This is a genomic window from Pantoea nemavictus (genome assembly GCF_037479095.1).
Taxonomy (GTDB): domain Bacteria; phylum Pseudomonadota; class Gammaproteobacteria; order Enterobacterales; family Enterobacteriaceae; genus Pantoea; species Pantoea nemavictus.
The window spans coordinates 3,685,148-3,741,984 of the sequence record NZ_JBBGZW010000001.1; the positions used below are offsets into that span (position 1 = coordinate 3,685,148).

General features: G+C 54.8%; 58 protein-coding genes, 3 tRNA genes and 1 pseudogene (2 of these 62 running past the window's edge). 42 read left to right on the forward strand and 20 right to left on the reverse strand.

Features of this window, described 5'->3' with window-relative positions; all coding sequences use genetic code 11:
- On the reverse strand, nt 1-391 hold the beginning of the coding sequence (gene cycA / locus WH298_RS16895; protein WP_007887316.1) for a D-serine/D-alanine/glycine transporter. It extends 1,001 nt beyond the left edge of the window; the window shows 391 of its 1,392 coding nt (coding positions 1-391); its start codon is at nt 389-391; its stop codon lies off the left edge, out of view.
- A gap of 408 nt (nt 392-799) precedes the next feature.
- Between cycA and WH298_RS16900 the strand changes: the two genes are divergently transcribed.
- The gene (locus WH298_RS16900; protein ID WP_049851057.1) at nt 800-1,498 is read left to right on the forward strand and encodes an extensin-like domain-containing protein; all 699 of its coding nucleotides are present in this window, start codon (nt 800-802) and stop codon (nt 1,496-1,498) included.
- Here the strand turns inward: WH298_RS16900 and WH298_RS16905 are convergent, their stop codons facing one another.
- Nucleotides 1,499-2,173, reverse strand: a complete 675-nt coding sequence (locus tag WH298_RS16905; protein ID WP_180823389.1) for a DUF4396 domain-containing protein — start codon at nt 2,171-2,173, stop codon at nt 1,499-1,501.
- 567 nt (nt 2,174-2,740) lie between these two features.
- On the opposite strand from WH298_RS16905, the gene sdiA reads away from it, so the two are divergent.
- Together sdiA and WH298_RS16915 are read left to right on the forward strand one after the other, a co-directional pair.
- Entirely contained in the window at nt 2,741-3,463 is a 723-nt protein-coding gene (gene sdiA, locus WH298_RS16910) for an autoinducer binding domain-containing protein (protein ID WP_180823390.1), read from the forward strand.
- Between the two features lie 121 nt (nt 3,464-3,584).
- Nucleotides 3,585-4,196, forward strand: coding sequence for an acyl-homoserine-lactone synthase (locus WH298_RS16915; protein WP_007887305.1), 612 nt, complete (start codon nt 3,585-3,587; stop codon nt 4,194-4,196).
- Between the two features lie 32 nt (nt 4,197-4,228).
- Here WH298_RS16915 and WH298_RS16920 read toward each other — a convergent pair whose 3' ends face one another.
- Nucleotides 4,229-4,456, reverse strand: a complete 228-nt coding sequence (locus WH298_RS16920) for a DUF2594 family protein (RefSeq protein WP_007887303.1) — start codon at nt 4,454-4,456, stop codon at nt 4,229-4,231.
- Nucleotides 4,457-4,886: 430 nt separating this feature from the next.
- Between WH298_RS16920 and uvrY the strand changes: the two genes are divergently transcribed.
- The 6 genes from uvrY to WH298_RS16950 all read left to right on the forward strand — a co-directional run bounded on the left by uvrY (nt 4,887) and on the right by WH298_RS16950 (nt 8,547).
- Complete coding sequence (uvrY, locus tag WH298_RS16925; RefSeq protein ID WP_007887302.1) at nt 4,887-5,546, forward strand: UvrY/SirA/GacA family response regulator transcription factor; 660 nt, start codon at nt 4,887-4,889, stop codon at nt 5,544-5,546.
- On the forward strand, nt 5,539-7,371 hold the full coding sequence (gene uvrC, locus WH298_RS16930; protein WP_049851058.1) for an excinuclease ABC subunit UvrC: 1,833 nt from the start codon (nt 5,539-5,541) through the stop codon (nt 7,369-7,371). Before uvrY ends, uvrC begins: the two co-directional genes overlap by 8 nt.
- A 68-nt stretch (nt 7,372-7,439) precedes the next feature.
- Nucleotides 7,440-7,988 (forward strand): CDP-diacylglycerol--glycerol-3-phosphate 3-phosphatidyltransferase, encoded by a 549-nt coding sequence (gene pgsA / locus WH298_RS16935; RefSeq protein ID WP_007887300.1) that lies wholly within the window; start codon nt 7,440-7,442, stop codon nt 7,986-7,988.
- 270 nt (nt 7,989-8,258) lie between these two features.
- Nucleotides 8,259-8,334: transfer RNA gene (locus WH298_RS16940), tRNA-Gly, on the forward strand.
- A gap of 42 nt (nt 8,335-8,376) precedes the next feature.
- A tRNA-Cys gene (locus WH298_RS16945) sits at nt 8,377-8,450 on the forward strand.
- A gap of 11 nt (nt 8,451-8,461) precedes the next feature.
- Nucleotides 8,462-8,547 (forward strand) — tRNA-Leu (locus WH298_RS16950).
- Nucleotides 8,548-9,017: 470 nt separating this feature from the next.
- On the opposite strand, the gene WH298_RS16955 is transcribed toward WH298_RS16950, so the two are convergent.
- Both WH298_RS16955 and WH298_RS16960 read right to left on the reverse strand, forming a co-directional pair.
- Nucleotides 9,018-10,517 carry a SulP family inorganic anion transporter gene (locus tag WH298_RS16955; protein ID WP_180823391.1) on the reverse strand — a complete coding sequence of 500 codons (1,500 nt, stop codon included), beginning with the start codon at nt 10,515-10,517 and terminating at the stop codon, nt 9,018-9,020.
- A gap of 152 nt (nt 10,518-10,669) precedes the next feature.
- Nucleotides 10,670-10,927: a biofilm/acid-resistance regulator YmgB/AriR gene (locus WH298_RS16960; protein WP_007887295.1), complete on the reverse strand. Its 258-nt coding sequence runs from the start codon at nt 10,925-10,927 to the stop codon at nt 10,670-10,672.
- Between the two features lie 484 nt (nt 10,928-11,411).
- Between WH298_RS16960 and WH298_RS16965 the strand changes: the two genes are divergently transcribed.
- From WH298_RS16965 to WH298_RS17080, 24 genes are all read left to right on the forward strand, one after another.
- Nucleotides 11,412-11,843 carry a MarR family winged helix-turn-helix transcriptional regulator gene (locus tag WH298_RS16965; protein ID WP_007887294.1) on the forward strand — a complete coding sequence of 144 codons (432 nt, stop codon included), beginning with the start codon at nt 11,412-11,414 and terminating at the stop codon, nt 11,841-11,843.
- Nucleotides 11,844-11,845: 2 nt separating this feature from the next.
- Complete coding sequence (locus WH298_RS16970) at nt 11,846-13,516, forward strand: MFS transporter (protein WP_082204266.1); 1,671 nt, start codon at nt 11,846-11,848, stop codon at nt 13,514-13,516.
- Nucleotides 13,513-14,604: an HlyD family secretion protein gene (locus WH298_RS16975; RefSeq protein ID WP_007887292.1), complete on the forward strand. Its 1,092-nt coding sequence runs from the start codon at nt 13,513-13,515 to the stop codon at nt 14,602-14,604. The genes WH298_RS16970 and WH298_RS16975 overlap by 4 nt, the downstream gene beginning before the upstream one ends.
- Complete coding sequence (locus WH298_RS16980; protein ID WP_049851060.1) at nt 14,601-15,971, forward strand: efflux transporter outer membrane subunit; 1,371 nt, start codon at nt 14,601-14,603, stop codon at nt 15,969-15,971. Before WH298_RS16975 ends, WH298_RS16980 begins: the two co-directional genes overlap by 4 nt.
- Nucleotides 15,972-16,201: 230 nt before the next feature.
- On the forward strand, nt 16,202-16,594 hold the full coding sequence (locus tag WH298_RS16985) for a Slp family lipoprotein (RefSeq protein WP_007887290.1): 393 nt from the start codon (nt 16,202-16,204) through the stop codon (nt 16,592-16,594).
- Between the two features lie 190 nt (nt 16,595-16,784).
- The gene (locus WH298_RS16990; protein WP_180823392.1) at nt 16,785-17,516 is read left to right on the forward strand and encodes a beta-ketoacyl synthase chain length factor; all 732 of its coding nucleotides are present in this window, start codon (nt 16,785-16,787) and stop codon (nt 17,514-17,516) included.
- Nucleotides 17,506-18,303 carry a lysophospholipid acyltransferase family protein gene (locus WH298_RS16995; RefSeq protein ID WP_049851062.1) on the forward strand — a complete coding sequence of 266 codons (798 nt, stop codon included), beginning with the start codon at nt 17,506-17,508 and terminating at the stop codon, nt 18,301-18,303. Before WH298_RS16990 ends, WH298_RS16995 begins: the two co-directional genes overlap by 11 nt.
- Before the next feature lie 3 nt (nt 18,304-18,306).
- Nucleotides 18,307-18,564 carry a phosphopantetheine-binding protein gene (locus WH298_RS17000; protein ID WP_007887282.1) on the forward strand — a complete coding sequence of 86 codons (258 nt, stop codon included), beginning with the start codon at nt 18,307-18,309 and terminating at the stop codon, nt 18,562-18,564.
- An 11-nt stretch (nt 18,565-18,575) separates the two neighbouring features.
- Nucleotides 18,576-18,830, forward strand: a complete 255-nt coding sequence (locus WH298_RS17005) for an acyl carrier protein (protein ID WP_007887281.1) — start codon at nt 18,576-18,578, stop codon at nt 18,828-18,830.
- A gap of 8 nt (nt 18,831-18,838) precedes the next feature.
- Nucleotides 18,839-19,399, forward strand: a complete 561-nt coding sequence (locus tag WH298_RS17010) for a COG4648 family protein (protein WP_180823393.1) — start codon at nt 18,839-18,841, stop codon at nt 19,397-19,399.
- Nucleotides 19,396-20,724 carry an AMP-binding protein gene (locus tag WH298_RS17015; protein WP_180823394.1) on the forward strand — a complete coding sequence of 443 codons (1,329 nt, stop codon included), beginning with the start codon at nt 19,396-19,398 and terminating at the stop codon, nt 20,722-20,724. The genes WH298_RS17010 and WH298_RS17015 overlap by 4 nt, the downstream gene beginning before the upstream one ends.
- Nucleotides 20,711-21,058, forward strand: coding sequence for a 3-hydroxyacyl-ACP dehydratase FabZ family protein (locus tag WH298_RS17020; protein ID WP_180823395.1), 348 nt, complete (start codon nt 20,711-20,713; stop codon nt 21,056-21,058). The genes WH298_RS17015 and WH298_RS17020 overlap by 14 nt, the downstream gene beginning before the upstream one ends.
- A gap of 50 nt (nt 21,059-21,108) precedes the next feature.
- Nucleotides 21,109-22,746, forward strand: coding sequence for a glycosyltransferase family 2 protein (locus tag WH298_RS17025; RefSeq protein WP_238344487.1), 1,638 nt, complete (start codon nt 21,109-21,111; stop codon nt 22,744-22,746).
- Nucleotides 22,739-23,155: an acyl-CoA thioesterase gene (locus WH298_RS17030; protein WP_180823397.1), complete on the forward strand. Its 417-nt coding sequence runs from the start codon at nt 22,739-22,741 to the stop codon at nt 23,153-23,155. Before WH298_RS17025 ends, WH298_RS17030 begins: the two co-directional genes overlap by 8 nt.
- A 26-nt stretch (nt 23,156-23,181) precedes the next feature.
- Nucleotides 23,182-23,763, forward strand: coding sequence for an outer membrane lipoprotein carrier protein LolA (locus WH298_RS17035; protein ID WP_180823735.1), 582 nt, complete (start codon nt 23,182-23,184; stop codon nt 23,761-23,763).
- Nucleotides 23,729-26,050 (forward strand): MMPL family transporter, encoded by a 2,322-nt coding sequence (locus WH298_RS17040; RefSeq protein WP_180823398.1) that lies wholly within the window; start codon nt 23,729-23,731, stop codon nt 26,048-26,050. Before WH298_RS17035 ends, WH298_RS17040 begins: the two co-directional genes overlap by 35 nt.
- The gene (locus WH298_RS17045; RefSeq protein ID WP_180823399.1) at nt 26,047-26,622 is read left to right on the forward strand and encodes a DUF3261 domain-containing protein; all 576 of its coding nucleotides are present in this window, start codon (nt 26,047-26,049) and stop codon (nt 26,620-26,622) included. The genes WH298_RS17040 and WH298_RS17045 overlap by 4 nt, the downstream gene beginning before the upstream one ends.
- The gene (locus WH298_RS17050) at nt 26,619-27,776 is read left to right on the forward strand and encodes a beta-ketoacyl-[acyl-carrier-protein] synthase family protein (protein WP_180823400.1); all 1,158 of its coding nucleotides are present in this window, start codon (nt 26,619-26,621) and stop codon (nt 27,774-27,776) included. The genes WH298_RS17045 and WH298_RS17050 overlap by 4 nt, the downstream gene beginning before the upstream one ends.
- Entirely contained in the window at nt 27,769-28,257 is a 489-nt protein-coding gene (locus WH298_RS17055; protein ID WP_049851071.1) for a hotdog family protein, read from the forward strand. Before WH298_RS17050 ends, WH298_RS17055 begins: the two co-directional genes overlap by 8 nt.
- Entirely contained in the window at nt 28,254-28,985 is a 732-nt protein-coding gene (locus tag WH298_RS17060) for a 3-ketoacyl-ACP reductase FabG2 (protein WP_180823401.1), read from the forward strand. The genes WH298_RS17055 and WH298_RS17060 overlap by 4 nt, the downstream gene beginning before the upstream one ends.
- Nucleotides 28,982-30,217 (forward strand): beta-ketoacyl-ACP synthase, encoded by a 1,236-nt coding sequence (locus WH298_RS17065; protein ID WP_180823402.1) that lies wholly within the window; start codon nt 28,982-28,984, stop codon nt 30,215-30,217. Before WH298_RS17060 ends, WH298_RS17065 begins: the two co-directional genes overlap by 4 nt.
- A gap of 300 nt (nt 30,218-30,517) precedes the next feature.
- Nucleotides 30,518-32,719 (forward strand): TonB-dependent receptor, encoded by a 2,202-nt coding sequence (locus tag WH298_RS17070; RefSeq protein WP_180823403.1) that lies wholly within the window; start codon nt 30,518-30,520, stop codon nt 32,717-32,719.
- Between the two features lie 130 nt (nt 32,720-32,849).
- Nucleotides 32,850-32,993 carry a hypothetical protein gene (locus WH298_RS17075; RefSeq protein ID WP_007893692.1) on the forward strand — a complete coding sequence of 48 codons (144 nt, stop codon included), beginning with the start codon at nt 32,850-32,852 and terminating at the stop codon, nt 32,991-32,993.
- Between the two features lie 39 nt (nt 32,994-33,032).
- Nucleotides 33,033-33,206, forward strand: coding sequence for a hypothetical protein (locus WH298_RS17080; RefSeq protein WP_007893690.1), 174 nt, complete (start codon nt 33,033-33,035; stop codon nt 33,204-33,206).
- Here WH298_RS17080 and WH298_RS17085 read toward each other — a convergent pair.
- Nucleotides 33,203-34,351, reverse strand: a complete 1,149-nt coding sequence (locus WH298_RS17085) for a glycoside hydrolase family 1 protein (RefSeq protein WP_007893688.1) — start codon at nt 34,349-34,351, stop codon at nt 33,203-33,205. The genes WH298_RS17080 and WH298_RS17085 overlap by 4 nt on opposite strands.
- Before the next feature lie 153 nt (nt 34,352-34,504).
- Here WH298_RS17085 and WH298_RS17090 point away from each other — a divergent pair, with 153 nt between their 5' ends.
- Nucleotides 34,505-35,968: a phospholipase D-like domain-containing protein gene (locus WH298_RS17090; RefSeq protein ID WP_304623271.1), complete on the forward strand. Its 1,464-nt coding sequence runs from the start codon at nt 34,505-34,507 to the stop codon at nt 35,966-35,968.
- A gap of 30 nt (nt 35,969-35,998) precedes the next feature.
- Here the strand turns inward: WH298_RS17090 and mdoC are convergent, their stop codons facing one another.
- The gene (gene mdoC, locus WH298_RS17095; protein WP_049851075.1) at nt 35,999-37,123 is read right to left on the reverse strand and encodes a glucans biosynthesis protein MdoC; all 1,125 of its coding nucleotides are present in this window, start codon (nt 37,121-37,123) and stop codon (nt 35,999-36,001) included.
- A gap of 278 nt (nt 37,124-37,401) precedes the next feature.
- Here mdoC and WH298_RS17100 point away from each other — a divergent pair, with 278 nt between their 5' ends.
- The 3 genes from WH298_RS17100 (at nt 37,402) to WH298_RS17110 (ending at nt 41,862) form a co-directional block, all read left to right on the forward strand.
- Nucleotides 37,402-38,937 carry a glucan biosynthesis protein G gene (locus tag WH298_RS17100; RefSeq protein ID WP_180823737.1) on the forward strand — a complete coding sequence of 512 codons (1,536 nt, stop codon included), beginning with the start codon at nt 37,402-37,404 and terminating at the stop codon, nt 38,935-38,937.
- Complete coding sequence (mdoH, locus tag WH298_RS17105; RefSeq protein WP_180823404.1) at nt 38,930-41,479, forward strand: glucans biosynthesis glucosyltransferase MdoH; 2,550 nt, start codon at nt 38,930-38,932, stop codon at nt 41,477-41,479. The genes WH298_RS17100 and mdoH overlap by 8 nt, the downstream gene beginning before the upstream one ends.
- A gap of 143 nt (nt 41,480-41,622) precedes the next feature.
- Entirely contained in the window at nt 41,623-41,862 is a 240-nt protein-coding gene (locus WH298_RS17110; RefSeq protein ID WP_007893679.1) for a YceK/YidQ family lipoprotein, read from the forward strand.
- A 3-nt stretch (nt 41,863-41,865) separates the two neighbouring features.
- Here WH298_RS17110 and WH298_RS17115 read toward each other — a convergent pair.
- The 3 genes and pseudogenes from WH298_RS17115 to WH298_RS17125 all read right to left on the reverse strand — a co-directional run bounded on the left by WH298_RS17115 (nt 41,866) and on the right by WH298_RS17125 (nt 44,133).
- A pseudogene (locus tag WH298_RS17115) lies at nt 41,866-42,264 on the reverse strand (MysB family protein).
- Between the two features lie 119 nt (nt 42,265-42,383).
- The gene (locus WH298_RS17120; protein ID WP_007893676.1) at nt 42,384-42,650 is read right to left on the reverse strand and encodes a hypothetical protein; all 267 of its coding nucleotides are present in this window, start codon (nt 42,648-42,650) and stop codon (nt 42,384-42,386) included.
- Between the two features lie 559 nt (nt 42,651-43,209).
- A complete protein-coding gene (locus WH298_RS17125; RefSeq protein ID WP_049851077.1) occupies nt 43,210-44,133 on the reverse strand; it encodes a Kdo(2)-lipid IV(A) acyltransferase in 924 nt (307 codons plus the stop codon).
- A 267-nt stretch (nt 44,134-44,400) separates the two neighbouring features.
- Between WH298_RS17125 and trhO the strand changes: the two genes are divergently transcribed.
- Complete coding sequence (gene trhO, locus WH298_RS17130; protein WP_049851078.1) at nt 44,401-45,456, forward strand: oxygen-dependent tRNA uridine(34) hydroxylase TrhO; 1,056 nt, start codon at nt 44,401-44,403, stop codon at nt 45,454-45,456.
- Nucleotides 45,457-45,492: 36 nt separating this feature from the next.
- Here the strand turns inward: trhO and WH298_RS17135 are convergent, their stop codons facing one another.
- The 10 genes from WH298_RS17135 to mdtH all read right to left on the reverse strand — a co-directional run bounded on the left by WH298_RS17135 (nt 45,493) and on the right by mdtH (nt 53,216).
- A complete protein-coding gene (locus WH298_RS17135) occupies nt 45,493-46,068 on the reverse strand; it encodes a YceI family protein (RefSeq protein ID WP_007893670.1) in 576 nt (191 codons plus the stop codon).
- Between the two features lies 1 nt (nt 46,069).
- Nucleotides 46,070-46,642, reverse strand: coding sequence for a cytochrome b (locus tag WH298_RS17140; RefSeq protein WP_180823405.1), 573 nt, complete (start codon nt 46,640-46,642; stop codon nt 46,070-46,072).
- Between the two features lie 294 nt (nt 46,643-46,936).
- Entirely contained in the window at nt 46,937-48,052 is a 1,116-nt protein-coding gene (gene solA / locus WH298_RS17145) for an N-methyl-L-tryptophan oxidase (protein ID WP_180823406.1), read from the reverse strand.
- Between the two features lie 106 nt (nt 48,053-48,158).
- Complete coding sequence (gene bssS / locus WH298_RS17150) at nt 48,159-48,413, reverse strand: biofilm formation regulator BssS (protein ID WP_007893664.1); 255 nt, start codon at nt 48,411-48,413, stop codon at nt 48,159-48,161.
- 278 nt (nt 48,414-48,691) lie between these two features.
- Complete coding sequence (locus WH298_RS17155; protein ID WP_007893663.1) at nt 48,692-48,961, reverse strand: hypothetical protein; 270 nt, start codon at nt 48,959-48,961, stop codon at nt 48,692-48,694.
- 143 nt (nt 48,962-49,104) lie between these two features.
- Nucleotides 49,105-49,350 (reverse strand): DNA damage-inducible protein I, encoded by a 246-nt coding sequence (gene dinI / locus WH298_RS17160; protein WP_180823407.1) that lies wholly within the window; start codon nt 49,348-49,350, stop codon nt 49,105-49,107.
- Between the two features lie 68 nt (nt 49,351-49,418).
- On the reverse strand, nt 49,419-50,465 hold the full coding sequence (gene pyrC / locus WH298_RS17165) for a dihydroorotase (RefSeq protein WP_049851083.1): 1,047 nt from the start codon (nt 50,463-50,465) through the stop codon (nt 49,419-49,421).
- 135 nt (nt 50,466-50,600) lie between these two features.
- Nucleotides 50,601-51,164, reverse strand: coding sequence for a lipoprotein (locus tag WH298_RS17170; RefSeq protein WP_049851084.1), 564 nt, complete (start codon nt 51,162-51,164; stop codon nt 50,601-50,603).
- Between the two features lie 112 nt (nt 51,165-51,276).
- Nucleotides 51,277-51,924, reverse strand: coding sequence for a glutaredoxin 2 (gene grxB, locus WH298_RS17175; RefSeq protein WP_007885827.1), 648 nt, complete (start codon nt 51,922-51,924; stop codon nt 51,277-51,279).
- Between the two features lie 89 nt (nt 51,925-52,013).
- Nucleotides 52,014-53,216, reverse strand: a complete 1,203-nt coding sequence (gene mdtH / locus WH298_RS17180) for a multidrug efflux MFS transporter MdtH (RefSeq protein WP_180823408.1) — start codon at nt 53,214-53,216, stop codon at nt 52,014-52,016.
- Nucleotides 53,217-53,461: 245 nt separating this feature from the next.
- Here mdtH and rimJ point away from each other — a divergent pair, with 245 nt between their 5' ends.
- The 4 genes from rimJ to murJ all read left to right on the forward strand — a co-directional run.
- Nucleotides 53,462-54,055 (forward strand): ribosomal protein S5-alanine N-acetyltransferase, encoded by a 594-nt coding sequence (gene rimJ, locus WH298_RS17185; protein ID WP_007885825.1) that lies wholly within the window; start codon nt 53,462-53,464, stop codon nt 54,053-54,055.
- 14 nt (nt 54,056-54,069) lie between these two features.
- Entirely contained in the window at nt 54,070-54,711 is a 642-nt protein-coding gene (locus WH298_RS17190) for a DUF480 domain-containing protein (protein ID WP_007885824.1), read from the forward strand.
- 1 nt (nt 54,712) lies between these two features.
- Nucleotides 54,713-55,633, forward strand: coding sequence for a Gfo/Idh/MocA family protein (locus tag WH298_RS17195; protein ID WP_180823409.1), 921 nt, complete (start codon nt 54,713-54,715; stop codon nt 55,631-55,633).
- Between the two features lie 121 nt (nt 55,634-55,754).
- Nucleotides 55,755-56,837 carry the 5' portion of a murein biosynthesis integral membrane protein MurJ gene (murJ, locus tag WH298_RS17200; protein WP_180823410.1) on the forward strand. It continues 456 nt past the right edge of the window, so 1,083 of the gene's 1,539 nt are visible here — the first part of the coding sequence; its start codon is at nt 55,755-55,757; the stop codon falls past the right edge of the window.

The window sequence follows — 56,837 nt, forward strand, 5'->3', positions numbered from 1 at the left end:
CCGGGAACCACAGTTGGAAATAGGCGCTAATGGCAACCACGTCGGCAATACCGGTCACCACCCAACAGAACCAATAGGTCCAGCCGGTAAAATATCCCGCCCACGGGCCAAGTAGATCGGCAGCAAAATCGCTAAAGGATTTGTATTCGAGATTCGACAGCAGCAGCTCGCCCATGGCGCGCATCACGAAGAACAGCATAAAGCCAATGATCATATACACGAAGATGATCGATGGGCCGGCAAGGCTAATGGTTTTTCCCGAACCCATAAACAGTCCGGTGCCGATGGCGCCACCAATGGCAATGAGCTGGATGTGACGATTATGCAGATTACGCTGGAGTTTATCCGGCTGTTCGGCCTCGTTGAGCGCCTCTTTAGATTGATCAACCATAAATTTTTCTTTCCTGTCGGGGATGTTGTGTCAGCTCTAATGGCTGATTTGCCCGTCATACTTCAAGCCGCAGATGCGTTGGCTGCGCATGTTCACCCCAGTCACTTACTTAAGTAAGCTCCTGAGGATTTACATACTTGCCGCCTTCCTGCAGCTCGAATTATTTAGGGCATTGTTAGGTGCCCTTTATAGGGCAAGGGGCATAAGATAGTGGAAAGGCAGGCAGTTTCGATAATGGTTTTTCCCCCTTTGTGACCTTTTACGCGCTTTGCTCTGTCAGTAATTATTTACAGTGTTTAAAGCGCAGTCATTTTGCGTAAATCTTCAGCAATTAAGCCATTTACGTCACTCTCTCCGCGCGCGACCTCTACACTTGTTAGTTCATTTCATCAGGAAAAGTGAGGCATTGTGCGCGCTTTGTTAGCCGTCGCGTTGCTGGCCGTTTGCGGCTGGTTAAGCCTGCCGTGGTTGAAAACCCATCTGCCACCGCAGTGGAATCCGTTTACACCACTTAAAGTGACCGACCCGCCGGGTTGGATGACGCGTTATAAGCTGAAGAAGTTGAGTGGCGATCCTGCGGCCTGCATGGCGGTAATGCGTCAGGCAAGTGAACAGCGGCTGGTGCAGTTCCGTGCGTTGCCGCCGATGCAAGGCGGTTGCCCGCTAGAGCAGCCGCTGCGCATCAGTGGCTACGGCGACGTTACGCTCAGCAGCAGTTTTCTCGCCAGCTGTCCAATGGCAGTCACCAGCACCATGTTCGTGATCAATAGCGATAGCGCATTGCGCCAGGCGGGAATTAATAGCCCGCTTAAGCGGATTTCTCACGTTGGCAGTTATGCCTGCCGCAATATTTATCATCGTCAGGAAGGTCGCTTGAGCGAGCATGCAAGCGCCGATGCCTGGGATGTCACTGGGTTTCAACTCGCGAATGGGCGCTGGTTACAGGTGGGGAAGAACTGGCAGCAGCCGGAAGAGGCAGCGGCAGGACTGCATGCGCTGTGGCGTAATGGTTGCGCCACTTTTGGCAACGCGCTGGGGCCCGACTACAACGCGGCGCACGCCACTCATTTTCATCTTGGCATGCGCGGCTCGGGTTACTGTCGATAACTACACGGCGGGATTAAGTCCACGTTTTATCAGGAAATGATTAGCTGGCCACGAGAAAACAAAGCCAATCAATATTGCTAATTGCAGCATAAACCAGAATGCTGCCAGCAGCGGGTCAATCTGCTGGTTTAGCACAAATTTTAGGGCCAGCGCCATAAAGATAAAGATCCCTAATTGGTAAATGAGTAAGGGAAAAATTTCGGTTTTCAGCGCGAGTAATAATGCGCGGACGAATGAAAGTTTTTCACGTTGGCGAATAGCCAGAAATTGAAAGAGTAATCCGATAAACAATGAAACGATCACGCAAATAATTGCCTGCATCCATAGCGTCGGATTAATAGCAAATTGTTTTAGTAAGGTGATTATCGGGATTGTGATGATATCGCCGAATATACAGGCCGCAGCGGATAATGAAGTGGAAATAAATATGGTTTGCCAGCCGGGATTGCCCGCTATTTTTTGCGAAACCAGCAGCGCAAGTTTTTGCTGGCGCGAAGGTTTACGGCCCAGGTACCACCAGGCGATCCAGCCAATAAATGGCATATACAACCCGGTTACAGGCCAAATAATATTCATCACCCGCACAGGATGTGGATGGCGAAAAAGATCTTTTAAAATCATCAGGGCAGTGCAGCCACCCAAGACAAGGAAAGGTAATGCAAACTGGTTCAACATAGTCAGTTCCGCTAAAACGCCAACCTACGTGCGACAATGCGCCTGATGAGTGCTGCGCCACTGTCTCCCCTTGCAAACTCGCCGTGCATGATTCTGCTCTCACCGATTAAGCGTAGCCGGAAAAGAGCCTGAGAGAGATCATACCGCAGCGTATTACATTATCTTAACCGCATAAATAAGTGGGATTAAGATTAAGTCGAAACTAATTCACCCCCTATAATCCTTTCATGACAAAAGAATCTGCTCTGACCATGACTAATTTTAGTTAATGTCGATGCTAAAAATTTATCAATCTAATGATCATTTTCGATGAATAGGGTGATTGAAAGTGCTTCAGAAAAATCCTATTCTAATATGCTGAGGAATTAACGTTGTGAACCTGTTAAAAAAATAGCGCGAACTCACACTCTCCCATTAGGTTAACGCATTGACATTAAGAGAGTTATGCTTGCTGCTAGTAGATTTGCTCTCTTTTCAATCAATATTTTTTGTCTGACTAATTTATTTTTTTGCGTTAGCAACAATGAATTTCAGGATGTAAAAGCGTGAAACAGCGCTAAGGCAATAATGACGACCGATAATTATTTCGTCTGGCGAGGCGAAATGGAAAATGAATTTCTGGCGCTCAAAGAAGTGATGCAATTGAAATCGCTATTGCAAAAGCAGATTGAAGCGTTGGGTTTTGATTACTTCGCTTTTCTGGTTCAGCATCCGGTGCCTTTTACCCGGCCGCGGCTCTTTTTGTTTAGTAGTTATCCAGAAAGCTGGGTAAAACGCTACGAAAGTGAGAACTATTATGCAGTCGATCCGGTGCTATTACTTTGCCAGCGACCAGGCCGCGGCGTGGAGTGGACGCGCGATTTATTTACCGGTGCGGGTAATTTATGGGCGGAAGCCAACGCGGCAGGATTAATGAGTGGCTTTTCCTGCTCAGCAATGGCGCCAAATCGTACCATTGGTATATTATCTATTGCATCGAAGCTTCACAGTAAGACCCAACACTTACGCATCCAGCTAGAGGTGAAACTGCATCTTCTGGCGGAACTGAGTTTGCGCGTGCTGGAGCATCTGAACGATAGTTCTATGGTGGTTTTATCTAATGATTTTAGTCAGCGTGAGTTGGAAATTCTGAAATGGACGGCAGAAGGGAAAACCTCTGCGGAAATTTCACTTATTTTAGCCATATCTGAACATACGGTGAATTTTCACCAAAAGAATATGCAAAAGCGTTTTAATGTTTCCAATAAAACGCAGATTGCTTGTTACGCCGCAGCGGTTGGCCTGATATAGCGAAAAGGCAACTACTAATTTTAGTAGTTCCTTCTGCCGTGTCAGTTGTCTACCCTGCGCGCAACGTTGCCAGGCTGGCTCAAAGAAATCATTGCATACATGAGGATGTCAGAGGCGCATGATGAAAGTAATTCAAACACAGCTTAAGGATATGCCGTCCTCACTGTTGGCAGAACTGGGAACGTATCGTTACAGCGTATTTGCGCGTGGCGAAGGGTGGTCAATTCCACCACGATTGAGTACCCCGGGGCAGGAGTATGACCGATTTGATCGCTCGGATGTCACATGGCTGATTGCCTGGAATGCGCGACAGGGTATTTGCGGTTGCGCGCGTTTATTACCCTGGCATGAACCTGAAGTGCCTGAAGGCTTTGTTCTGCCTTTTGATCAGGAAAAGGTCTGGGAGATGTCGCGCTTTTCGGCGCGCCTCGAAGTCGATGCGGAGCTGCCGCTGAGTATTTTGTGGCACTCGGTGCAGTTAGCCGAATTGAACGGCATGGAGTATTTGATCAGCTCGGCCACGCCGATGCTGGAGAAGATGTTTGAGCAGCACCAGGTGGTGTACGAGCCGCTGTCGCCAGGTCTGATCCAATCTGAAGATAATCTGTTCGCCATTCGCATCCCGGTTAATCAGCCGGCACTGGCGGAGAAGTATCGTGGTACGCGCCGCTTTAGTCCGGAAGAGGTATTGCCGTCGCTGGGCGTATCGGTGAACTGGCAATCACACAGCTAACTACCCCGCGCATCGCGCGCGGGGCATAGCGCTTATTGACGGTAAGCGGTTTTGATCTGACGAATAGTATTGTTAAATACTTCCGCCTGCGGCTTATCGCCTAACGAAGCTTGCACATAACGCTCCATGTTGATGATCACCTTACCGGCATCGGCTTGACCCATCCCTTTCAGAATCAGCGTCACCATCATTTTCAGACAGGCTACTTCGTCTGCCAGCGCCTGCGTGTCTCGTGAAGTTGCAAAATCCTCATCACTCATCATTGACTCCTTGGTGGTGTTACTCAGTGTTGACACATTCTTCCTGTGCGTAAAAAAGAGAGTATATCATATGGTTGTCAGCCGAATTTTAATCAAGCCGAAGCGGTGAACGGAGATTGCTTTTTAATTGTTCATTGCGCTATTTATCTGCAAACAGAAAAGACGTTTACGCGTTATTTATGCGGCAAATCGGCTAAACGAATGAAAATGAGCTATAAATTATAACTTAATGATATTAGTCACAATTTCACATTTGGGTTTTCGCATGTTATTGCCATTTGTTAAAAAAACAGGATCAAAGCAATCTAATTGATTTGTATCATTTCATTTGAGATTTATCTGTGGCGATAGATGTTTTTTCCACCTGAAAACGGGTAAGATAACGGCTCTGTAATATATTTCCCTTTCTTAACCTGCGGAGTACGTCCCGTTGATCAGCCTGCTTCTTGTTGATGACCATGAACTGGTACGCGCCGGTATTCGCCGTATTCTGGAAGATATGAAAGGACTTGTGATTGCCGGTGAAGTGGCCTGCGGTGAAGACGCGGTAAAATGGTGCCGTAACCATCCCGTCGACGTGGTGCTGATGGATATGAACATGCCGGGTATCGGTGGTCTGGAAGCGACGCGTAAAATCGTCCGTTTTAATCCCGATATCCGCATCATCATGCTCACCATCCATACTGAAAATCCACTGCCTGCCAAAGTGATGCAGGCGGGAGCCGCCGGTTATCTCAGCAAAGGTGCCGCGCCGCAGGAGGTGGTAAGCGCCATCCGCTCGGTACACTCAGGTCAGCGCTACATTGCTTCGGATATCGCCCAGCAAATGGCGCTAAGCCAGATCGAGCCGCAAAAAGCCGAATCACCGTTCAGCTGTTTGTCGGAAAGGGAATTGCAGATTATGCTGATGATCACGCGCGGGCAGAAAGTGACGGAAATATCCGAACAACTTAGTCTCAGCCCGAAAACCGTTAACAGCTACCGTTATCGCATGTTCAGTAAGCTGAATATCAGTGGCGACGTAGAGTTAACGCATTTAGCCATTCGACATGGTCTATTCAATGCGGAGCCGTTAATCAGTAGTGAGTGACGTTTTCAATTCCAAAGCCTTTCTCAGCACCGTGACCAGTCAACCCGGCGTCTACCGCATGTACGATGCGACCGGCACGGTGATCTATGTTGGTAAAGCCAAAGACCTCAAAAAGCGCCTGACCAGCTACTTCCGTACGCAGGTGGGCAGTCGCAAAACTGAAGTGCTGGTAAGCAACATCCACAACATTGACGTCACTGTGACGCACACCGAAACAGAAGCGCTGCTGCTGGAGCATAACTACATCAAGCTCTACCAGCCGCGCTATAACGTGCTGCTGCGCGATGACAAATCGTATCCCTATATTTTTCTTAGCGGCGATAGTCACCCGCGTCTGGCGATGCATCGCGGGGCGAAGCATGCCAAAGGCGAGTACTTTGGGCCGTTCCCCAATGGCTACGCGGTGCGTGAAACGCTGGCGTTGCTGCAGAAGGTGTTTCCAATACGGCAGTGCGAGAATAGCGTTTACCGCAACCGTTCGCGTCCATGTTTGCAGTATCAGATTGGCCGCTGCCTTGGCCCTTGCGTCGCGGGTTTGGTGAGCGAAGAAGAGTATGCGCAGCAAACTGAATACGTGCGGCTGTTTCTCGCTGGCAAAGATGATCAGGTGATCAATCAGCTGGTTAACCGCATGGAAAATGCCAGTCAGGAACTGCGATTTGAAGAGGCGGGAATTTTACGCGATCAAATCCAGGCCGTGCGACGCGTCACCGAGCGACAGTTTGTCTCCAATCAGGGCGACGACCTCGATGTCATGGGTGTGGCGTTTGATGCCGGAATGGCCTGTTTGCACGTGCTGTTTATTCGTCAGGGCAAAGTGCTGGGGAGCCGAAGCTATTTCCCTAAAGTGCCAGCCGATACCGAACTGACCGAAGTGGTGCAAACTTTTGTTGGGCAATTTTATCTGCAGGGGAGTGAAGCGCGCACCTTGCCGGCGGAAATCTTGCTGGACTTTACTCTGCCAGAACGTGAGCTACTGGCCGAATCGCTCAGCGTCCTGGCGGGACGCAAGGTGAACATTCAAAGTAAGCCGCGTGGTGACCGTGCGCGCTATCTGAAACTGGCGCGCACTAACGCGGCAACCGCGCTGACCACCAAGCTTTCGCAGCACTCGACTATCCAGCAGCGTCTGGCGGCGCTGGCGACGTTCCTTGAGCTCGACACCATCAACCGCATGGAGTGCTTCGATATTAGCCATACCATGGGCGAGCAGACGATTGCGTCGTGCGTGGTGTTTAATCGGGATGGTCCGCTGCGTTCCGATTATCGTCGCTACAACATAGAAGGCATCACGCCTGGCGATGATTATGCTGCGATGAATCAGGTGTTGCGTCGTCGTTACGGTAAAGCGCTGGAAGAGGATAAAATCCCCGACGTCATCATCATCGACGGCGGTAAAGGTCAGTTGGCCCAGGCGAAACAGGTTTTTGCTGAGTTAAATGTTCCCTGGGATAAAGATCGCCCAATTTTACTCGGTGTTGCTAAAGGCAGCGATCGTAAAGCCGGGCTGGAAACGCTGTTCTTTGAAGCGGAAGGCGAGGGCGTTTCCTTGCCGCCTGACTCGCCTGCGCTGCATGTCATTCAGCATATTCGTGACGACTCTCACAATCATGCGATTTCAGGTCATCGGAAAAAACGCGCCAAAGTGAAGAACACCAGTGCGCTGGAAAGTATCGAAGGCGTAGGACCAAAACGCCGCCAGCAGTTGCTTAAGTACATGGGCGGCCTGCAACCGTTGATGAATGCCAGCGTGGATGAAATCGCCAAAGTGCCGGGGATTTCTACCGCCCTGGCGGAAAAAATATACTACTCACTGAAACACTAACGTTGAAACAGGGTGGGCAATGTAGGAACATACGTGAAATCCTACTCACACCAGACAGTTACTGGCATATGCAATTTAACATTCCGACGTGTCTTACCCTGTTTCGAGTCGTACTTATTCCCTTCTTTGTCCTGGCGTTCTATTTGCCATTTCAATGGGCTCCCTTTGCCACTGCACTGATCTTTGTGATCGCTGCGGTAACTGACTGGTTTGATGGTTTTTTGGCGCGTCGCTGGAAGCAAACGACGCGTTTTGGCGCGTTCCTCGATCCGGTTGCGGATAAAGTGCTGGTGGCCATTGCGCTGGTGCTGGTCGCTGAGCATTTTCATGCGTGGTGGATTACGCTGCCCGCAGCAACCATGATTGCGCGTGAAATCATTATCTCTGCACTGCGTGAGTGGATGGCGGAGATTGGCAAGCGCAGCAGCGTGGCGGTGTCGTGGATTGGTAAAGTGAAAACCACCGCGCAGATGTTCTCGCTGTTTGCGTTGTTGTGGCGTCCAGAAGCTACGGTGGTGGGCGTTGGGGTGATTGCGCTGTACATCGCGGCAGTGCTGACTTTCTGGTCAATGTTCCAGTATTTGAGCGCGGCGCGCGGCGATTTGCTCGATAGCTGATCGATGCGATTTAAAAAGCAGCAAACGGACGCAGTGTGTGGATAATTCTATTGACTCACTGCGTCAGATAAGTAGAATGCATCGCATCGAACGGCAGCGAGTCTGCAAGAAGCTGAATAAAATCAGCAAGTTTGATAAAGAAATACCAAAACCGAGTAGTTGAGTTGGTAATAACGCGGCAACTAAACAATTCCCTGAAAGCTTACACAAGTAAGTGGTCTGGATGAGTGAAAGAAGCTATGCAGTGACAAACTCAAGTGCGATGGTGATGCGGGAATAGCTCAGTTGGTAGAGCACGACCTTGCCAAGGTCGGGGTCGCGAGTTCGAGTCTCGTTTCCCGCTCCAAATTTAGTGATTCGTATTCAACGGATTACATACCAGATTAAAGGCGCGTTGGCAGAGTGGCCATGCAACGGATTGCAAATCCGTCTACCTCGGTTCGACTCCGGGACGCGCCTCCAATTTACACCCTGCCCGGGTGGTGAAATCGGTAGACACAAGGGATTTAAAATCCCTCGGCTTATGGCTGTGCGGGTTCAAGTCCCGCCCCGGGCACCATATTCGCAGTTGATAAAACGAATAAAATAAAGCAATAAGCAGCAATGTCGTGACCGCCTAAGGGCGGTTTTTTTGTTTTTGTCGTTTACACATAGCCAATAAAAAACCCGGCGAAGCCGGGCATATCATCAAGACTGAGGTTGTCCTACTGGACCCGCGCCTTCGCTGGCGCCCGGCACCGGTTGGTTACTTGGAGCATGTGGGCGTCCATCACCGCCTACAGCGTCACTTTTATGCATACAGCCGGCAAGCGATACCAACGTCAACGTCACTATTACTGCTTTTGTTAAAACCTTCATCTGCTACTCCCCATTATTAAGCGATTACGTAATCAATCTCAAAGAGATCAAGGCATTGACCTAGAGGTAAGCAAAGACAGCAGCAGCCTATTACGCAAGCGAAGCGGCAGTGCATTGATGAAAAACACCCCCTTTTCGGCGTTTTTCATCTCAATCCTAAGCGAAGTCGACTTAACCTAAATTTCCGCTCAGCCGATCGCGGAAATCGCTGCTGCGGTTATCCAAACCAATAAAGGTTACGGTCGCGCCGTGGCGTTGATAGCGGTACTCGATAGCATCGAGGGCCGCGACGCTGGATGCATCCCAAATTTGCGCGTGTGTCAGATCGATGGTGACAGCTTTAGGATCGTGGCCGTAATCAAAGTGTTCAAACAAATCATTGCTGCTGCCGAAGAACAGCGGGCCACGCACGGTGTAATTAACCTGCTCGCCATCGTCGCTCAACTGACGCTCTGCATGAATCACATGGGCGATACGGCGGGCAAACAGCATCATCGCCAGAATCACACCGATCAGTACGCCAATTGCCAGGTTGCCGGTCCATACGGTAACAGCGACGGTAATCACCATCACACAGGTTTCCGACCACGGCATACGCTTCAGCGTTGCCGGTTGCAGGCTGTGCCAGTTCACGGTTTTTACCGCCACCACCATCATAATGCCTGCCAGCACCACCATAGGAATCTGCGCCATAATTTGGCTCAGTCCGGTCACCAGCAGCAGTAAAACAATACCTGCCGCTACAGTGGAAACGCGCGTACGCGCTTCGCCCAGCTCAACGTTAACGATGGTTTGCCCAATCATCGCGCAACCAGCAATGCCGCCATAAAAGCCCGCCAGAATATTGCCGATGCCCAGCGCCCAGGATTCGCGACGTTTGCCGGACGGCGTATCAGTGATGTCATCCACCAATTTTGCCGTCAGCAATGACTCCATCAGACCAACAAAGGCGATACTCAGCGCGGTTGGCCAGATAATTTGCAGCGTCTGTAGATTGATCGGCACCAGCAGCGTAGTGAAACCTGGCAGACCGGCCGTCATTGGGCCTTCATCGCCCACGTTCGGCACGCGATAACCCAGCAGCAGTGCCACGGCGGTCACCACCACAATCGCGACCAGCGGAGATGGCACACTTTTCAACACTTTCGGCAACAGCAGAACAATCGCCAGCGTCACGGCAAACAGCACCCACACCAGGCTGGATTGCCCCCACACGTGTGGAACCTGCGCGAAGAAAATCAAAATGCCGAGAGCATTAACAAAACCGATCATCACCGAGCGCGGGATATAGCGCATCATGCGCGATAAGCCAGCGAAGCCAAAAATGATCTGGATGATGCCGCCCATGATCACCGCCGGCAGGATGTATTCGACGCCGTGCGCGTGCACCATTGGGCCAATCACCAGCGCCACGGAACCGGCAGCGGCGGTCACCATCGCCGGACGACCGCCCAGAATCGACAACGTCAGACACAGCACCACCGAGGCAACAAGACTGACTTTGGGATCAACTCCCGCAATCACCGAGAAGGAGATAACTTCAGGAATCAGCGCCAGGGCGGTAATGATCCCCGCCAGACATTCGCGCGTGAGCAGGGCAGGCGAGCGGAGTACGCGCCCCACGGTAATATCGCTCTCCACCGCAGTGGCGCGATCGGTTGGTTGGCTCATAGATTGTGCAGGCTCTTTTATTATTGTGCGCATACCGTCACGGTACGGCAGTAACCAGTTGGAATAGTGCGAGGGAGGATGTTACCGGGCAATAAGCGAAGACGCTAGCGTGATGGGGGAGGTGAGAGTGATTCCATCCCTGGAATCCGGCTTTAGACCGCGAGATCGTCAGGTGTTTTATTCACGACCAATTCAAGCAGGTGGCGATAAATGTCCAGCTGAATCACATCGCTTTCCATTTCAAGGCGGTTAATCAGAGAGGAAATAATCGCTTTATTAGAAACCGGCATACCGGCTTGCAGGATTTCGGCAATGATCTGCCCGAAAACTTCCATCTCAGCGCTATCGCTGTTACCTGCCAGTTTGAAGTAGTCAGCAATGGCGTTGTTACTGGTTGCGGCGTTTTGCATATGTGAAGCCCTTAAGATCGGCCTGAGGGCGATGTGCCTTCAGCTCCATGATGAAAAAACTCACGCGCGGACAGGCGCGCTAGACCCAACTCATCAACCAACGCAAAAAGACACCTCTGAAGGTGGAAATCCATAACACCTTCAGAGGCGACGCAAAGTGCATCATTCGTTACGGAGCCATCAGCTGGCTCACGGGACGTAAACTTATACAATCCAGCTCAACTTGTACAACAAGCTTTTTAAGCAATTAGTGCTAATCCTTATTTAACAATTAGTTGTGATTTGTAATGTTTTCTAAAAGCTATACAAGAAAGTGAATTCCTGGCAAAATTTGCCCTAGGTTGTACAACTGATAAAGAAAATTTGTGAGTGTTAATCGCGTCAACTACGTTTGTTGGTATCAGCAAACTTTTCATTGCTATGCGGCTTCGCATATAATAACGCCCCCATTTAGTTAGATACCTAACCATTAGGCCACTACGTTTTGAGCGACTATCCGCAACCCTTTTCTCGTTTACTGCATCTCACCGCGCACGCATGGCGGCTGGCAGTTGATCGTCGCTTAAAAGAGAGCGGACTGAGTATGAGTAGCTGGATGGCGATTGCCAGCGTTGCCACCGCAGCCGAACCGCCAACGCAGAAAGCGCTGGCACAGCTACTCGGCCTGGAGGAGGCAAGCGTGGTGCCGCTGGTCGATCGATTAGTGAAGCAGCAGCTATTAGCGCGCGTCCAGCCACCGGAAGATCGCCGCAAGCGTCTGTTGATGCTGACCGAGCAAGGCCGCGTAGCGTTTGCTGAAGTGAAAACGCAAGCCGATGCGCTGCGTGCGCAGTTGCTGGCAGATATTGATGCGGAATCGTTAGCCATCACTGAAAAAGTCTTACAACAGTTGCTCACCCGACTAGGAAGCGTCTGATCGTGGCCAAACGTAATCCCTACGCCCAACGCGAATGGCTGCCGCATGAAAAACCGATGCTGCCGGGCTCGCCCTCTACGCCGCTGCATTCGCCCTCTAAACGCATCGCCTTTGGCATTATCGGCCTGCTGATCTCGATTACCGGTGCGCTGAGTAACGCGCTGGTATCCGCCAATCTTACCAATCTGCAAGGCACCTTTGCCGCCTATAGCAATGAGATCGCCTGGCTGCCCGCGGTGTATGTGATGGGCAACATCTCCATCAACCTGCTGTTGGTGAAGTTTCGCCAGCAGTTTGGTCTGCGACTCTTTACCGAAGCCTTTCTGGTGCTGTACGTCATCGTGGCGTTTTTCCATATTCTCGCCAACGATCTCAGCTCGGCGATTATTGTGCGCACCGCGCACGGCATGGTGGGCGCCGCGCTCAGCTCGCTCGGCATCTATTACCAGATTCAGGCATGGCCGGCGAAGCATCGTCTTAAGGCGTTAGTGATTGGCATTACCGCTTCGCAGCTGGCGATCCCGCTGGCGCGACTCTTTTCGACCGAACTGCTGCAGCTGGAAGCATGGCGCGGCCTGTACCTGTTTGAACTCGGTCTGGCGCTGATCTCGTTGGGTTGCGTGCTGTTAGTGAAGCTGCCGCCCGGCGATCGCATCAAAGCGTTCGAGAAGATGGATTTCCTCACCTTTATGCTGATGGCGCCGGGCATGGCGCTGCTGTGCGCGGTACTGTCGCTTGGCCGTATCGAGTGGTGGTTCAGCACGCCGTGGCTCGGTGTGGCATTGGCGCTGGCGCTGGTGTTGATCGTGGCGGCGATTGTGGTTGAGCATAATCGCAAAAACCCGTTGCTCAACACGCGCTGGCTCAGCAACGGCACGATTGTGCGGTTAGGCATTGTGATGATCATGATGCGTATTCTGCTGGCCGAACAGAACACCGGCGCGGTGGGGTTCCTGCAGCAGCTTGGCTTGCTTAACGATCAGATGCGCGGTCTGGCGTTTGCCATCATTGCTGGGGTAATTTGCGGCATCATTGCCAGTGCCTTAACCATTAAACCAACGCATCTGAGCTGGCCGATTGTGGCCTCGCTGGTGGTGATGATCGTCGCCTCGCTGATGGATGCGCAATCCAACCCGCTGACGCGCGCTCACAATCTCTATTTCAGCCAGTTTTTACTCGGATTCGGCAGCGCCTTCTTCCTCGCGCCGGCCATGCTGTTGGGGATTGGTGGCGTGGTCACGCAGCCGAAGAACCTGGTCAGCTTCTCGGTGCTGTTTGGCATGAGCCAGAACTTAGGCGGATTGATTGGCGCGGCGATTCTCGGCACCTTCCAGACGTGGCGCGAAAAGTATCACTCCAGCCTGCTGGGCGATCAGCTGTCACAGCTCGATCCCAACGTCACTGAACGACTGAGCCAGTACAGTTCATTATTCAGCAGCCAGCTGCCCGATAACGTGTTGCTCAGCGCGCAAAGTAGCGCTCAGCTGCAAGCGGTAGCCACGCTGCAGGCCAACGTGTTGGCCTATAACGACACCTATCTTCTTACCGCTGCGCTGGCGTTCGTCACCTTAATTTGGGTGCTGTATCGCCTGACGCGTTTACGCTATCTCAACTGGCGTCAGACAAAAATGAATGCGGCACAACCCGCAGTAAACCCGACGGAGAATTCATGAGCCAACAGGACGACATTCAGGCTGCGGAGCGCGAGCGCACCAACCGCCGACGCATTCTTTCCATCGCTGCCGGTAGCGGTATTGTCATCGTCGGCGTGCTGGTGATTTTATATGCCTGGCAGCTGTGGCCGTTTACCAGCACCATCCAATCCACGGAAAACGCCTACGTGCGTGGTCAGGTGACCTTTATCAGCCCGCAGGTCAGTGGCTATCTCACCGAGGTCAAGGTCGTGGATTTGCAGCCGGTGACCAAAGGCCAGCTGCTGATGACCATTGACGATCGTATTTATCGTCAGCGAGTGCATCAGGCGCAGGCGCAGCTGGATATGAAAATCGCCGCGCAGAACAATAACCAGCAGCAGCGCAAAAGTGCTGAAGCCACTATTCTCAGCAATAAAGCGGCGCTGGAAAATGCTAAAGCTCAGGCGCTGAAAAGCAGCCTCGATCTCAAGCGCGTGGAGAATCTGGCAGCCGACGGTTCGCTGTCGGTGCGTGAACGCGACGCGGCGCGTGCGGCCAACGCCCAGGCTCAAGCGCAGCTGCGTCAGGCGGATGCGCAGGTCGCGGTAGCGCAGCAAAATCTGCAAACCGTGGTGGTTAACCGCGGATCTCTGCAAGGCGATGTCGCCAGCGCCCAGGCGGCGTTGGAGCTGGCGAATATCGATCTGGCAAATACCCGTATTATCGCGCCAGATAGCGGCCAGCTTGGTCAGCTTTCGGTGCGCAAAGGGACCTACGTCACCGCCGGCACGCGTTTAACGTCGGTGGTGCCAGAGAACAAATGGATCATCGCCAACCTGAAAGAGACCCAGCTGGCACGCGTGCGTCCCGGCTTGCCGGTGAGCATTCGCGTCGATGCGCTGGACGGCAAGCATTATGACGGTCGGGTCGAGTTTATTTCCCCTGCTGCCGGCTCCGAATTCAGTGCCATCTCGCCAGATAATGCCACCGGCAACTTTGTGAAGATTGCCCAGCGCATTCCGGTGCGGATTAAGATTCTTAACGACGATCTGCACGCGCTACGTCCAGGTATGTCGGTAGAAGTACACATTGATACCGCCGCTGAGCCACACAAGGATGCGCCATGAAGCGCTTACTGTTAGCCACGGTTGTGGCGTTGATGGTGAGCGGCTGTGCGACAGAAGTCGAAAAGGCGCCGTCATCGTTGCCGATTCCCGATAGCTGGCGTCAGCAGGTGGGGCCGCAGGCCGCACCAGAGGCGCAGTGGTGGCAAAACTTTGGTGATGCCAACCTCAATCGCCTGGTTAATCAGGCGCTGCAGCACAACAGCGATATCCTCACCGCACGTTCGCGCGTTGACCAATACCGCGCCGAGTTGCGCGCCGCGCAGGGCGATAATTTCCCGACCTTGTCAGCCGGCGTCGCGGCGACGCATCAGCGCGCGCTGTCGGCGGCAACCGGTCAGCCGTATGAAAGCGCGGTGTTTCAGGGGCTGTTGCAGGCCAACTATGACGTGGATTTATGGGGCAGCCGCAGCAACAGCATTCGCGCAGCCGAAGCCACGCTGGATGCGCAGCGTGCCGCCGCCTCGGCTGCCGAGTTAACCGTTGCCAGTTCGGTGGCATCGGGCTATCTCAGCCTGTGCGCGCTGGACGAACAGTTGCGCGTCACCGAAGCCACGCTGGCGACGCGGGAAAACTCACTTAATCTGGCACAGCGTCAGTTTGAAACCGGCTATACCTCACGCCTTGAGTGGATGCAGGCGGCATCGGAATACCAAACGGCCAAAGCCCAGATTCCCCAGCTGCAGCATCAGATCGAGCAGCAGGAGAATGCGCTCAGCGTGCTGGTGGGCATGAATCCGCGTGAAATTGCGCGCAGCAGCCAGTTCGATCATATCAAGCCGCAAACCTTGCCCTCACTGCTGCCTTCGCAGTTGCTCAATCGTCGGCCAGATATTGTGCAGGCGCAGCGCCAACTGCTGGCAGCGGATGCTTCACTGGCGTCAACGCAGGCGAACCTGCTGCCGTCACTCAATCTCACCGCCAGCGGCACGTTACAAAGTAGCGAGCTGCATCAACTGCTGGATAACCCGTTCCGCTTGTGGAGTATTGGCGGCAGCATTCTGGCACCGCTGCTGAATCGCGAAGCGCTCACCGCGCAGGTGGATGTGGCGATGGCGACGCGCAATCAGGCACTCTACGGCTATGAGAAAGTGGTACGCAACGCGTTCTCCGAGGTGGATAATGCGCTGGACGCGATTCGCCGCAGCCAGCAGCAGCTGACGGAGTTGCAGAAGCAGGAAGAGTATGTGACAGAAGCCTATCGTATTGCGCATAACCGATATCAGAACGGTTACGCCTCCTATCTTGACGAGCTGGATGCCCAGCGCACGCTGTTCAGCACCCAGCTGAATATCGTGTCGGTGAAAAACACCTTGCTGCTGGCGCAGATCGATCTTTATCGCTCCCTCGGCGGCGGCTGGCAGGGTTAAACATCATGCCGCAAGGCCATTTTACGGTAGAAATTCCGCTGTAAAATGGCCAGCGTCTGGTTTTAGATTGGCCTTAAACCCTTCTTAAGTGATTCATGCTTCTTTTTACTTGTCTTTACAAATAATGTTATTATCCGCCCGCTTTACACAGTCTGAACGGAACAATGCTGGTACCTATAACAGCGCAGTCGCCAACCTGGGCGGCTGATAAGACAGGGGAAAAAAAGGAAATGATGAATAAAAAAATCGGCTTAATGTTGTTGGTTACGGCGGCACTGTTAAGCGGTTGCGCATCGCGTACCGCGCCGATTAAAAATGTTAGCCAAACCGTTGCTCAAAGCTACTCTGATGAACAGATGAAGCAGGCGATTATTCAGGCTGGCACGACCAATAAATGGACCATGACGCCAGTAGGCCCCGGCGCTATTGATGGCTACCTGGCCGCGCGCGGCTACAGTGCAGATATTCGCGTTAACTACACCGCGAACAGCTATCAAATCCTCTATGTCAGCAGCCAGAATTTAAAAGCGGGTAGTGGTCAGATTCACCGCAATTATAATGTCTGGATTGATCGGTTGGATCGCAGCATCCAAACACGTTTAAAGGCTAATGCCTACAAATAAGCGCGAAGCGTGCTGACGGACATAATGTTGTAAAGTTAGCCGCAACGCTGCCGAAATAGAAAACAGGCGGGCCATGTGCCCGCCTTGTTAATCGGCGACATCCGCATGGGATGACGGGTATAGAGAGCAAGGAAGGGATGCCGGACAGTGGAAATCTGACCCGCCCTGAGGCTGAAGAAAGAATACAGGTATGAAACTCGCTTACTCCCTTGTTGACTGGCATGCCATTGCGCCGGGTCACAGCACCGCAGAAGAGTGGCAGCGCTGGGCGCAACAGGCGCCAGTGCTGAACGCCACACAACCCATCGCGAAACCCCAATTTTTGCCGATGATGACCGCGCGTCGTCTCAGCGCGGGCAGCCGAGCGGCTGTAGAGTGCGGGCTGGCGCTATTGGCGCGACAAACGGTCGATGCCATCGTCTTTACCAGTCGCCACGGTGAGCTCGAGCGCAACCTGCGTATTCTTAGCGCGCTGTCCGAGCAGCAAGCGCTGTCGCCGACCGACTTCGCCATGTCGGTCCACAACTCTGCGGTGGGGAGCTTAACCATTGCCGCGCGTCAGCCGCTGGTGTCAACGTCGATCTCGGCGGGCATCGATAGCTTCCAGCAAGGTTTACTCGAAGTCGCGGCACTGCATCAGGCCGGCTATGCGCAGGTGTTACTGGTGGATTTTGACGGCAGCGTACCGCCGTACTACCGTCCGTGGCTGCCGGAGATCGATCATTTCAATGCGCCCTATGCGCTGGCGTTGCTGCTGCGCGCGGGCGACGAGTGGCGCTGTACGGCGCAGGCCGCTCCACCCGCAGCGCACCCGCTGCCGCAAAGCCTGCAGGTACTCTCGGCGATATTGCGTGATGCGGCAGCGTTTAGCGTACCAGGCGAGCGCCATCATTGGATGTGGGAGCGTCAGCATGGTGGATAATTCGCTGGTGCAGTCGCGTCCCGGTTTTAACTATTACTGGCGACTGGCGATGACCGCCGTCAGCTTCACGCTGTTCAGCGTCGGCGGCCTATTACTGTCGCTCATCTGGTTTAATGTGCTGCTGCTGGTGCAGCGCGATGGCCTGCGTCGTCGGCAAATCGCGCGCAGCAGTATCGCCTGGAGCTTCCGCTGCTTCCTGCGCTTCTGCCGTTTTGTCGGTGTTTACGATTACCAGATTATCGGCGCAGAACAGCTGCGCCAGGATCGTGGCTGCCTGATCGTCGCTAATCATCCGTCGTTGATCGATTACGTGATGATTGCCTCGGTGTTGCCGGAGATGGATTGTCTGGTCAAAGCCGAGCTGCAGCACAACATCTTCTTCCGCGGCGTGATTCGTGCCGCCGATTATCTGATTAATAGCGAAGCCGATACGCTGCTGCCGGATAGTCAGCAGCGGCTGGCGCGCGGCGATACCATCCTGATTTTTCCTGAAGGGACGCGCACGCGCTACGGCGAGCCACTGAAGCTGCAGCGCGGTGCCGCCAATATTGCGGTGCGTGCCGGATGCGACCTGCGCGTGGTTCATATCACCTGCAGCGAACGCATGCTTGATAAGCAAAGCCGCTGGTATCAGATTCCGCTGGTTAAACCGCTTTTTACTGTACGCGTACAATCGCGTATCGCTAGCCAGGCCTTTAGTGAAGCCGAAGAGGATGCGCAGCCGCTGGCCGCCCGTCGCCTGACGCGACATCTGCAACAGGCGCTGGTACCTGAAGAGACTAACTAAGTTATGCAAGTACTGATCAACGACATCAAACAGATGATTATCGACACGCTGAATCTGGAAGATATCAGCCCTGACGACATTGAAACCGATGCGCCGCTGTTTGGCGAAGGGCTGGGACTCGATTCTATCGATGCGCTGGAGCTGGGACTGGCGGTCAAAAATCGCTTTGGCGTACAGCTCTCCGCCGAGAGTGAAACGCTGCGTGCGCACTTTTTTTCCGTGGCTACACTGGCCGCGTTTGTTGAACAACAGCAAGCCTGAGAACAGTCAACATGATGAACAAAAACGAAATTTACCAGGAAGTGGCCACGCTACTCACTTCGCTGTTTGAAATTGAGCCGGATGCGATTCGACCAGATGCCCGTCTGTATGAAGATCTCGAGCTGGATAGCATTGATGCGGTGGATATGGTGGTGCATTTGCAAAAGCGCACGGGTCGGAAGATCAAACCGGAAACCTTCCGTGCGGTGCGTACCGTGCAGGACGTGGTTGACGCCGTCGACCAGCTGATGCGCGACGAAGCCTGATTTCTGTCATGTGCACGCTTCTGCGGCTGCTGAATGGCGCGGCGCTGTTGGCCTGGCCTTTTCTGGTGTGGTTAACCCTCACCCAGCCGCAGTGGCGCGGCATCACCGGCCTGCTGGCGCTGCTGTTTGTGCTGCGCGTCTGGAGTTTACGCCGCGCGGCGGGCCCGATGGGCCGCGTGATGCTGCTGCTGGCGCTGGTTGGCACCGTGCTGTGTCTCACCAGCCTGCTGCTGCGCTCGCAACATCTGCTGCTGTGGTATCCGCTGGTGGTCAACGTTTTGCTGCTGCTGCTGTTTGGCGCGTCGCTGTGGAGCCCAATGCCGCTGGTGGAACGCCTGGCGCGACTGCGTGAAGCAGATTTACCCGCGCGCGCGGTGCGCTACACCCGCCGGGTAACGCAAGTGTGGTGCGGCTTTTTCATCTTTAACGGCAGCGTGGCGCTGGTCACCTGTTTGCTCAACGATGTCACGCTTTGGACCCTCTGGAATGGGTGCATCAGCTACCTGCTGATGGGCACGCTGATGGGCGGCGAATGGCTGCTGCGTCAGCGCATAAGGAAACAGACATGAAGCTACGCAGCATCCGCGACTGGCTCACTGCACCGGATCGCACGGTTGCCTGGCACGGCACGCAGCACACTACGCTGCACACCCTGCGCCAGCAGGTACAGGCGCTGGTCGAGCGGCTGCTCCAGCATCCAGGCCAGCATTGGGCGCTGTGCTTTGACAACAGCTATGCGTTCACCGCCGCGCTGCTGGCGCTGTGGTATGCGGGAAAAACGCCGGTGATCCCCGGACACTGCCGCGCAGCCCAGTTGGAAGAGATGGCCGACAGCCTCGACGGCGTGCTTTGCGATATGCCGCTGGCGGTGTCATTACCGCAGCTGCGCTGGGACGGTAGGCTGGCCAGCGGCGAGCTGCCGCCAATCGCCGATGATGCTCACCTGGTGCTGTTTACCTCCGGCTCGACCGGCACGCCGCGCCGGGTAACGAAATCACTGCGCGCGCTCGATCTCGAAGCCAGCTGGCTCCACAGCTTGTGGGGCGATCGGTTGCGCGATTGCCATGTGATTGCCTCGGTGAGTCATCAACATCTGTATGGTCTGAGTTTCCGCATTATCTTGCCGATGGCGCTGGGTTTACCGTTTGCCGCGCAACAGATTTTTTACGGCGAACAACTGGCGGATCAACCCAGCGACCGTCGCTACGCTTTTATCAGCAGCCCGGCGTTTCTCCGTCGGCTGGATACGTCGCTTGCTGCACCGCGCTGTGAGCTGATTGTCTCTGCCGGCGGTGCGTTGCCGTGGACGGCGGCGCAGCAGGCGCAACAGACGCTGAGCTGTGCGGTGGATGAAATCTATGGCAGCACCGAAACCGGGGTAATTGGCTGGCGCTGCGCCACGGCGGAAAACGTGCTGTGGCACTGTTTCCCGCACATTACCCTGCGCGAGCAGGAAGCCGGTCGCTGGCGGGTGTTTTCCGCCTTGTTGGACACCGAAGAGGGTTGTGCGCTCGACGATCGCATTGTGCAGCAGCCGTCCGGCCAGTTTCAGCTGGCGGGCCGCCAGGATCGCGTGGTGAAGATTGAAGATAAACGCGTGTCGCTGAGTGAAATTGAACGGCGCTTGCTGGCACTGCCGGGCGTAGAAGATGCCGCCGCGCTGGCGATTCAGCGCCATGGACGTCACGCCATCGGCGTGGTGCTGGCGCTAGCCGAGCAGAGGGATGTGGCGACGCTGCATCAGCTAAAAATCGCGTGGAAGCGCGCGTTGCAACCCTGGCTGGAGCCGGTGGCGATGCCGCGCTATTGGCGCGTGGTGACGTCGATTCCTGTCACGGCGCAAAGCAAGCGCGCGTGGCCGCAAATTGAGGAGTTGTTTGATGTTGCCGGTTGAATTAGATGCCCAGCAGCAGGGCGATGCGCTGACGTTGCGTCTGCACGCTGCCGCCGATCTGTTTTGGTTTCGTGGTCACTTTCCCACCTTGCCCATTCTGCCTGGCGTGGCGCAGCTCGACTGGGCGCTGCATTACGGTCTGACGCGTTTAGCGCCGGGAAAAAGCTTCGCCTCGATTGATAATATTAAATTCCAGCAGCCGGTGCCGCCGGATGCCGAACTGGAGTTACGGCTACAGTGGCAAGCGGAAAAATCGCTGCTCAGTTTCAGCTACAGCCTGATCAACGGCGAGGTGGCGACGGTGGCCAGCAGCGGGAAGATCCGCCTGTGTTGAGCCCTCACTTCACGCCCTGCATATTGATTCCCTGCTATAACCACGGCGCGATGCTGGCCTCGGTGCTGGCGCGGTTGGCGCCGTTTAACTTGCCGGTGCTGCTGGTGGACGATGGCAGCAATGCCGAGACCAAACGGCAGATCGCCGCGCTGGCGGCGCCGCAATTGCAGGTGCTGACGTTGCCGCACAATCAGGGCAAAGGGGCGGCAGTCATTGCCGGCATGCGCGCGGCGGCGGCGGCGGGCTATACGCACGCGCTGCAGCTGGATGCCGATGGTCAGCATCAGGTGGAAGATGCGCCGCGCATGTTGGCCGAAGCGCAACGCTATCCGCACTGTTTGATCTCCGGTCAGCCGATTTACGATGATTCGATCCCTAAATCGCGCCTGTATGGCCGCTACATCACCCATTTCTGGGTGTGGGTGGAAACGCTGTCGCTGTCACTTAAAGACAGCATGTGCGGCTTCCGCGTCTATCCGCTTGCGCCGTCGCTCAGGCTTTGCGACCGCCGTCCAATTGGCCAACGTATGGATTTCGATACCGAGATCATGGTGCGTCTCTATTGGCAGGGCACGCCGAGCCGTTTTCTCGCCACGCGCGTCACCTATCCAGAGAGCGGCGTGTCGCATTTCGATGCGCTGCGTGACAACCTGCGTATTTCGTGGATGCACACGCGCCTGTTCTTCGGCATGTTGCCGCGGATCCCGCAGTTGCTGCGCCAGCGTGGCGATGCGCAGCACTGGTCGGCCACGCCGGAACGCCGTGGGCAGAGCGGTATGCGCTTTATGCTGTGGCTCTATCGCCGTGCTGGACGCTTGCCCTTTGTGCTGCTGCTGTGGCCGGTGGTGGCGGTTTACTGGCTAACCGGACGCGCCGCGCGCGCCGCGTCGCAGCAGTGGCTGACGCGTGTGCAAGCGGTGGCGCAGCAGCAGAACATCACGCTGCCTGCACCGGTGAGTAGCTATCGTCACTTTTTGCGTTTCGGCTACAGCATGCTAGATAAAGTGGCCAGCTGGCGCGGCGATCTGCAGTGGGGTCGCGATATCGATTTCGCGCCCGGCGCTGAAGCCACCATTCGTGCCGCCGAAGGCAAAGGCCATCTGATTCTGGCATCGCATTTAGGTGATATCGAAGCCTGCCGCGCGATGGCCAAACAGGTCAGCGGGCTGGTGATTAACGCGCTGGTGTTTACCGACAACGCGCAGCGTTTTCGCGAGGTGCTGGAGAGCATTGCGCCGCAGGCAGGCGTGAATTTGATGCCGGTGACCGATATCGGTCCGGATACCGCCATTCTGCTGCAGCAAAAACTGGATGCCGGTGAATGGGTGGCGATTGTTGGCGATCGCACGGCGATCCATCGCCAGCGCGGCGGTGAGCGTCGCGTAGTGTGGAGCGAATTTATGGGCCGTCCTGCGCCGTTTCCACAAGGGCCGTTTGTGCTGGCGGCCGCGTTGCGCTGTCCGGTGCTGCTGATGTTTGCCCTGCGCGAACAGGACCGCCTGCGAGTGCATTGTGAAGCCTTTGCCGATCCGCTACTGCTGCCACGCGCCCAGCGCCAGCAGGCGTTGCAGGCCACGGTGGATCGCTATGCCGAGCGGCTGCAACAGCATGCGCTGATGGCACCGCTCGACTGGTTTAACTTTTACGATTTCTGGACGTTGCCCGAGGAGAAAAGCCGCGATGAGTGAAAGCAACTACCGCGCAGAGGTGGAGATAACCGTGTCGTTTCACGACTGCGATCCGATGGGCGTGGTGTGGCACGGCAACTACTTCCGCTATTTTGAGCTGGCGCGCGAAGCCTTGCTGCGCAGCATCAACTACAGCTACGGCGAAATGGCCGCCAGCGGCTACGTCTGGCCGGTGGTCGATACCCACGTGAAATATCGCCAGCCGCTGCGCTGTGAAGAGGTGGTGCGCGTGGCCGCCAGCATCAGTGAATATGAAAACCGTCTGCGCATCGATTATGTGATTCGTAACGCGGCAGGGCAGGTGACCACCAAAGCCCACACGCTGCAGGTCGCCGTCAACGCCGCGACGCAGGAGATGTGTTTTGTCTCGCCTGACATTCTGTTTGCCCGCCTGGGAGTGAAGCCGTGATTCGAACCTTTTGTCTGCTGTTGCTGATGGTGTGTGCCAACGCCAGCGCGGTAACGCTCGAGCAGCTGCAACAGCGCTTCGCCAGCCAGCCGGTGATTCGCGTCAATTTTGTTCAGGTGCGCACCATTGCTGGCATGGCGCAGCCGCTGGTGTCGCGCGGTCAGCTGTTGATCGCCCAGCAGCAGGGCTTGTGGTGGCAGCAAGCGACGCCGTTCCCGCTGATGCTGATCCTCGATGAAAAGCGCATGGTGCAGAGCATCAGCGGCCAGCCGCCGCAGGTGATCACCGCCGACAGTAATCCACAGATGTTCCAGTTCAACCATCTGCTGCGCGCGCTGTTCCAGGCCGATGAGAAAGTGCTGCGCGAGAATTTTGTGCTCGATTTCCACGATCGTGGCAATGACCGCTGGCAGCTGGGTCTGACGCCGAAAGCCGCGCCGCTGAATAAGATCTTTAACCGCATCGATCTGCAGGGCGATAAATTCCTCAATCGCATCACGCTGGATGATAAGCAGGGCGATAAGACCGACATCACCCTGAGCGATACCCGCACCGAACCGCAACAGTTGACCGATGAAGAGCGAGCGCGTTTTGCCCCAGCGCAGTGAGAAAACCGTCGCGCTGCTGTGGCTGGCGGTGTGTCTGACGTTAGCGGTAGCGCTGGCGATCCTGTTGCCGCGCAGTCAGCTCAATAGCAGCGTGCTGGCGCTGTTGCCGCAGCAGAACCTCGGCCAGGCACCGGCGGAGATTCAGCAAGGCTTTATGCAGCGCCTCGATCGTCAACTGGTGTGGCTGGTGAGCGCCAACGATCAGGAGGGTGATGCGGTCGCAGCCTGGTGGCAAACGCAGTTACAAGCCCTGCCGATGCTGAAACAGGTGAGCGGCGAGCTGGATGACGATCAGCTGCAGCGCTGGGGCGCGTATGCGTTTCAGCATCGAAATGGCCTGATCGATCCCGCCACGCGCGGCCGACTGCAAAACGGCGGCGATGCGCAGGCCGACTGGATTCTGGCGCAGCTGTTCTCGGCGTTCGCCGGCGTCGGCAGCAAGGAGATCGGCAACGATCCGCTGCTGCTGGTGCGCGGTGCGCAGCTGGCGCTGCAGCAAAGCGCCAACAAAATGCTGCTGCATGACGGCTGGCTAACGGTGAAGGATGCGCAGCAGCGCCGCTGGTATTTCCTGCACGGTGAACTGGCGAGCAATGCCTTCAGCATTAAAGAGAGCCATCAGCTGGTGACGGCGCTCAATCAGCTGCAATCCCAGCTCAAAACGCGCTGGCCGGATGCGCAGCTGCTAACGCGCGGCACGGTATTATTCAGTGATGATGCCAGCCAGCGCGCGCAGCATGATGTGGAAACCCTCGGCAGTGCGACGCTGGCAGGATTGCTGCTGCTGGTGTGGCTGGTATTTCGCTCACTGCGGCCGCTGGCGCTGTGTGCGCTGTCGGTGGCGATAGGCGCGATGGCGGGCACGGTGCTGACGCTACTCTGTTTTGGCGAACTGCATCTCACCACCTTAGTGATGAGCCTAAGCATTGTCGGCATCTCGGCCGATTATACCCTCTACTATCTGACGGAGCGCATGGTGCACGGCGAGCAAGCCACGCCGTGGCAGAGTTTGCACAAGGTGCGCGGCACGCTGCTGCTGGCGCTTGGCACCACGGCGATTGCCTGGCTGCTGATGCTGCTGGCACCGTTCCCCGGCTTACGCCAGCTGGCGGTGTTTGCCGCCAGCGGATTGAGCGCCTCCTGCCTGACGGTAATCTGCTTTTATCCGTGGCTGGTACGTGGCTTACCGGTGCGTCCCATTCCGGCGATGGTATGGCTGGCACGCTGGCTGGCAGCCTGGCGGCGCAATAATTGGCTGAAGCGCGGATTGCCGGCGCTGGTGGCGATCTATGCGCTGAGCGGCATGCTGCAGCTGCAGGTCGACGATGATATCGCCCATCTGCAGAGTGCACCGGCGCAGCTGCTGGCGCAGGATCGTCAATTGGCGCAACTGACCGGCCAGCAGGCCGATCAAACCTGGTTTGTGGTGTGGGGCGATGATGAGCAGCAAGCGCTGCAGCGACTTAGCGCGCTGGCACCGCAGCTGCAGCAGGCGCAGCAGCAAGGCTGGCTGGCCGGTTATCGCATCTTGCCGCTCAGTTCGCTGGCACAGCAGCAGCAGGATGTGGCGCTGCTGCAGCAGGCGGCACCGAACATTCTGCAACGTTTGCAGCAAGCGGGCATTAGCGTGGCGAACGCCCATCTTAGCGCGATGCCGGTGAGCGCCGCCGACTGGCAGGCAAGCCCACTGAGTGAAGGCTGGCGGCTGTTATGGCTGTCGCTGCCGGACGGGCGCAGCAGCGTGCTGGTGCCGGTCAGCGGCGTGAAAAACAGCGCCGCGCTGCAACAGCTGGCAGCGCAGCAGGCAGGCGTGAGCTGGGTCGATCGCAAAGCCAGCTACGATGAACTGTTCCGCTTCTGGCGCACCTTGCTGAGCGGCTTACTGGCGCTGGCGCTGTTGCTGATTACCGCCAGCTACATGCTGCGGCTGGGGGTAAAAGCCGGCATGCGCAGCGCGCTGCCGTCGTGGTTGTCGCTGGCGGCGGCGCTGGCGACACTGGGCTGGATCGGCGCGAGCCTCAATCTGTTTGCTCTGCTGGCGCTGATTCTGGTGCTCGGCATCGGCATCAACTACACGCTGTTCTTCAGCAATCCGCGCGGTACGCCGTTAACCTCAATGCTGGCGGTAACGCTGGCAATGATGACCACGCTATTAACGCTTGGCATGCTGGTGTTCAGCAGCACCGCCGCCATCAGCGGCTTTGGTATCGTGCTGTGTAGCGGGATTTTTTGTGCATTCTTGCTGGCGCCACTGGCGCTGGCGCCGGGGAAAAGGAAGCAACGATGAAAAGGGGTGCGCTTGTGCTGATGTTGAGCCTGCTGCTAAGCGGTTGTGCTGAGCATGCCAGCGAAATTAATCGGCCAACCGCCTGGCTGAAACCGGGCGTACGCGTGACGCTACCGCCGCCAGGAATTTCGCCCGCTTTTCAGCAGCAGCAACTGCTGACCGGGCACGCCAAAGGGAAAACCCATTCGCTGCTGGTATTACTCAGCGCCGATGCGCAGCAGCTGAGCCTGGCGGGGTTATCGTCGCTCGGCATTCGTTTGTTCCGCGTCACCTATGATAAAAACGGCATTCACACCCAGCAGATGATGGCGCTGCCGGAAATGCCGCCCGCCAGTCAGGTGCTGGCCGACGTGATGCTGAGCCATTGGCCAATCAGCGCGTGGCAGCCGCAGTTGCCGCGCGGCTGGACGCTGATCGATATTGATGATCGCCGCGAGCTGCGCGATCCGGCCGGCAAGGTGGTGACGTTGATTCGTTATTTACAACGCGGTGCGCAGCGTGAGCCGATCAGCATCGATCAACGCGCCTTTGGTTATCAGATTCAAATCCAACAACTGGATGCGTCATCATGATCTACATTTCCGCCTTTGGCATGGTCAATGCGCTGGGCAATAACCTGGCGCAGATTGCTGTGCAGCTGCAAGCGGGCCGCGCGCCGGGCATGCAGCCGCATGACGGCTGGTTGCAGGCGGGCAAACGCTGCTGGCTGGGGCAGGTGCAGGGCGAGTTACCGGCAATCCCTGCCGCGTTAGCCGCGCACAACACGCGTAACAATCAGCTGCTGCTGGCGGCGCTGGCGCAACTGCGTCCAGCGCTGGAGGCGGCCATCGCGCAATATGGGCGCGATCGCGTGGCGATTGTGCTCGGCACCAGCACGTCCGGCGTGGATGAAGGCGATCGTCAGGTCGCTGGCGGCTTGCCGGGCTACGATTACCGCATGCAGGAGCTGGGCGATCCGTCGCGCTTCCTCGCCCACTTTTTAGCACTGGAGGGCCCGGCTTATACCATTTCTACCGCTTGCTCCTCCAGCGCGCGCGCAATGATCAGCGGCCAACGTTTGATTGATGCCGGGTTAGTGGATGTGGCGCTGGTGGGCGGCGCGGATTCGCTGAGCCGCATGCCGATCAACGGCTTCGCCAGTCTTGATTCGCTCTCGGATCGCCACTGCGCACCCTTTAGCGCCGACCGCGACGGCATTTCGATTGGCGAAGCCGCGGCGCTGCTGTTGCTGACGCGGGAGAAGCAGCCGCTGGCGCTGCTCGGCTGCGGTGAGTCATCGGATGCGTGGCACATGTCGGCACCGCATCCGGAAGGCGTCGGTGCGGAGCGCGCGATGCTGATGGCGCTGCAGCAGGCGGGATTAAAGCCGCAGGATGTCGGTTACATCAACCTGCACGGCACCGCGACGCCGCTCAACGATCGGGTGGAATCTGCGGTTATCCAGCGGCTATTTGGCGAGCGCGTGCCGTGCAGCTCAACCAAACATCTCACCGGCCATACGCTGGGCGCGGCGGGCGCCACTGAAGCGGCGCTGGCGGCGCTGATTCTGCAGCAAAATTTGCCGCTGCCGCCGCAGGATTTCTCTGTGGCAGCACGTGATGCCTCACTGCCGGAATGCGGTTTGCTCACCACGCCACAACCTTTGCAGCGTCCAATCATCGCTTCAAACTCATTTGCTTTTGGCGGGAACAATACCTGCCTGATTGTAGGAAAGCCTCATGACTGATTTTCTGCCGGTCGCGGCTTATTTGCCGCACCGCGCGCCGATGCTGCTGCTCGACCGCGCTATCCTGGTCAGCGATGACAGCGTGATCTGCGAAGTCAGCATCAACGCTGACGGCGTGCTGGCGCCGTTCCTTACACCACAAGGTGATTTGCCGGCGTGGTACGGCGTGGAGATCATGGCGCAAACCATTGGCGTCTGGTCTGGCTTTCATGCCCGCCAGCGCGGCGAGAGCGAGATTCATCCCGGCATGTTGCTCGGTGGACGTGGCTATCGCGCCAATAGCGCCACCTTTGCCGCCAATAGCACGCTGCGCGTTGAGATGCGTCTGCTGATGCGTGACGACCGGCTGGGCAGCTTCGAAGGGGAGATCCGCTGCAACGACGTAATGATCGCCAGCGGGCGGCTGAACACCTATCAGCCTAATCAACAAGAGTTAATTCAATTGCAACAAACGCCGTTAAAACAAGGAGTTCAGCCATGACACGCAGCGTATTAGTCACCGGCGCCAGTAAAGGGATTGGCCGCGCCATTGCGCAACGTCTGGCGCTGGACGGTTTTGAGATTGTGGTGCATTACCATCGCGATGCCAGCGGTGCACAGCAAACGCTGGCCGGGATTGAACAGGCGGGCGGACGCGGACGCACCTTGCAGTTTGACGTGGCGCAGCGTGAAACCACGCGCAACGCGCTGGAGCAGGATATCGCCACGCACGGCGCCTATTACGGCGTGGTGAGCAATGCGGGTATCACGCGTGATGCGGCGTTTCCGGCGTTGACCGACGATGAGTGGGACAGCGTAATCCACACCAATCTCGACAGCTTTTACAATGTGATTCATCCGTGCGTGATGCCAATGATTGGCCTGCGCAAAGGCGGACGCATTATTACGCTCTCCTCAGTATCGGGAATAATGGGCAATCGTGGTCAGGTCAACTACAGCGCGGCCAAAGCTGGCATTATTGGCGCCACCAAAGCGTTAGCGATTGAGCTGGCAAAACGCAAAATTACCGTTAACTGCATCGCACCGGGTTTAATTGATACCGGCATGACCGATCTCGAGCCGTTGGTGATTGATGAGGCGATGAAGCTGATCCCGATGAAGCGCATGGGCGCGGCGGAGGAAGTGGCCGGACTGGCCAGTTATCTGATGTCGGACATCGCGGGCTACGTCACGCGTCAGGTGATTTCAATCAATGGAGGTATGCTGTGATTCAGCGCGTAGTGGTAACCGGTATGGGTGGCGTAACCGCCTTTGGTGACAGCTGGAGCGCGGTGGCCGAGCGCATTAAGCAGGGCAAAAATGCCGTGCGTCACATGCCGGAGTGGCAGGTTTACGATGGCTTGCACACGCTGCTGGGTGCGCCGGTGGACGACTTCACGCTGCCTGCCCATTACACGCGTAAGCGCATTCGCTCGATGGGTCGCGTCTCGCTGATGGCGACGCGCGCGACCGAACTGGCGCTGGAGCAGGCCGGCTTGATCGATCATCCGGTGCTGACCAGCGGTGAAACCGGCATTGCCTACGGCTCCTCAACCGGCAGCACCGGCCCGGTGAGCGAGTTCGCCACCATGCTGACGGAAAAGCACACCAATAACATTACCGGCACCACCTATGTGCAGATGATGCCGCACACCACCGCCGTTAATGCCGGTCTATTCTTTGGCCTGCGCGGCCGGGTGATACCGACGTCCAGCGCCTGCACATCGGGCAGCCAGGCGATTGGCTACGCATGGGAAGCGATCCGCCACGGCTATCAAACCGTGATGGTCGCCGGTGGTGCGGAAGAGTTGTGTCCTTCCGAAGCGGCGGTGTTCGACACGCTGTTCGCCACCAGCCAGCGCAACGATGCGCCACACAGCTCGCCTGCGCCGTTTGATCAGCAGCGCGATGGTTTAGTGATTGGCGAAGGCGCGGGCACCTTGATCCTCGAGTCGCTGGATCATGCACAGGCGCGCGGTGCCACCATTTACGCCGAGCTGGTGGGTTTCCACACTAACTGCGATGCCGCGCATATCACCCAGCCGCAGCGCGAAACTATGCAGATTTGTATTGAGCGCGCGCTTAAAACGGCCGATGTCACGGCGGATCAGATTGGCTATATCAATGCCCACGGCACCGCGACCGATCGCGGCGATATCGCCGAGAGCCAGGCAACGGCGGCGATCTTTGGCCGCAGCACGCCAATCTCCTCACTGAAGAGCTATTTTGGCCATACGCTGGGTGCCTGCGGAGCGCTGGAAGCGTGGATGAGCATTGAGATGATGCGTGAAGGCTGGTTCGCGCCGACGCTGAATCTGACGCAACCGGCAGCGGAGTGCGGTGAGCTGGATTACATTATCGGCGCGGCGCGGCAGGTGGAGACCGATTACATCCAATCCAATAACTTCGCGTTTGGCGGTATCAACACCTCGCTGGTGTTTAAACGCTGGCGTGATGCCTGATATAGCAGGTCGCCATAAATGGCGTAATGCTGGTTAGTTAAGAGATGAAACCCCAATAATCGAGCGCACACGTTGTAGCGGCGCAATTCATTGCGCGATAAATCGCGCCGCTACGGAACGTGCGGTGATTCAATACGGGGCTCAACTGATCGGCATTACGCCATTTATGGCGACCTGATGCAGCTCCTCTCCATTATCTGTGTGGCGAAAGTAGGATTTTTCTTGCTTTCGCGCAACGACTGCGCATAATCGCAAACCGCAATAATAATGATTATCACTTCGTTTGCATTAGGGGATCCCATGCGCGCTATGCCTTTCAATCCCGGACTGAAACCGACGCTGTTGGCCGTAATGGTCAGCGCCGGTTGTTTGCCAGTGATGGCTGCTACTACCAACACCACAACCTCAACTAACGCGAAAAAAGAACAGCAGACGCTGACCGTGACCGCGACACCGCAAACGGATTTCAAGCCAGGCGGCAATGATTTAGTGCCTGCGTTTCTGGATGGTCAAATCGCCCACGGCGGCCGCCTGGGCATGCTGGGTGAGCAAAACGCGATGGACGTGCCGTTCAACGTGATTGGCTTCACCTCGAAAATGATTCAGGACCAGCAGGCGCAAACCATCGGTGACGTCATGCGCAACGATGCCGGCGTGCAGAATCTGAAAGGCTACGGCAACTTCGCTGAAAGCTATCGCATTCGTGGCTTCAAGCTGGATGGCGATGCTATGACCTATGGCGGTCTGGCCGGTATCGTGCCGCGCCAGGTGATGGATGCTTCGCTGATTGACCGGGTGGAAATTTTCAAAGGTGCCAACGCGCTGCTGAACGGTTCAGCTGAGAGCGGCGTCGGCGGCATGATTAACCTTGAGCCAAAGCACGCTGATGACACGCCACTGACGCGTATCGGTGTGGATTACACCTCCGGTTCACAGGTGGGCGGCAGCGCCGATATTGGTCGTCGTTTTGGCGACAATAACCAGTTTGGCGTGCGTCTGAATGCGGTCAACCGCGAAGGCGGCACTGAAGTCGACGGCGAGAAAAAACGTACAACCGCCGCCTCGCTGGGGTTGGATTACCGTGGCGATCGTCTGCGCACCTCGCTCGACGTCGGTTACCAGAAGAAGACCTTCCACGATGCGCGCAACGGCATCAACATCAGCGGCATCGATTTCATTCCTGATGTGCCCTCTAACTCGAAAAACTACAGCCAGAATTGGGTGTTCAGCGATATTGAGTCGGAATTTGGTCTGGCGAAAGCCGAGTACGATCTGAACGATCAATGGACTGCCTATGCCGGCCTGGGTGCGCAGCATACCCATGAAGTGGGCAACTACGGTACGCCGAAGATTCTAGATAGCGCCGGTAATGCCACCATCGGCCGTTTCCGTACCAATCGCGTGCAGGACAACATGAGCGGCATGGTTGGCCTGCGTGGTGATTTCACCACCGGCCCGGTGACGCACAAAGTGAACTTTGGCTATTCGGCGATGACGGCAAATGCGAAAAACAGCTATCGCATGTCATCAGGTAACGATGCTGACATCAATATCTACCATCCGCAGGATGTGGCAGAGCCAGACAGCGTGTTCGCCGGTGGCGACAAATTCAGCGACCCGCTGACCACTTACCGTTCGCGCTCGCAGGGTTATCTGCTGAGCGATACGCTGGGCTTCTTTGATGACACCTTGCTGGCAACGGTGGGCGCGCGTCACCAGAAAGTGGTGGTGCGTAACTACGGTTATGACGGCGCGGAAGATACAGCGACACGTTTTGACAGCAGCCGTTGGTTACCGGCGTATGGCTTGCTGTATAAAGCGACGCAAAATATCTCGCTGTATGCCAACCATACCGAGTCACTGACGCCGGGCACCGCCGCGCCATATACCGCCATAAACTACGGTAGCGTCACCGGCATTGTGCACGCTAAGCAGAACGAAGTCGGGGTGAAAGCGGACTTTGGTCGTGTTGGCGGATCGCTGGCGTTGTTTGAAATTAAACAGCCGGTCGGTGTGTTGAATAATTCGATCTACAAGTTGAATGGCGAGCAGCGTAACCGCGGTGTTGAGCTGAATGTGTTCGGTGAGCCGGTGTTGGGTTTGCGTCTGAACAGCAGCGCCACCTGGATCGATCCGGATATGACCAAAACCGGCGATAGCGGTCAGGATGGCAAGAATGCCATTGGCGTGCCGCGCTTTACGGCGGCGCTGGGTGCTGAGTATGACATCAAGCCGGTTGAGGGTTTGACCGCCACGGCATTGCTGAACTACACCGGTTCCCAGTATGCCAACCTGGCAAACACCACCAAGCTGGATGACTACACCACATTGGATCTAGGTCTGCGTTACCGCATGAAGGTTAACCAGAATGATATGGTGTGGCGCGTGGGCGTTGAAAACGTCACCAATGAGAAATATTGGGCCAACGTGGATGACAGCGGCACCTATTTGTCGCAGGGTGAACCGCGTACGGTGAAAGTCTCGCTGAGCTACGATTTCTAATCTCCTCCAGACGGGGCGTGCACGCGCCCCGTTATTTCTCTGGCAGAAATATTCCTGTAACTTACGGCGCATTGCATTACACTCTGTGCGGCAATCCTGCTCGAAAACTCGCCTTTATGTTTGAGTCATCATGAGTTCACCTGCACCACCAGACGATCACGATGAACCCTATCGACAGCCGCTCGACGACGCGCTCTTCGCCATTGTGGTACTTGCAGTGACGTCGGTTACGCTTATAATCTTCGTCCTGATGATTACGCTGTGGATGAGTTAACGTCAGCAACGGGAAACGGAAGCCGGTAAGGAGATGTCGATGGAAGCCAGAGATGACAAACTGATCGCCATAATTGGCCTGTTATCCGCCTGCCTGATTGGTGTGGTGTTTCTCTTCACCATGACCTGGCTTACCGATGTGCGGCATCCCGCCGATCCCTCGCTTGATGTACAAACCTGCCCGCAACAAAGCGTCACCACCCAACACTCTTAATCTTTTGTCTGCCGGTTCTGCCACTTAATCTGTTGACTGCGCAACTCCAGCGCCAGCGCCTCATGTAAGGTGCGATTACCGTTGGGATCGCCGAGGCCAAACAGCGCGCCTGGGGAACGCCGATCGTCGGCCCATGCCGGATACTCCACCACCGGATAGAGCGAAATCCCTTCCAGCGCCACACCTTGCTCTAGCGCCAATCGCGCTTCTTCACTCACCTGACGCAGCCAGGGCGCGCGCGCATCGCCTTCGGCGCCGGTTTCCGCCAGGATCATCGGCCGCTGGTAGCGCTGCCAGCACTGCAGCAATAAACGGTGCAACGGTTGCCGCGTGGGATGATCGAGCGGAATAGTGTCGCCGGAGAAGAACCAATGATTATCCGGATAGTAGTTCAGGCCGAGAACATCGAGAAAATCTTCGCGTCCACCCAGTTCAGGCGCATCGCGTCCGGCAAGCCAGTCCCAGGCTTCAAACTGGGCCTGATGCTGGGCATCAGCATAAGGTTTGCTGTCGGGATTATCGGGATGGGTTGCAACTTGCACCAGCGGATCGGTCAGCACAAAGCGCGCATCGGGATAGACCTCACGAATCGCATGCATCGCCGCCAGCGAGGCGCGCACCAGTTGGCGCTTTAGCTCACGCCCGCGATCGCTGGCGTAGGGATCGAGCCAGGAGACATCGGCACCCGCCCATGACCAGAATGAAATTTGATTGATCGGTGTGAAAAAGGGTTTTTCAATACCTTCATCGCGCATCAGCTGCGCCATGGCGCGTGCGAAACGTTCGAAATGGTCAACAAAACTGGCTTTCCAGATATCAAGGTGATCGGGATAGCCAAAGTGTGCCAGCTCCCAGATAATCTGCATGTCATGGCGCGCCGCGGCATGCACCATCGGTAGAAAGGTGCGCCAGTCATATTCGTTGGGCACGGCTTCGATCAGGTGCCAGCGTGCGCCATCGCGCGCGGTGTGCAAACCCTCTCGCGCCAGGGCGGCATAATCCTTCTCCAGCAGCATATCGTGGCCGCTGCTGATCACCATATCCAGCCGACGTCCGCCCGCGCGACATGCGGTGGAACAGGGAAAACTGCCTTGAAAAAAGCTTCGGAACAGCTGAGGGTGATGGCGCAGGGATTGCTGAGTCATAATCCTCTCCTCACGGTGAACGCCGGATGCAGAACGCTTGGCTAAGTCTAGACTAAATTGACGACGCGCCATTTGGCAGATGAGGAAGGCTCCGATTGCCATTTATCGCGCCGATACTAACAATAATAGGTCCACAGCTTTCAGGGATTCACTATGAGTGAAGCAGCACAATCTTTGCCGCCCGAGGAGCATCCGGGCAAAGGGCTGAAACCGAATGTTGATGCGCGCTGCGCACAGCATCCTGGCATGAGCGGTATTCATCCGCTCAACGATGGCTTAGACGCTTTTGCTGCGCGCTATCAGATGATGAGCAGGGCGCAGCACAGCATTGATGTGCAGTACTACATCTGGCACAACGACATGTCCGGCCGCTTGCTGTTTAGCGCGCTGCTGGATGCCGCCGAGCGCGGGGTGAAAGTGCGTTTGCTGCTCGATGACAACAACACGCCGGGTTTGGATGAGACGCTGGCCGAACTCGATCGTCATCCCAACATTGCCGTGCGCTTGTTCAATCCCTTTTCGTTTCGCACATTGCGCGCGCTAGGGTATCTCACCGATTTCTCACGTCTTAATCGACGCATGCACAATAAAAGTCTGACGGTCGATGGCGCGGCCACGCTGGTGGGCGGACGCAATATCGGCGATGAATATTTCGGCACGGGCGATGAGCCGCTGTTTACCGATCTTGATGTGCTGGCGATCGGTCCGGTGGTGGACGAGGTGACGCAGGATTTCGAGCGCTACTGGCGCAGTAAAGCGGTATCAACGCTGCGTAAGGTGGTTGACGTCAGCGGCGAGGCGCATCAGGCGGTGCGCTTGCCGGTGGAGTGGCAGCAGAGTGAAGCGGTGGAACGCTATCTGGCGCGGCTGGAGCACTCCTCATTCATCAACCAGATGGAGCAGGGCGAGCTGGAGATGACGTGGGCGGAGTCGCGCTTACTGAGCGATGACCCGCGCAAAGGCCTCGGCAAGGCGAAGCGGCGTAATTTGTTGCCGCAGCGCATGCTGGAGGTGATCGGGATGCCGCAGCAGCAGTTCGATATTATCTCCGCCTATTTTGTTCCTACGCGTTCTGGCGTGGCGCAGCTGCTGGCGCTGAAGCGGCGCGGGGTTAAAATCGCCATACTCACCAACTCGCTGGCGGCTAATGACGTTACGGTGGTGCACGCCGGTTATGCGCGCTGGCGTAAAAAACTGCTGCGTCATGGCATCGCGCTGTATGAGCTGAAGCCACAGGATAATCCGCAAAGCGCGCCGCACGACCGCGGTTTAACCGGTAACTCAGGCTCCAGTTTGCATGCCAAAACCTTTACCGTGGACAACCGTAAAGTGTTTATCGGCTCGTTTAATTTCGATCCGCGCTCGGCGATGTTGAATACCGAAATGGGTTTGGTGATTGAGAGCGAAGCGTTGGCACAGCAAACCCACCAACGTTTTATTGCCGGCATGCGCGATCGCGCCTGGACACTGCGTCTCGATAAGTGGGGGCGCGTCAACTGGGTAGAGTATGCTCATGAGCAGGGCGAAGTGGTGCACAAGCATGAACCGCAGTGCACGCTGCTGCAGCGCTTGCTGGTGCGCCTGGTGTGGCGTCTGCCGGTGGAGTGGTTGCTCTAAAACAACGGGCCAGCTTAGCTGGCCCGTTGTTTATTTGCGCTGTGGCTTCCCGGAGAACAGGAAACGCAGCAGTGGAATGCGCAGATGAATTTCGTACAGCGTAAAGGCCACGCCAAACACCATCAATAAACCGAGGAAGAAGCCGAGCGTGTTATTACCAATGTGCGGCGTAATGTAGATGCCATACAAAATGGTCAGCGGATGGTGCACCAGATAGATAAACAGCGAGGCATTAACCAGATACATGATGCGCGGTGAATGGCTGTTCAGCAGCTTGTGACCGAAGCTAAAGCAGACGTTGAGCATGCACAAACCCATGAGCGTGGTGATGATCATATCAATCTCATACAGCCAACCTTCGCCACTGCTGTAACGCTGATTCAGACTGTAGGCGATAAACACGGCAATGGCGCCAAAGCACATCACCGGATTAAAGCGCACAAACAGCGCTTTCAACTCCTGATGCTTCCAGCTCAACGCGCCCAACATAAAGAACGGCAGGAACGTCAACATTTGCATCACGGCAATGCTGAACAGGCCATCGGCAAAAACCGCCGGGACGAAATAAAACAGCACGCGGCGGAACGCACACCATATCAAGGCATAAATCAGCAGCGCCAGCGTCAGTTTCCCCCAGCCGATTTGCTGATAATTGATAACGCGCTGCTGTTTGTTCAGCCAGCGAAACGTCAACATGCCGAGCGTGGTGAGAATGACCAGGACCAGTAAAAACCATAGATGCGAAATCAGCTCCCACATCAGCGTATTGTACTTGTCGTACAGCGAGAAACTGTTCCAGTCGCCGATTTTATCGGTGAGATTTTTGGTGATGAAAAACTGCGGCAACGTAATCAGCGGAACGGCTGTCAACATGGGAATGCCGACGCGCTCCAGACGCACTTTCAGCCAGCGCTGGGGCTGATAGCGTAAGTAGAGCATGTAGGAAAAATAGCCAGAAATAACAAAGAATACCTGCATGCGGAAGGCATGAATAAAGTCATTAAGTACCGTCAACCACATCGAGGCGTCATGGCTATTCACCGCCCACTTTTGCGTGGAGTAAATCAGTGAGACGTGAAAAGGCACGCCTAATAACATTAAATACGCTCGAATCGAATCGAGGAAATATTCACGTTCGGGTTTAGCTGAACTCATAATCTTCCAATAGTCAGTTTACTTGCCGGTTTCGCCCTGAAACCAGATTATGCCGAAGGAAAATTCTACCGGCTGTAAACAGGGTATACTATCAGGTGAATCTGTATGTGATTTTGCAGGGTTTAATTATCCGAAAAGCACACTTTCAGCTTACAAATCAGCGGAACAATCTATTACATACGCTGTCGGAAAACCGAATAATCCTTTAAGATAATCGGGTTTGATCTAAGCACACGAAAGGGGGGGATGTGCTGAATAATGTGAATAATAAAGTGGGACTGGTAAAGATGCGCTGGGTAGGCGCGGCAGTTCTGCTGGCTTTGTATGCCAACAATAGTTGGGCGTTTAACATCGATGATGTAGCAAAACAAGCCAAGGCGTTGGCAGGGAAAAGTTTCGAAGCGCCAAAGAGCAATTTACCCTCTCAGTTTCGTGAAATGAAGTTTGCTGACTATCAGCAGATCCAGTTTAACCACGACAAAGCTTATTGGGGCAAACTGCGTACGCCGTTTAAGCTTGAGTTCTACCATCAGGGTATGTATTTCGATACGCCGGTGAAAATTAACGAAGTCACGGCGTCTTCAGTACGTGAAATTAAATATGACCCTGACTATTTCAATTTTGGCAACGTTAAGCACGATGCTGATTCAGTCAAAAACCTCGGCTTTGCTGGGTTTAAGGTGTTGTATCCTTTAAATAAAAAGGGCAAAGACGACGAGATCACCAGCTTCCTCGGTGCCAGCTATTTCCGTGTAATTGGCGAAGGCCAGGTTTACGGACTTTCGGCGCGCGGTCTGGCGATTGATACTGCATTACCGTCAGGTGAAGAGTTCCCGCGCTTTAAAGAGTTTTGGATTGAACGTCCAAAACCGCAGGACAAACAGCTGGTGATTTATGCGCTGCTGGATTCGCCACGCGCGTCCGGTGCGTATCGCTTCACCATTCGTCCGGGCAAAGAATCAACGGTTGATGTGCAGTCCAAAGTTTATCTGCGTGATAACGTTGGCAAATTGGGCGTTGCGCCGTTAACCAGCATGTTCCTGTTTGGAGCTAACCAGCCTTCGCCGGTAACTAACTTCCGTTCAGAGCTGCACGATTCAAACGGTCTTTCGATCCACGCCGGTAACGGTGAGTGGATTTGGCGTCCGCTGAATAACCCGAAACATCTGGCGGTAAGCACCTTTACCGTTGAGAACCCGAAAGGGTTTGGTCTGCTGCAGCGCACGCGTGATTTCAGCCGTTTCCAGGATCTCGACGATCGCTACGATCTGCGCCCAAGTGGCTGGGTTGAGCCGCAGGGTGACTGGGGCAAAGGCCGCGTTGAGCTGGTAGAGATTCCGACTGCCGATGAAACCAACGATAATATCGTCGCGTTCTGGACGCCGGAAAAACTGCCAGAGCCAGGCAAAGAGATGAACTTCCAGTATCGCCTGCACTTCACACGTGATGAAAATCAGCTGCATTCAGATGACATCGCCTGGGTGAAAGATACGCTGCGTTCAGCGGGTGATGTGAAACAGTCGAACCTGGTGCGTCAGCCGGATGGTTCTATCGCCTTCACCGTGGATTTTGTCGGCAAAGCGATGAGCAAGCTGCCGGAAGATACGCAAGTGGCGCCGCAGGTTAGCGTGGGTGACAACGCTGACGTGGTTGAGCAGAGTGTACGCTACAACCCGGTAACCAAAGGCTGGCGTTTAGTGTTGCGTCTGCGTGTGAAAGATAACAAGCAGCCGACCGAAATGCGTGCGGCGCTGGTAAGCGGCGACAAGACATTGACGGAAACCTGGAGCTATCAGCTACCTGCCAATGAATAAATCGATATTTTTACCTCAATCTTACGTGGAGGCTCTGCCGCTTGATGCGGCAGGGCGCGCCCGTCTGAGCGATTCGCTACAGAATGCGCAGGCGTTCCACGCTATTCATACGTCGCTGGGGCACGATATTGCCGCCAGCGAGCGCCCGGATGATGCGCCGCTGAAATCGGTGTCATCCCGTGTGCAAATGGCCTGGCCAGACTCATTGGCGGATGGTCAGCAGCTGAGCAAGGATTATCTCGACCGCACCACGCTGAAGGCGATGCCGAAGGTGAAGCGTTCGCTGATGTTCCCGGAGATCTGGCGCACCAACCCCATTGCGCGCGCCTGGGATTCTGTCCGTGGTAAGAAATCCACGCCGCGCTATGCCTCGGTGGAAGAGCAAAAAACCGAGGACAAGTGGCGACACGTGGGTTCAATGCGTCGTTACGTGTTGCTGATTCTCACGATTCTGCAAACCGTGGTGGCCACCTGGTACATGAAAACCATTCTGCCGTATCAGGGCTGGACGCTGATCGATCCGATCGAGATGTTTAACCAGAACTGGTTGCAGTCGGTTGAATTGATTCTGCCTTATATCTTGCAGACCGGGATTCTGTTCCTGTTTGCCATTCTGTTCTGTTGGGTTTCAGCCGGTTTCTGGACCGCGCTGATGGGCTTCCTACAGCTGCTGATTGGCCGCGATAAGTACAGTATTTCGTACTCGACCACCGGTGATGAACCGCTGAATCCGGAACATCGTACTGCGTTAATCATGCCGATCTGTAATGAAGACGTTGAGCGCGTGTTCGCGGGCCTGCGTGCGACCTGGGAATCGGTTAAACGTACGGGTAATGCCGAGCATTTCGACGTTTACATTCTGAGTGACAGCTACGATGCGGACATCGCTATCGCCGAGCAGAAAGCCTGGATGGAGCTGGTACGCGATGTCGGTGGTGCGGGCAAGATTTTCTATCGTCGTCGTCGTCGTCGTGTAAAGCGTAAAAGCGGCAACATCGATGACTTCTGCCGTCGCTGGGGTGTCAACTACAGCTATATGGTGGTGCTGGACGCCGACAGCGTGATGAGCGGTGAGTGTCTTACCGGTCTGGTGCGCATGATGGATGCTAACCCGAACGCCGGTATTATCCAGTCTTCGCCAAAAGCGTCTGGCATGGATACGCTGTATGCGCGTTGTCAGCAGTTTGCCACGCGTGTTTACGGTCCGCTGTTTACCGCCGGTCTGCACTTCTGGCAGTTGGGTGAATCGCACTATTGGGGCCATAACGCCATCATTCGTGTGAAACCGTTCATTGAACATTGTGCGCTGGCTCCGCTGCCGGGAGAAGGTTCCTTCGCCGGTTCGATCCTGTCGCATGACTTCGTTGAAGCGGCGCTGATGCGTCGTGCGGGTTGGGGCGTATGGATTGCCTACGATCTGCCGGGTTCTTATGAAGAGCTGCCACCGAACCTGCTGGATGAACTGAAGCGTGACCGTCGCTGGTGCCACGGTAACCTGATGAACTTCCGCCTGTTCCTGGTAAAAGGTATGCACCCGGTTCACCGTGCGGTGTTCCTGACGGGCGTGATGTCGTATCTCTCTGCGCCGTTGTGGTTTATGTTCCTTGCGCTCTCCACTGCCTTGCAGGTGGTGCACACGCTGATGGAACCGACCTACTTCCTGCAGCCGCGCCAGCTGTTCCCGGTGTGGCCGCAGTGGCGTCCTGATCTGGCGATTGCGCTGTTCTCGACCACGCTGGTGCTGCTGTTCCTGCCGAAACTGTTGAGCGTGGTGTTGATTTGGTTCAAGGGAGCGAAGCCTTACGGTGGCGCCATCCGCTTGTTCTGCTCGCTGATTCTGGAGATGCTGTTCTCGGTGCTGTTAGCACCGGTGCGCATGCTGTTCCACACCGTCTTCGTGGTCAGCGCGTTCCTTGGCTGGGAAGTGGTATGGAATTCACCGCAGCGTGACGATGATGCGACGCCGTGGAGCGAAGCCTTCCGTCGTCACGGTTCACAGATGCTGTTGGGTATCGTGTGGGCGGGCGGCATGGGCTTGCTGGATCTGAACTTCCTGTGGTGGCTGTCGCCGATTGTCTTCTCGCTGATCCTGTCGCCATTTGTGTCGGTGATGTCGAGTCGTGCGACGGTAGGGCAGAAGAGCAAGAATGCTAAGCTGTTCCTGATTCCGGAAGAGTACGAGCCGCCAAAAGAGCTGGTCGATACCGATCACTATCTGCAGATCAACCGTCAACGTGCGCTGAAAAATGGCTTTATGCACGCGCTGTTTAACCCTGCGTTTAACGCGCTGGCGACGGCGATGGCCACATCGCGTCACAAACAGAGTGATTTGCTGGACCATGCGCGCGATCGTCGCGTTGATCAGGCACTGAGTGATGCGCCAGAGAAACTTAACCGCGAGCAGCGTTTGCAGCTGATTAGCGATCCGGTGGTGCTGGCACGTGTTCACTCACGCTTGTGGGAAAGTGCTGACAAATATCATCAGTGGGTGGAAAGCTATCAAAAGCTGAAGCTCAACCCTGAGGCGCTGCCACAGCGTTAAGGTTAATAAAGTAAAAAGCGGCAGAGATGCCGCTTTTTTTATGCCGTTAATCTGCAGGGAATAACGCAACCTTTACACCTGAAGAAGTAGTCACTCCTCGTAGAGAGGGTTAAACTGGCGCCAGTTCATTGTGAGTAAACGTTGTGAATGCTTTCCTGAAAATAACTGCGCTTAGCGCCACCATTCTGTTGCTTACCGGCTGTGGCAGTATTATTAGCCGCACCTTTCCCGGACAGGGGCATGGCAACCAATATTATCCTGGCGTGCAGTGGGACGTTCGTGACGGGCCGTGGCGTGTGCTGACCATTCTCGATTTACCGCTATCGCTGGTCATGGACACGCTATTATTGCCGGTTGATGCCAATCACGGCCCGTACGAATAACGCTTAAGGCAAGTTGTCAGAAGGGCTGTTGTCGTCTTCCCACTCCTGCGCCGCCGCTTCACCTTCTTCAAGGTCGCGCGGTGGCTCTAACTGAAATTCGCCCTCATCCCATTCGTGCAGGGTATTTTCAGCTTGCCACTCCTGACGTAACTCGACTTCATCGAAATCACCGTCGAATATCGCCTGTGCGGCTTCACCGCTGGAGATGGGTAGGCATTCGCCCAGGCCATCCTATTCAGCGAAAAATTCGGCCTGCCACATAATGTCGCCGTCCTGCATCACGTACTTTTGCAGGGCGAACTGGCTGACATTGGCATCTTCTTGTGCAATTTCGGGTTGGCTGGCGAGAAACTCCTCGCGTGCCGCTTCAATGGCTTCTTCCAGGGTGCTAAACAGGCTCATCATCAACTCCATGTCTGTAAAAAAGGGATTTCACAGAAGGATAGACGAAAAAACAGCAAGTGAAGGGAAGAGAGTGAATATCGGTTGGGCGGTTGAGTGAAATTCAACCGCCCAACCCTTCAGGCTAATTTCTGGGGAAAGTGTAATACCGGGCGTACTGACTCATGAATAATGGGAGCAGAGTAACGAATGCAACATTTAATACAGGGCTTAACTTTTTTGAAATTAATACGAGCGGTTGTAAGTGCCTGATTTAAATTATACAGAGTGCCGATAAAAACCATATCCTCCTTCACAGGTAAACGTTTGCACTCTTTCCGATGCAGCAGATGATAACCTTCTTGATCGGTACTGACCGTCACGTAGTAGTAGATGCCTTTATTCATATAATATGTATCCTGAGATATATTTGCTGTGTGAAATCTTTTTATATTTTTTTAAATTTGAACTTATTATGCTAACTGTCATCATCGAAATTAACTGCATTCGATTTTGGCGACAAATTCCATAATGATATAAGAAGGCTGATTATTTTGCCTGGATGGAATATGGCGTTTTTTGTTCAGACAATGCCTTGTTTATTAAGTTAATTTTACTGCATTGATAAGTGAAGTCGAAGGGTTTAGCAATATTAAATAGGAATAGCCCTGGAAATGATCGGGATCAGGTCCGTAGCGGCACAATTTGGTGAGTAAATATTAATGAGGCGCAAATCAATAATCAGCTCGAAGCGCAGATTTTCGCGCTGGTTAACTCACTTAATCCTCACTTTTAGCAAGCTTGTCGCAGGATATCCGCATGCTGTCTGACTTTATCTGGCGCTAAGTTAACTATCAGCCTAAGTTCAGGCTGGTCCGACTCGCTTATTAATAACCGGCGAAAATCGCGGGATAAGGCAAATTAGAATGGAGATGTGTGGGGCACCAACAGTACCCCGAAAAGATTTTAATAAACGGAAGGTTGTCCTTCAGGACGGGTTTTAAAGCGGCGGTGCAGCCACATATATTGCTCTGGAGCCAACAGGACCGTTTCTTCAACCACTTTATTCATCACTACCGCGGTATCAAGCTCAGTTTCAAGTGTGAACTTATCGCGGATATCCGGCATCATTTTAAGTTCATAGCCGCGCGCATTCGGCAGGCGTCGTGCAAGGAACGGCACTACGCTCGGATTGGCGAGACGGATCAGCATATGTGTCCCAGTGGTGGTCGCCGCATCCGGCACCGCAAAGAAAGGGGCAAACACACTACTGCGCGGGCCGTAATCATGATCCGGTGCATACCAGATAATGTCGTTGTTCTTCATCGCGCGAATCATGCCTTTGAGATCTTTACGGTCGAGCATGCTTTTGTTGGAGCGCATGCGGCCCCAGGTTTGCAGCCAATCGATCAGCTTGTTGTCGTTGGGGCGATACACGCCAATGCCTGGATTGTGCATGCCAAACACGCGGGCACCCAGTTCCAACGTCAGGAAGTGCATACCAATTAATAAGATGCCACGCTTCTGTTCCAGCGCATGGGTAACATGCTCAAGTCCGCTGGTGGCCACCCATTTACGAATACGCCAGTCCGGCCAAAACCACGCCATCCCCGTTTCAATCAGTCCCATACCCACCGATTCAAAATTGTGTTTCACCATCGCTTCACGTTCGTTAGTCGGCATAGTCGGGAAGCACACCTCCAGATTGCGTTGTGCCACCTCGACGCGCCGCTTCATAAAGCGCATCGCTATGCGCCCCAGTCCGCAGCCAATCGCGTGCAGCACTGGATAAGGTAAGAGCACCAATAAATAAAGAAAACCAATGCCGATCCAGGTCGGCCAATAGCGTGGATGAAGCAGTTCGCGGGTGAGTTGGGGAAGTTGAGTCATGAAAATGTCAGTATCCTGCGTCTTATGCCAGAGAGTCCGGTTTCTGTAATTTTTTAGCATTATGCCATTTTTTCACTCTGGCTGAAATCAAGCATAGACGGTGGACTGTCATCCGGCAGCAGCTATGCGCACGAAAATGCAATTGTGACGCAGAATTACGCCGGTTATGTCTCGCGTTAGGCTTAACACACCAAAGATTTTGCATCCGGCAGAATTCGGGTATCATACGCGCGCTTAATTTCTCTGATTGCTAACAGGACGAACACCATGCCAGTGTTACATAACCTTGTTTCCAATAAAGAGCTGAAGGAACGTATGTTGGCGGAAACCGAACCACGTACCACAGTCTCTTTTTATAAATACTTCCAGATTGCCGATCCCAAAGCGTTCCGTGATGCCCTCTACGTTGAGTTAACTAAGCTCAAGGTGTTTGGCCGCGTCTATGTGGCGCATGAAGGCATCAACGCGCAGATCAGCGTGCCCGCCAGCCGTTATGAAAAAATGAAGGCGACCTTGTACGCCTTCGATGCGGCGCTGAATAATCTGCGCATGAATATTGCGCTGGATGATGACGGCAAATCCTTTTGGGTTCTGCGTTTGAAAGTGCGTGAGCGCATTGTTGCAGATGGAATTGAAGACAACAGCTTTGATGCCAGCGATGTAGGCGCTTACCTGAAAGCCGCCGACGTTAATGCGCTGCTCGACGATCCTGATGCGTTATTTGTCGATATGCGCAATCACTACGAATATGAAGTAGGGCGCTTCGATAATGCGCTGGAAGTCCCCGCAGATACCTTCCGCGATCAGCTGCCGATGGCAGTGGATATGCTGCAGGATAAGAAAGACAAAAAGATTGTTATGTACTGCACCGGCGGCATTCGTTGTGAAAAAGCCAGCGCGTGGATGAAACATAACGGCTTCAATGATGTTTACCATATTGAAGGCGGCATTATTGAGTACACCCGTCGTGCGCGTGAGCAGGGTTTACCGGTGCGTTTTAAGGGCAAGAACTTTGTCTTTGATGAGCGCATGGGCGAACGCATCTCCGACGATATTCTTTCCAGCTGTCATCAGTGTGGTACGCCTTGTGATAGCCATACCAACTGCATTAATGATGGCTGTCATTTGTTGTTCATTCAGTGCCCAAGCTGCGCTGAAAAGTATCACAACTGCTGTAGCCCCATCTGCATGGAAGAGTCAACGCTGTCGCCAGAAGAGCAGCGCGCACGCCGTGCGGGCCGTGAGAATGGCAATAAGGTGTTCAATAAATCGCGTGGTTTACTGAACATGACGATGGCGATTCCGGCACCGGATAAAAAGTAATTTCAGTGCAGCCTGAAGCGCTCAGGCTGCATTTTATTACTTGCGCACGCCTTCAACCGAAATAATCAGTTCTGCTTTTTGTGATGCCGGGCCAAGGTCTTTGCTGATATTGAACTCTTTCAGCACAATCTCTCCGCTGGCTTCAAATCCGGCACGATAACCGCCCCACGGATCTTTGCCTTCGCCCATCAATTTTGCATCCAGGGTGATCGGTTTGGTCACGCCATTCAGCGTCAAATCGCCGGTGATTTTGTAATCCTTACCCTCTTTCTTCACCGCGGTTGAAGCAAAAGTTGCCTGCGGGAATTTGCCGGTGTTAAGAAAATCTGCGCTACGCAGATGCTTATCGCGTTCAGCATGGTTGGTATCGAGACTATTCGTGTTAATGGTGACATTCACTTTGTCCGCCGACGGATTGGCTTCATCGAAGGTAAAGCCGCCATCGAAATCTTTGAACGTCCCGTATAACCAGCTGTAGCCCAAATGCTGAATACGGAACTGGACAAACGCATGCTGGCCTTCCTTATCAAACTTATAATCCGCTGCGCTGGCGGTCAGGCTGGCGCTTAATAATCCGGCCGCGGCTACTGCCAGTAATGTTTTCTTTAACATGTTACTTTTCCTTTTCAGAGGTTAACGGGATGCGGTAGCCCAACATCCTTTTCAGAGTCACATCACGGTCGATGAAATGGTGTTTCAAGGCAGCCAGCGCGTGCAGTGCTGAAAGCAGCACTAAACCCCAGGCCAGCCAAAGATGAATGGCCCCAGCCAAATCGGCTTGTTGGCCGGCGCCGCTGAACAGGGCTGGCACGTCGAACCAGCCAAATACGGAGATGGCTTTGCCATCGGCGGTGGAGATGAGGTAGCCGCTGATCAGCAATACGATCAGCAGACTGTATAGCATCCAGTGTGCCGCAGTGGCTGAACGGCGCACTGCAGGTGAATAGCCTGGCAACGGTTTAGGCGGCGGCGAGATAAATCGCCAGCCGACACGCAACAGCAGAGCGGCAAACAGCAGAATGCCGATGCCTTTATGAATCTCAGGTGCATCGTGATACCAGCCGTCGTAATAACCTAATCCAACCATCCATAATCCCAGCGCAAACATGCCGTAAATAACCAGCGCCATGAGCCAGTGCATGAAAATTGAGACGATGCCGAAGTGCTGTGTGGAATTGCGCCACATATTAAATGTCCAGCAAAATGAAATAAGTGGTAATGAGCATCTACATTTTGTAATACAAAATCAATTCACCTTACTTTTCTATAAAGTTGAAAATGATCATCGGATTAAATGAGTAATTGACGGTAACTCCTTCAGGATAATTGAAAGGGTTAAGTCACAGTGAAAGGTAATCGTGCAAGCGAGGGGAAATACTTCACTAAATGCGCTGAATGAGGGAATTAAGCGTCATGAAAGGTAATTTATTGTCAGGTTGCGTCAATTTAGTCGGCGCACTTTATGCGCCGACCAGAAATATTAGTAAAAACGGCTCAACGAGAAGGGCTTAATATCGAAAGAGAAGGGTTTATTTTGCGCAAATTCGCTGGCAAGCTCACCCAGCACGCTGGCGAATTTAAAACCATGCCCGCTCAGGCCGGTAATAATCAGGCGATCGGGCTCACCTGGCAGCGTATCAATAATGAAATCTTCATCCGGCGTGTTGTCATAACTGCACGCTTCGCCGTGCAAACAGACACCGACGCCCGGCAAAAACTTGCGCAGGAAGTTAAACGACTCGTTACCGTCGACTGCGATACTGCCAAAAGGTTTACGATCTGCAGGTGCATGCATTAACTGCCCACCATCATGACGTCCCACTTTCAGAGCATTGTTATCCGCCGGGAAGCCGTAAAAATGGCTGCCATCACTCATCTCCACGGTAAAACCTGGGAACTTGTTATTCTCGCTATAGCGGCCATCGGCCTGATACCAGGCGAACACTTTGCGCACCGGCGCCACCGGCAAACCATCAACTAAATGACTGACCCAGGTTCCGGCGCTGATCAATAATTTACGAGCGCGGAAAATACCGTCGCTGGTGGTGACCTGCTGTAAATCACCGTCGCGGCCGATTTCCGTCACCGGACAGTTAAACAGTTGCGCGCAGCCCGCCTGCTCAGCCAGCTGCACCCAGCTGCGCACCGCCTGCTCGCATTTGAGGAAGCCGGAGTTGGGTTCGAACACGCCGATATAACCATCCGGCACGGTAAATTGCGGCCAGCGTGCCCGCACTTCGTCAGCCTGCAGCAGGGTGACATCCAACTGCCACGCTTTTGCGCTGTCGATGACATTTTGAATAAACGGGGAGGTGATCGGCGCTAAATTGAGAATGCCGCTACGATGCATAATGCGCTCGCCGCTCTGACGCTCCAGTTCATCCCATAACGTTTGGGCGCGCAGTACTAGCGGGACGTAGCGTTCGCCTTCGCCGTAAGCATGGCGAATCAGGCGGGTTTCACCATGATGGGTGCCCTGATTGTGCGGTGGATGGGCGCTGTCAATCATCAGCACGGATAAGCCGGCCTGAGTCGCGTAAAAGCCAGCGGCTGCACCTACCGAACCGCTTCCTACCACAATCAGATCATAAACCATAACGACATCACTCCAGCAAAACGGCGAAATTTTTCAACAGCATATCAAAAGAGAGCGCCCATGAAAAAGGCACCCTGTTGGGTGCCCTTTCACGCGATAGTGGAAATTAATGCTTTTGATTGTCGCGTAGGTACTGCTCGGTCGACTCTATTTTTGCAATGCCAGCTTCGAGTAGGGAGATAAACTGTCTGGCGACATCGGTAGTCAGCCAGTAGGTCGGGCCCACGTCAGCTTCTTCTTCTTTCTGATCCTGCGAGGAGAGCGAGTGCAGGCGAATCATCATGGCGTCATAACTGTCTACGGTGCTGATGTCCCATCCCACCAACGGATGAGTCTGGATGACGTCTTTATTTCTGTCCATTATAACCTCCGTATTACTCGTTAAACGAAGTGCTTCTTGAGGTTCAATGCGGCTGTATCGTGCACTAGCGAAACAATTATAACATGGATCAGCGGGTACAATAGTTAAAAGGTATGACGAAAGTTAACGGCGTTGAAATAAACGCGTTTATAAAACCCTTTTTACCGAATAATAAAATGCCCGAAGCGCCAGGCATTTTATTGGCAATATTACTGCCGGGACGTAAGAGATTATCGGCATTTTTACCGCGAAACTTTAACGTAAAAAGGGTGGTGCTGTTACGGTTGTGACTCTGCCGGCAGCAGGCCGTGACGCTTCTGAATCTCTTCGGCCAACCGGGTAAAATGCTGCTGTAACTGCTCGTCGTGGTTCTGGTTTTGCGCTTCAAGCGTCAAATTGTGTACCAGCAGCTGGTTGGCACGATCGTCGAGACAGAAGGTCAGCGTGGCAAAAGCATTTTCTAATACGGTTAAGCGGCGCTGTTGGTCAGCAATAAATGCCAGCAATTCCCCAAAGGTCATCGCCTCTTCTGGTTTTTCAGTAGTCATGTAAAACACCTCCTGTAAGCATGACGAGGCAAGAATAGGGGATCGTTTAACATGAGTCTAGATGCAGGAAGTTTTTCTGGCGAGAGCGAAATAAAAACAAAAAAGCCGGGTGGCGAAACCCGGCAAAAACGGCACAGTGGCAGTTAATCGTTATTAAACCAGTCGTCAGCGCTTTCCCAGGTTTCTTGTAATAGTTCGCTGATGCGCTCACGTGACGCTTTACAGCCACCAAAGACGCTGAGCTGATTGCCGCCGGCATAACGGACTTTGACGTGATGATCGTCGTCAGGAAAATCCTGCGTAATGCGACGGACCAGTTCGATGCTCAGTGCGTCCAGTGCACCTGTGGGCAGGGGCGAAGTTTTTGCTACGGTAATTTCAACACGCATAGAAGCCTCCGGAATAATATACTGTTTATTTGTACAGTATAGTTATCCCGAAGGCAAGCAGCATTGAATTAATCTTTAATGCGCCAGTTCAGGGTTTCACCGGCAAGGAACGGCACCAACGTATCGTCAGCCAGCGCAATACTCTCCTCAACCTTCCAGGACTCACGCACCAGCGTTATGGTGCCTTCGTTCAACGGCAGACCATAGAAATTGGCGCCGTTCTCAGAGCAGAAAGCTTCGAAATGTTCTAACGCATGCAACTCTTCAAATACCGTGGCGTAAGCCGGCAGCGAGGTAGGGGCATTAAACACGCCTGCACAACCGCAGCTGGCCTCTTTCAGGTGGCGCAGATGCGGTGCGGTATCGGTACCGAGAAATACACGACGATTACCGCTGGCGACCAGCTTGCGCAGCGCTTCCTGATGGATATTGCGCTTCAGAATCGGCAAGCAATAGAGATGGGGACGTACGCCGCCCACCAGCATGTGGTTTCGGTTAAACATCAGGTGCTGCGGCGTAATTGTTGCGCCCAGCAGATCGTTACCTGCAGCCAGATACTCGGCGGCTTCTTGGGTGGTGATATGTTCCATCACCACTTTCAACGCCGGGAACTGTTTGCGCAGCGGTTCCAGCACGGTTTCGATAAAGCGGGCTTCACGGTCAAAAATATCGATATGCGCATCGGTCACTTCGCCGTGCACCAGCATTGGCATTCCGATTTGCTGCATGCGATCCAGCACCTTAGCAATGGAAGCGATGTTGGTGACACCATGGCTGGAGTTGGTGGTGGCGTGTGCAGGATAGAGTTTGGCTGCGGTAAAGGTCCCGTCACGGAAACCGCGTTCGATCTCATCAGGATCGAGCGAATCGGTGAGGTAGCAGGTCATCAGCGGAGTAAAAGCATGCTCAGCAGGCAACGCGGCCAGAATACGTTCGCGATAGGCTACGGCAGCCGCCACGCTAATGACCGGTGGCACCAGATTTGGCATGACAATCGCACGACCATTCACGGCGCTGGTATAAGGCAGCACGGCGTTAAGCATCGCGCCATCGCGCAGATGGATGTGCCAGTCGTCAGGGCGGCGAATAGTGATTTGCTGAGGTTGGGCTGTCATTCAAAAAGACTCCGGCTGAGAAGAAAACGAGAGGCGCGTTTAGGCCGGGGAGTAATCATAAGGATGTGGGCAACCGTTTGCACGGGATTTTATCGTGACATACAAAAACCGCACCCGAAGGTGCGGTTGCGTGGATTATTCGGTAAACGGAATCACTAATTGTCCCGGTTTTACTTCAATCCCTTTAGCGAGTTTCTTCGCCAGCGCTTCGCCTTTACTGCGGTCTGCACTCAGCACATAGGCCGGCTTCTCATTGAAGTAGCGTTTCAGCGACTCATTGAGATAAGGCGTCAGCGTTTTCATGATTGAAGCCATTTTCTCTGGCTGCACCTGCGCATCAACAATTTCCATATCATGCAGATAAATCGCGCCTTCCTGGGCGTTATACACCGGCTGCGCCTTCATCTTCAGCAGCATTTCTGCCTGCTGCGGACCAAAGAGCGAGCTGACATTGATATTGGCTTTACCGGAAAGCGTGATTTTGCCCGGCTCTTCGCGGCCAATTTGGCTATTGAGTTCACTCAGCACGATATGCGCATTTACCAGCCCGGAAACGCCGATGTCTTTTTCAAAGTTATTGCGCTTTTGCAGCGCCTGATTCACTTCCTGCTCGCTGATGGTGTATTGCGTTAATTGGTTACAGCCGCTGAGTAGCACGGCTAAAAACAGGGCCAGCAGCCCGGAAAACGCCTTTTTCATAGTGTCCTCATCCTGATCGAAACGGCAAAACAGCGATAGCCTGCCTGAATATGGACAAGGTGTCACCAGGCCAGAGCTGAGAAGCGCGACTGCGCTTCTCATTGCAGGATGATTAAGCGGCGATAGAGGAGAGGAGATTAACCTGGGTTTGTTTCGCCATATTGTCGCGATAATCGGCCACACGGCTCGGCCATTCAATGCCGCTAACCAGCGTCAGGGAGCGCAGCAGCGGGAACAGATGAATGTCATCTTCGGAAAGCTCGCCGTTAACGGCGTTAGGTTTGACAATCAACTTATCGAGCTGGCGCAGATCATCGCTGATGTTTTTAATCAGACCCGGCGCGTGTTTACGCAATTCGGTGAAGTCACCGATGCTGGCCTGTTTTTTCTCGCTAAAGTAGCGGCGTGCTTCCGGCGTGGCAAATTCGGCAAAGGACGCATCGGCGATGCGCGGTATCAGCAGCTTATTGACGTAGCCGTTCACGCGGCGCAGCCAGTCGCTAATCGCGGGATTACTTTTGCCATTCAGCAGCGGTTCATGATCGGATTTATCCACCAGACGTACAATATCCATGCTTTCCGGCACGGCACTGCCATCGGCTTTTTGCAGAATCGGCGCCATTTTCTGGCCAATCAACCTCTTCGGTGTTTGCTCATCGTCATTGAGCATCACGATCAGTTCTAACGGCAGATTTTTTAACCCGAAAATCATGCGTGCCTTCACGCAGAAAGGGCAGTGATCGTAGATGTAAAGTTTCATCCCGTTTCTCCTGTGGTTCTCAGGGTGACGGAGGTCACCCTTTTTTCGGACGTGCGGGAAGTATGGAAGAGATCTTTGGCCGGGGCAAACTAGCTGCTGAAAATCGCCGGAGCCACCGGGCGCGGCTGGAACTGCCACCACAGAGCGAAAAGCGTGACCATGCCCACGCTGCTGAGCAGCATCCACGGCAGTTCGGGTAGCGCCCATTGCTGGCCCATATCGAACATCCAGCCGCCGCCGGAATAGCCGATTAAGCCGCCAATGGCGAGGCCGAGACGACTAAAGCCCATATAGCTGCCACGCGCGCGCGAACTGGCCAGCGACGCGCTGAGCGTTTCACGCGCCGGTTCGGCAATAATCGAACCGAGGTAAAATATTGCGATCAGCATAAACAGCGACGGCAGCGAATCGGTCATGCCAACCGGTAGCAGACTGAAGGTCATCAGGAACAACCCTGCCATCAGGCGCGTTTCCAGGCGGAAGCGTTTTTCGCTCCAGCGCGCCAGCGGATAGAGCAGACTTAGCGACAGCAGCGCTTCAATGGCGTACATCCACTTCACGGCAGTCGGTGCCCCAGCCACCTGATTCACCATCACCGGCAGCATCAACATCACCTGTACGGCGAGAATGTAATAGCCGGTCAACGTCAGCACATACAGGCGGAAGCGCTTGTCCTGCCAGACGCGCTGCATGCCCGCACGCATCGCGATGCGTTCGGTCGAGATGCGCCATGCCGGTAGCCAAATCGCGTTAAACAGTGCTGCGCTAACAAACACCGCTGCGCCAACCCAGCACACCAGACGAAAATCCCACGCCAGCAACCAACTACCTATGAGCGCACCCAGTACCGCGCCGGCGCTGTCCTGCATCATCAACAGTGAGAAGAAGCGACCGCGTTCACGCGCGCGCACCAGTTTCATCACCAGCGCACTGCGTGGTGGATCAAACAGCGTGCCGCCCAGACCAGAGAGCAAACAGGCGAGCCATAACAGCCAGGGCTCATGCGCCAGCGCCATGCAGGCAAAACCCGCCGCACGCATCAGCATGCCGGTCACAATCAGCGGACGCGCACCGAAGCGATCGGCGATCGCACCGCCGAAAATGCCAAATCCCTGCTGAACGAATTGACGCAAGCCGAGCGCGATGCCAACCATCAGCGCGGCCCAACCCAGCTGTTCAACAAAATGGATGGAGATGAGGGGAAATACCACGAAAAATCCCAACACCACCAGCATGTTATCGACTAAAAGAAAAGTTTTACCGAGGCGTCGTGCCCGCGCAACCCGAGACATGCTAATTCCTGAGCAAGTGAGAGGAGATAAGAGACCAATTGGTCTATTTTCCACCTGCATCAGGGCGAAAAACAGCTTTCTCAGGATGATATTTTTTCATCGAATCCGCAGAAATATTAATCCTAATTCAGGATCAATCACCTGGAACGCGTTGCAGGGTTTTACCGCAAGCGGGGTGGCGGTTATAGTGAGAAGTATCGCCGCTGGCGTACATCTTTCTTAAGTTATGGATTTCAGGAGTCATGATGTTTGGCTATCGTTCTGCTGGCCCACGCGTGCGCCTCACTACCGATCGCTTAGTGGTCCGTTTAGTACATGAACGCGATGCCTGGCGGTTGGCCGATTATTATGCGGAAAATCGTGCATTTCTTAAGCCCTGGGAGCCGGTTCGCGACGAAAGCCATTGTTATCCTTCGGGCTGGCAAGCACGTCTCGGACTGATCGCCGACATGCACAAACAGGGCTCTGCCTACTATTTTGTGCTGATGGACCCGGAAGAGCATGAAGTGCGTGGTGTTGCTAACTACAGCAACGTGCTGCGCGGATCGTTCCACGCTTGCTACCTCGGCTATTCGCTCGGGGAGAAGTGGCAAGGTCAGGGGCTGATGTTTGAAGCGCTCAGCACCACGATTCGTTATATGCAGCGGCAGCAGCGCATTCACCGCATTATGGCCAATTACATGCCGCACAATCAGCGCAGTGGCGACTTGCTGGCGCGCCTCGGATTTGAAAAAGAGGGCTACGCCAAAGATTACTTATTGATTGATGGGCGCTGGCAGGATCACGTGCTGACTGCGCTCACTTACCGGGAGTGGACCCCGGATCGCCGTGGACAATAAAAAAGGATATCCCAATGAAAATGGCCTTATCCGCGCAGGCGTTGCGCGTGATTGGTTGCCTGCTGGAGAAGCAGGTCACCACACCGGATCAATATCCGCTCTCACTCAATGGCGTAGTGACCGCCTGTAATCAAAAATCCAACCGTGAACCGGTGCTGAATCTCAGCGAAATGGAGGTGCAAGCGCAGCTCGATGAGCTGGTGAAAAAGCATCTGGTGACGGCCAATAACGGTTTTGGCCAGCGCGTTAGTAAGTATGAGCAACGTTTCTGTAACTCGGCTTTCGGCAATCTGCAATTGAGTAGCGCCGAAGTGGCGGTGTTGACGCTGTTATTTCTGCGCGGTGCGCAGACGCCCGGCGAGCTGCGTACGCGCAGCGGCCGCCTGCATGAATTCAGCGATATGAATGAAGTGGAGCAGACACTCAACGGATTATCCACGCGCGATGATGGTCCGATGGTGGTGCGGCTGGCGCGTGAGCCGGGCAAACGTGAGAGCCGCTATATGCACTTGTTCGGTGGCGAGGTGGTGGAAGAGGCGGCCAACGGCGAAACCGCAGCGGATAATGACACGCTTGCGGCGCGCGTGGCGCAGCTGGAAGAAACGGTTGCACAGTTGCAGTCGCAGTTGGAACAGCTGCTGGCAAAGGAGAACTGAGATGACGCTACGTATTGGCATTGTGGGTTTAGGCGGCATCGCGCAAAAAGCGTGGCTGCCGGTGCTATCTCAGGCCAGCAGCTGGCAGCTGGCGGGGGCATTTTCTCCCAACCAGGCAAAGGCACAACCGATTTGCGACAGCTATCGCATGCCGTACTTTGGCCAGCTGGATGCCCTGGCGGCGGCCAGCGATGCGGTGTTCGTGCACAGTAGCACCGCCAGCCATTACGAAGTCGTCAAGGCGCTATTGCTGGCGGGCAAGGATGTGTGCGTCGATAAGCCATTAGCCGAAACCCTGCAGCAGGCCGAGGCGCTGGTGGCGCTGGCTGACAAGCATAAGCGTAAGCTGATGGTGGCGTTCAATCGCCGTTTTGCGCCGCGTTATCAGCAGCTGAAAAATGAAATGCCGCGTGCCGCATCCTTGCGCATTGAGAAGCACCGTGCAGATAGCGTCGGCCCGCACGATCTGCGTTTTACCTTACTGGACGATTATCTGCACGTGGTTGATACCGCGCTGTGGCTGGCTGGCGGTAGTCTAAAGCGCGAGTTGGGACACATCGAAACCAATGATGATGGCGCGATGCTTTTCGCCGAGCACCACTTCTCCGCCGGATCGCTACAAATCACCACCAGCATGCACCGTCGTGCGGGTACGCAGCGCGAGGTGGTGAGCGCCATCTGTGACGGCGATTACATTGAAATTAATGAGATGCGCGACTGGCAGCAGGAGAACCGCAGCGGAATCGTGCGTGATGTGCCGCCCGCGTGGCAAAGTCATCTTACCCAGCGCGGTTTCAGCGGCGCAGCGCAGCATTTCATCCAGTGTGTAGAAAATCAGACGATGCCTGAAACCAGTGGCGAGCAAGCACTGGCGGCGCAGCGTCTGGTGGAAAAACTGTGGCGCGATGCCGAACAGGAATAACCCCTTGTAACACTCAATGCTGGTCATTTCCCGCCGTGTCAGTAGACTATCGCCGGACATCAAGGGATGTCCGCGCTAAGTCGCTCATTTCTCCGACACTTTTCAGGATGCGCCACTCAATATGAATTTGTTGAAATCGCTGGCTGCGGTCAGTTCGATGACCCTGTTTTCCCGCGTGCTGGGCTTTGCCCGCGATGCCATTGTGGCGCGTGTGTTTGGTGCTGGCATGGCAACCGATGCCTTCTTTGTTGCCTTCAAACTGCCCAACCTGCTGCGTCGTATTTTCGCTGAGGGCGCGTTCTCTCAGGCCTTTGTGCCGATTCTCGCGGAATATAAAAGTAAGCAGGGCGAAGATGCCACCCGTGTATTTGTCGCCTACGTCTCCGGTTTATTAACGCTGGTACTGGCGGTGGTGACCGTATTGGGGATGATTGCGGCGCCCTGGGTGATTGTGGTGACCGCGCCAGGCTTCGCCGATACGCCCGATAAATTCGCCTTAACCAGCGCACTGCTGCGCGTCACCTTTCCCTATATTCTGCTGATCTCGCTGGCCTCGCTGGCGGGGGCCATTCTTAATACCTGGAACCGTTTTTCGGTGCCGGCGTTTGCGCCAACATTGCTAAACATCAGCATGATTGGGTTTGCGGTGTTTGCCGCGCCGCATTTCCATCCGCCGGTGATGGCGCTGGCCTGGGCGGTGGTGATGGGCGGCGTGCTGCAGCTGTTCTATCAACTGCCGCACCTGAAGAAGATTGGCATGCTGGTCTTGCCGCGCCTGAATTTGCGCGATGCGGGCGTGTGGCGCGTGATGCGTCAAATGGGGCCGGCGATTCTCGGCGTCTCGGTCAGCCAGATTTCACTGATCATCAACACCATCTTCGCCTCGTTTCTGGTGTCCGGTTCGGTTTCGTGGATGTACTACGCCGATCGTCTGATGGAGTTTCCTTCTGGCGTGCTCGGTGTGGCGCTGGGGACCATTTTGCTGCCATCGCTGGCGAAAAGCTTTGCCAGCGGTAACCAGGATGAGTATTCACGCTTGATGGATTGGGGCCTGCGTCTCTGTTTCCTGCTGGCGTTGCCGAGCGCGGTGGCGTTGGGCATTTTGTCCGGCCCGCTGACGGTAGCGCTGTTCCAGTACGGTAAATTTACCGCCTTTGATGCGTTAATGACGCAGCGCGCGCTGATTGCCTATTCGGTAGGTTTG

Coding starts and splice junctions, on each gene's coding strand:
- WH298_RS16905 (WP_180823389.1), bottom strand. CDS start 2,173: ATGTTGAACCAGTTTGCATTACCTTTCCTTGTCTTGGGTGGCTGCACT.
- sdiA (WP_180823390.1), top strand. CDS start 2,741: ATGACGACCGATAATTATTTCGTCTGGCGAGGCGAAATGGAAAATGAA.
- WH298_RS16915 (WP_007887305.1), top strand. CDS start 3,585: ATGAAAGTAATTCAAACACAGCTTAAGGATATGCCGTCCTCACTGTTG.
- WH298_RS16920 (WP_007887303.1), bottom strand. CDS start 4,456: ATGAGTGATGAGGATTTTGCAACTTCACGAGACACGCAGGCGCTGGCA.
- pgsA (WP_007887300.1), top strand. CDS start 7,440: ATGCAATTTAACATTCCGACGTGTCTTACCCTGTTTCGAGTCGTACTT.
- WH298_RS16955 (WP_180823391.1), bottom strand. CDS start 10,517: ATGAGCCAACCAACCGATCGCGCCACTGCGGTGGAGAGCGATATTACC.
- WH298_RS16960 (WP_007887295.1), bottom strand. CDS start 10,927: ATGCAAAACGCCGCAACCAGTAACAACGCCATTGCTGACTACTTCAAA.
- WH298_RS16975 (WP_007887292.1), top strand. CDS start 13,513: ATGAGCCAACAGGACGACATTCAGGCTGCGGAGCGCGAGCGCACCAAC.
- WH298_RS16980 (WP_049851060.1), top strand. CDS start 14,601: ATGAAGCGCTTACTGTTAGCCACGGTTGTGGCGTTGATGGTGAGCGGC.
- WH298_RS16985 (WP_007887290.1), top strand. CDS start 16,202: ATGATGAATAAAAAAATCGGCTTAATGTTGTTGGTTACGGCGGCACTG.
- WH298_RS16990 (WP_180823392.1), top strand. CDS start 16,785: ATGAAACTCGCTTACTCCCTTGTTGACTGGCATGCCATTGCGCCGGGT.
- WH298_RS16995 (WP_049851062.1), top strand. CDS start 17,506: ATGGTGGATAATTCGCTGGTGCAGTCGCGTCCCGGTTTTAACTATTAC.
- WH298_RS17000 (WP_007887282.1), top strand. CDS start 18,307: ATGCAAGTACTGATCAACGACATCAAACAGATGATTATCGACACGCTG.
- WH298_RS17005 (WP_007887281.1), top strand. CDS start 18,576: ATGATGAACAAAAACGAAATTTACCAGGAAGTGGCCACGCTACTCACT.
- WH298_RS17010 (WP_180823393.1), top strand. CDS start 18,839: ATGTGCACGCTTCTGCGGCTGCTGAATGGCGCGGCGCTGTTGGCCTGG.
- WH298_RS17015 (WP_180823394.1), top strand. CDS start 19,396: ATGAAGCTACGCAGCATCCGCGACTGGCTCACTGCACCGGATCGCACG.
- WH298_RS17020 (WP_180823395.1), top strand. CDS start 20,711: ATGTTGCCGGTTGAATTAGATGCCCAGCAGCAGGGCGATGCGCTGACG.
- WH298_RS17025 (WP_238344487.1), top strand. CDS start 21,109: ATGCTGGCCTCGGTGCTGGCGCGGTTGGCGCCGTTTAACTTGCCGGTG.
- WH298_RS17030 (WP_180823397.1), top strand. CDS start 22,739: ATGAGTGAAAGCAACTACCGCGCAGAGGTGGAGATAACCGTGTCGTTT.
- WH298_RS17035 (WP_180823735.1), top strand. CDS start 23,182: ATGGTGTGTGCCAACGCCAGCGCGGTAACGCTCGAGCAGCTGCAACAG.
- WH298_RS17040 (WP_180823398.1), top strand. CDS start 23,729: ATGAAGAGCGAGCGCGTTTTGCCCCAGCGCAGTGAGAAAACCGTCGCG.
- WH298_RS17045 (WP_180823399.1), top strand. CDS start 26,047: ATGAAAAGGGGTGCGCTTGTGCTGATGTTGAGCCTGCTGCTAAGCGGT.
- WH298_RS17050 (WP_180823400.1), top strand. CDS start 26,619: ATGATCTACATTTCCGCCTTTGGCATGGTCAATGCGCTGGGCAATAAC.
- WH298_RS17055 (WP_049851071.1), top strand. CDS start 27,769: ATGACTGATTTTCTGCCGGTCGCGGCTTATTTGCCGCACCGCGCGCCG.
- WH298_RS17060 (WP_180823401.1), top strand. CDS start 28,254: ATGACACGCAGCGTATTAGTCACCGGCGCCAGTAAAGGGATTGGCCGC.
- WH298_RS17070 (WP_180823403.1), top strand. CDS start 30,518: ATGCGCGCTATGCCTTTCAATCCCGGACTGAAACCGACGCTGTTGGCC.
- WH298_RS17075 (WP_007893692.1), top strand. CDS start 32,850: ATGAGTTCACCTGCACCACCAGACGATCACGATGAACCCTATCGACAG.
- WH298_RS17080 (WP_007893690.1), top strand. CDS start 33,033: ATGGAAGCCAGAGATGACAAACTGATCGCCATAATTGGCCTGTTATCC.
- WH298_RS17085 (WP_007893688.1), bottom strand. CDS start 34,351: ATGACTCAGCAATCCCTGCGCCATCACCCTCAGCTGTTCCGAAGCTTT.
- WH298_RS17090 (WP_304623271.1), top strand. CDS start 34,505: ATGAGTGAAGCAGCACAATCTTTGCCGCCCGAGGAGCATCCGGGCAAA.
- mdoC (WP_049851075.1), bottom strand. CDS start 37,123: ATGAGTTCAGCTAAACCCGAACGTGAATATTTCCTCGATTCGATTCGA.
- mdoH (WP_180823404.1), top strand. CDS start 38,930: ATGAATAAATCGATATTTTTACCTCAATCTTACGTGGAGGCTCTGCCG.
- WH298_RS17120 (WP_007893676.1), bottom strand. CDS start 42,650: ATGAATAAAGGCATCTACTACTACGTGACGGTCAGTACCGATCAAGAA.
- WH298_RS17125 (WP_049851077.1), bottom strand. CDS start 44,133: ATGACTCAACTTCCCCAACTCACCCGCGAACTGCTTCATCCACGCTAT.
- trhO (WP_049851078.1), top strand. CDS start 44,401: ATGCCAGTGTTACATAACCTTGTTTCCAATAAAGAGCTGAAGGAACGT.
- WH298_RS17135 (WP_007893670.1), bottom strand. CDS start 46,068: ATGTTAAAGAAAACATTACTGGCAGTAGCCGCGGCCGGATTATTAAGC.
- WH298_RS17140 (WP_180823405.1), bottom strand. CDS start 46,642: ATGTGGCGCAATTCCACACAGCACTTCGGCATCGTCTCAATTTTCATG.
- solA (WP_180823406.1), bottom strand. CDS start 48,052: ATGGTTTATGATCTGATTGTGGTAGGAAGCGGTTCGGTAGGTGCAGCC.
- bssS (WP_007893664.1), bottom strand. CDS start 48,413: ATGGACAGAAATAAAGACGTCATCCAGACTCATCCGTTGGTGGGATGG.
- WH298_RS17155 (WP_007893663.1), bottom strand. CDS start 48,961: ATGACTACTGAAAAACCAGAAGAGGCGATGACCTTTGGGGAATTGCTG.
- dinI (WP_180823407.1), bottom strand. CDS start 49,350: ATGCGTGTTGAAATTACCGTAGCAAAAACTTCGCCCCTGCCCACAGGT.
- pyrC (WP_049851083.1), bottom strand. CDS start 50,465: ATGACAGCCCAACCTCAGCAAATCACTATTCGCCGCCCTGACGACTGG.
- WH298_RS17170 (WP_049851084.1), bottom strand. CDS start 51,164: ATGAAAAAGGCGTTTTCCGGGCTGCTGGCCCTGTTTTTAGCCGTGCTA.
- grxB (WP_007885827.1), bottom strand. CDS start 51,924: ATGAAACTTTACATCTACGATCACTGCCCTTTCTGCGTGAAGGCACGC.
- mdtH (WP_180823408.1), bottom strand. CDS start 53,216: ATGTCTCGGGTTGCGCGGGCACGACGCCTCGGTAAAACTTTTCTTTTA.
- rimJ (WP_007885825.1), top strand. CDS start 53,462: ATGTTTGGCTATCGTTCTGCTGGCCCACGCGTGCGCCTCACTACCGAT.
- WH298_RS17190 (WP_007885824.1), top strand. CDS start 54,070: ATGAAAATGGCCTTATCCGCGCAGGCGTTGCGCGTGATTGGTTGCCTG.
- WH298_RS17195 (WP_180823409.1), top strand. CDS start 54,713: ATGACGCTACGTATTGGCATTGTGGGTTTAGGCGGCATCGCGCAAAAA.